Source organism: Rahnella laticis (genome assembly GCF_015644585.1).
Classification (GTDB): domain Bacteria; phylum Pseudomonadota; class Gammaproteobacteria; order Enterobacterales; family Enterobacteriaceae; genus Rahnella; species Rahnella laticis.
Genome location: NZ_JADOBI010000018.1, coordinates 57672 through 102856, shown reverse-complemented (window position 1 = coordinate 102856; position 45185 = coordinate 57672). Strand labels below are relative to the sequence as shown.

Here is a 45185-nt window from a genome sequence, read left to right as displayed (position 1 = left end):
TAATAATTCAACTAAATGAATTACTGCTTGGTCACTCTAAGACTTGATATTTTTTGCCACCGAAGTGGCTGATATCGTCTTGTGAGTGCCCACACAGATTGTCTGATAAATTGTTAAAGAGCAGTGAGTTACGCGCTTTCGCTTGCTAACTCGAGGTGGCGTATATTACGCTTTTCTCATTCAGTGTCAACCGTTTATTTCATCCGGTTGCCGCTGTTTTTAATCTTTCCGACCCGGTCACTTCGTGATGTTGTTCACGTTGTTCCCTGTCGATGGAGCGGCATTATAGGGAGTTCTCAGCAGGCCGCAACCCCTAATTTCAATTATTTTATCAACCGTTCAGAAAAACATCGAATGCGTTAATTACGCTCAATGAATGAATAAAAAACGGGCTCCAAATCACTTTGGAGCCCGTAATTGGCTTTTAACCTACTGATTATTGTCTTGCGACAATGTGATCATTTTCCACATCAACAGTAATTGGCTTACCTGGAATCAGCTTACCTGACAAGATTTGCTGCGCCAGCGGGTTTTCAATCTCCTGCTGGATGGCACGTTTCAACGGACGCGCACCATAAACAGGGTCAAACCCGGTATTGCCAAGCAGTTCAAGCGCGGCATCAGTCAGCGTTGCTGAATAGCCGTGTTCTTCCAGACGTTTATACAAACGCTCCAGCTGAATCTTCGCGATATTCTTGATATGCGCATGACCCAGTGGATGGAACACAACAACTTCATCTATACGGTTGATGAATTCCGGACGGAAGCTGTGTGTCACCACTTCCATGACGGATTCTTTCATCTGCGCATAGCTGGCTTCGCCAAAATGCTGCTGGATAATGTCGGAGCCCAGGTTAGAAGTCATGATCACTACCGTATTACGGAAGTCGACCGTTCTGCCCTGCCCGTCGGTCAGACGCCCATCGTCCAACACCTGCAATAAGATGTTGAAGACATCCGGGTGCGCCTTTTCTACTTCATCTAATAAGATGACGGAATAAGGACGGCGACGAACAGCTTCAGTCAGGTAGCCACCTTCTTCATAACCGACATATCCCGGAGGCGCACCAACCAGACGTGAAACCGAGTGCTTCTCCATAAACTCTGACATATCGATACGGACCATCGCGTCATCACTGTTAAACAGGAATGTCGCCAACGCCTTACACAGTTCCGTTTTACCGACACCGGTCGGCCCGAGGAACAGGAATGACCCGATCGGACGGTTTGGATCTGACAACCCGGCGCGGCTACGACGGATAGCATTCGATACCGCTTCCACCGCTTCGTTCTGACCGATCACCCGGTTATGCAGCTCTTCTTCCATCCGCAGCAGTTTTTCACGTTCACTTTCCAGCATGCGTGCCACCGGAATCCCGGTCCAGCGCGCCAGTACGTCGGCGATTTCCACATCTGTTACGCGGTTGCGCAGCAGCTTCATGGTTTTACCTTCGGCCTGAGTCGCCGCAGCCAGCTGTTTTTCCAGCTCAGGAATTTTCCCGTACTGCAATTCTGACATCCGGCCCAGGTCACCAACACGTCGAGCCTGCTCAAGCGTAATTTTGGCCTGCTCAAGTTCAGCTTTAATATTCTGCGTACCGGTCAGTGACGCTTTTTCAGCTTTCCATTCTTCTTCAAGCTCAGAATATTCACGTTCTTTCTGGCTCAGTTCGGTTTCCAGCATTTCAAGGCGTTTAACACTGGCATCGTCAGACTCTTTCTTCAGCGCCTGCTGTTCCAGTTTAAGCTGGATGATACGGCGGTCGAGACGATCCAGAGACTCTGGTTTAGAGTCCATCTGCATACGAATACTGGACGCCGCTTCATCTATCAGGTCAATTGCTTTATCCGGCAACTGACGATCCGAGATGTAGCGGTGCGACAAAGTTGCCGCCGCAACGATCGCCGGATCGGTAATTTGCACATGGTGATGTAGCTCGTAGCGTTCTTTCAGCCCACGCAAAATCGCAATGGTGTCTTCGACTGAAGGCTCGGCCACAAACACTTTCTGGAAACGACGCTCTAATGCCGCATCCTTTTCAATGAACTGGCGATACTCATTTAACGTCGTCGCACCTACGCAGTGAAGTTCACCACGCGCCAGCGCCGGTTTCAGCATGTTACCGGCATCCATCGCGCCGTCCGCTTTACCTGCACCGACCATTGTGTGCAATTCGTCGATGAACAGAATGACGTTCCCTTCCTGTTTTGCCAGATCGCTCAACAGGCCTTTCAGACGTTCTTCAAATTCACCGCGATATTTCGCCCCGGCGACTAACGCGCCCATATCCAGGGACAACACGCGTTTGTTTTTCAGCCCTTCCGGGACTTCACCATTAATGATGCGCTGTGCCAGGCCTTCCGCAATAGCGGTTTTACCGACACCAGGCTCGCCAATCAGCACCGGGTTATTCTTGGTACGGCGTTGCAATACCTGAATAGTCCGGCGAATTTCTTCATCACGACCGATGACCGGGTCCAGTTTGCCCTGTTCGGCACGCTCGGTCAGATCGATAGTGAATTTCTTCAATGCCTGACGTTGGTCTTCGGCATTCTGATCATCCACTTTCTCACCTCCACGCATTTTATCGATAGCCGCAGTAATCTTCTCGGCCGTTGCGCCGCAGGCTTTCAACATATCAGTCAAAGAGCCACGGTCTTTCATGACGGCCAGAACGAAGAGTTCTGAGGAAATAAAGGTATCAGCGCGTTGCTGCGCCAATTTGTCACAAAGATTTAAAACACGTACCAGTTCGTGGGATGGTTGAACATCACCACCGGTACCTTCAACTTGCGGCAGACGCCCCAAAGCCTGATCAACATCCGTGCGCAGTTTCTGGGTATCAACCCCGGCTGCTGTTAATAAAGGACGCACGGTTCCGCCTTCCTGAGTGAACAAAGCACTCATGAGATGGACGGGTTCGATAAATTGATTGTCGCGCCCGAGCGCGAGAGACTGAGCATCCGCGAGGGCAAGCTGGAATTTGCTGGTAAGACGATCCAGACGCATAACACCTCCAATACTGAACAAAATTGCTACTGGAGATTAGATGAGGTCAACCCTCACGTTTTCAAGGTTATCTTGGCAGTATATTCAGAGGACAGCTGCTATGCGCGATGGAACGTCTTGATTCGACAGGTTATATCAGCCAAATTAAACTTGCCAGCCGCCCGGTAATTCCGTCGCGCCGGTAAGAGTAAAATTGGGTACTATCTGACACAGTACAATACTCGCCACCATAAATAGCCGTGACGCCCGCCGCCTGTAGCCTTAGCCGGGCAAGCAGGAAAATATCCGCCATGAATTTCTCACCCGCAGGCACAAATGCGGCCGATGATGCGGAGTCAAAAGCCATAAACGCTTCACGTACTTCGCCCCCGACTTCAAACTGCGACGGCCCGATAGCCGGCCCTAGCCACGCCATTATCTTGTCAGGAGATGATGCAAAAAGGGATACCGTATTTTCCAGCACACCTTCGCACAATCCACGCCAGCCCGCATGCGCAGCTGCTACTTCATCACCGGCCTGATTACAGAAAAGGACCGGCAGGCAGTCAGCTGTCATGGCGGCGCACACTACACCCGGTTCACAGGTATATGCCGCATCGGCAACTAAAGCAGGAAGTGAAGGCGTTTGATGCGTCAGGTTAACAACATCGGTGCCATGAACCTGCTCCAGCCAATGTGGCGCAGACGGCAATCCACCGAGTTCGACCAGACGCTGACGATTCGCCGCGACATGTTCAGGGTGATCTCCAACATGTCCGCCGAGATTGAGCGAGCCATAAGGAGGCAAACTGATGCCTCCCTGACGGGTTGTTGCACATGACCGCACCGATGCCGGTTGCGGCCATTGAGGCTGGATAAGCGTACTCATTACCAGTTCATCTGATCCTTGAACTCTTCAGTATCGGCTTTCAGCGCATTAATCAGATCGACCATATCCTGAGGAAGCGGCGCATGCCATTCCATCTGGATACCGGTGACCGGATGATAAAGACGCAGCATAGTCGCGTGAAGAGCCTGACGATCGAATCCGCGCAGCATATTAATGAACGACTCGGAGGCACCTTTTGGCAGGCGCGGACGACCACCATAAAGCTGATCGCCTAACAAAGGATGGTTGATGTGAGCCATATGTACGCGGATCTGGTGCGTACGTCCGGACTCCAGGCGCAGGCGCAGACGCGTATGAGCACGGAAATGCTCCATGATGCGATAGTGCGTAGTGGCCGGTTTGCCTGTCAGATGGACCGCCATGTGCGTACGCTTGGTGGAATGGCGCGCAATCGGCTCATTCACTGTGCCGCCTGCCGTCATTGTACCAATCGCGACGGCTTCATATTCGCGGGTGATTTCGCGAGCCTGAAGTGCCGTCACCAGATGCGTTTGTGCCGGAACCGACTTCGCGACCACCATCAGACCGGTAGTATCTTTATCGAGACGGTGAACGATGCCACAGCGCGGAACGTCGATGATTGCAGGGTAATAATGAAGCAATGCATTGAGCACTGTTCCATCCGGATTCCCTGCACCCGGATGAACAACTAAATCGCGGGGTTTATTGATGACTAAAATATCAGTATCTTCATACACGATATCTAAAGCGATATCTTGTGGGAGCCAACGCGCTTCTTCTTCAATTTGCGCATCGATTGCGATAGCCTCGCCACCCAACACTTTTTCTTTTGGTTTGGTCACTTTTTTGCCATTGACCGTGACCCTGTCTTCAAGGATCCAATCTTTTATGCGAGATCTTGAATAATCAGGGAACAATTCGGCCAAAGCCTGATCTAACCGTTGACCGAGTTGAGATTCGGCCACCGTTGCGGTGAGTTGTACTTGTTGTGCCATATGCAGCTTCTTGGTTAACGTTGGGTTTTCACGGCGATGCCGTTTAAAATAATGTGCTATTGTAGCTGGTCTTTGTCGGGAGCTTAACGGACAGTCTCCCAGAATAACACCTGAGGATAATCAAAACGTCATGACGCGTGTGAAATATCTGGTGGCAGCAGCCACGTTGAGCCTGGCGCTGGTCGGTTGCTCCAGTTCCAAAGAAACGGTTCCCGATAATCCGCCTAACGTCCTTTATGCGACTGCCCAGCAAAAGCTGCAGGACGGTAACTTTAAAGGCGCGATTGCGCAATTAGAAGCGCTGGATAACCGCTATCCGTTTGGGCCTTACTCGCAGCAAGTTCAGTTAGATCTGATTTATGCCTATTACAAGTCTGCTGACTTGCCAATGGCTCAGGCTTCTATTGATCGCTTTATGCGCCTGAACCCAACCCATCCCAATATCGACTACGTCATGTACATGCGTGGTTTGACGGATATGGCGTTGGATGACAGTGCACTGCAAGGATTTTTCGGTGTTGATCGTTCAGACCGCGATCCACAGCATGCACGTGCAGCATTCCGTGATTTCAGCCAGCTAATCCACTCGTATCCAAACAGCCAGTACGCCACTGATGCGACGAAACGTTTGGTATTCCTGAAAGATCGTTTAGCGAAATACGAGCTGTCAGTGGTGCAATACTACACTAAACGTGGCGCTTACGTCGCTGTCGTTAACCGAGTAGAGCAAATGCTGAAAGATTATCCGGATACGAAAGCAACGCGCGACGCGCTGCCGTTGATGGAAAATGCCTACCGCGAACTGCAGCTGAACAACCAGGCTGACAAAGTCGCGAAAATTATTGCCGCCAATAGCGCAGCGTAATTTTACATGTCCGTACACAAACGGTAGCTCGGCTGCCGTTTTTTTTGGCTCTTTTTTGGGGAGTGAAAACAGAAAGGATAAAAAATGCGCGGCAAAATGCAGGGAAAAAGCGAAACAATAGCGTACTGATCCCATCAATCATGCCTGCTCCGGCAACAAGTCTCAAGACCTTTCCCGCCAGAAATTACCCTGGGTCACAGAATCTTCAAAGTTGACAAAAAGTGACAAAAAACCGTGGATTTGAGCACGCATTTCACAAAAAAGGCTGGTATGTTGGATTCATCGGAGACGGAAAAGAGAGGTAAGTCATATGACAGTTAATATTACCAGTAAACAAATGGACATCACTCCCGCGATTCGTGAACACATCGAAGGACGTCTGAAAAAACTGGATAAATGGCAAACTCAGCTCATTAACCCGCACGTAATCCTGTCGAAAGGACCTCAGGGATTTGTCGCCGATGCGACCATCAGTACACCGAATGGCACACTGGTTGCCAGTGCCACGCATGATGATATGTATGCTGCCCTTAACGACATGACCACAAAACTTGAGCGTCAGCTCAACAAAGCGCAGCATAAGGGTGAAGCCCGCCGTGCAGAATCCGGCGTCAAAGAACTCAATCTGGAACCGGTGCAGGAAGAAGAGGAATAACCGAGTTATCCGAAAGGCAGTTCACAACGCGCTCTCAGGAGCGCGTTTTTTGTGCCTGAAAGAAATCCTTATTGACACAGGGAAAACCCAGCGGTTACTTTAAGACTCAGTTCAACTCAATGGAAACAACACATACATGAATACCCGTCTGTTTTTCTTCGCATTCTTTTTTACCTTCCCCTGATTGGGAGGCGTTTCGTCGCGAAAGAATGAATGCGAAGACGAACAACAAAGCCTCCTGAAAAGGGGGCTTTTTTTATACCTGCGTTTCACACAATTTTGCTGAAAGAAAGAACATCAAAAAGGGTAATAACATGACCGAGAATTCATTACTGGCACTGCGCGAGCGCATCAGTGCATTAGATCTGAAACTGCTGGCCCTGCTGGCAGAACGACGTTCGATGGCGATTGAAGTCGCGCAATCCAAGATGCACTCTCACCGCCCTATTCGCGATAAAGAGCGCGAGATAGAACTGATTAATGCACTGATTCAGGAAGGAAAAAAACAGGGGCTGGACGGACATTACATCACCCGCGTTTATCAGCTTATTATCGAAGATTCCGTTCTGACACAGCAGGCACTTCTTCAGCAGCATCTGAACAAAACCAGTTCCGACTCCGCACGTATCGCGTTTCTTGGCCCGAAAGGCTCCTATTCTCACCTCGCCGCCCGTCAGTTTGCTGCCCGTCACTTCGATCAGTTCATCGAATGCGGCTGCCAGAAATTTCAGGATATCTTCTCGCAGGTAGAAACCGGTCAGGCAGATTACGCAGTGTTGCCTATCGAAAACACCAGTTCCGGCTCAATCAATGACGTTTACGATTTGCTGCAACACACCAGCTTGTCGATTGTCGGCGAACTGACTAACCCTATCGATCACTGCGTTCTGGTCGCGACCGATACGGACCTCTCGCAGATCCAGACGGTTTACAGCCATCCGCAGCCGTTCCAGCAGTGCAGCCAGTTCATCAACCGTTTCCCGCACTGGAAAATTGAATATTGCGAAAGCACCGCCGCCGCGATGGAAAAAGTGGCCGCCGCGAACTCCCCGCACGTGGCCGCATTAGGCAGCGAAGCCGGTGGCGCGCTGTATAAACTGCAAGTGCTTGAACACAATCTGGCGAACCAGAAGGAAAACATCACCCGCTTCATTATTCTGGCACGCAAAGCAATTGAAGTGACCGATCAGGTTCCTGCCAAAACCACGCTGATCATGGCGACTGGCCAGCAGGCAGGTGCGCTGGTGAATGCGCTGCTGGTTCTGCGCGATCAGGGCATCATCATGACGAAACTGGAATCTCGCCCGATTAACGGCAATCCGTGGGAAGAGATGTTTTATATCGATGTGCAGGCCAACCTGCGTTCGGAAGAGATGAAAAAAGCGCTGAAGGATCTGGCCCCGATCACACGTTCCCTGAAAGTGCTCGGCTGTTATCCCAGCGAAAACGTCGTTTCTGTCGATCTCTGACCGGTTATTTGAGCCAAAATAAAAGGGCGCTGCATCATGATGCGGCGCCCTTCTTTTTAACTGAATCAGCCTTTACTTACGGTTGTCGTTCGCCTGTCGCAATAACGCACCGCTTTCCTTCAGGAAGCGTGGCGCATAATCGCCAAACCAGTGCTCAACCTTTCTGAATTTGCTGATAAACGCGTCTTTATCACCGCTTTCCAGCAGCGCCAGCGCATCACCAAATCGCTGATAGTAACGCTTGATCAGTGCCAGATTGCTTTCGGAGGACATAATAATGTCTGCATAAAGCTGAGGATCCTGTGCAAACAGTCGCCCGACCATCGCCAGCTCGAGGCGGTAAATCGGAGAAGACAGCGCCAGCAATTGCTCAATCTGAACATTTTCTTCCGACAGATGTAAGCCGTACGCGAATGTCGCGAAGTGGCGCAACGCCTGAATAAATGCCATGTTCTGATCGTGTTCAACCGCACTGATTTTATGCAACCGCGCACCCCACACCTGCAACTGCTCCAGTAACCACTGGTATGCCTGCGGTTCGCGGCCATCGCAATACACCACAACCTGTTTTGCCAGGCTGCTGACATCCGGACCAAACATCGGATGCAGGCCAAGCACCGGGCCTTCGTGTACTGCCAGCATCGCCTGAAGCGGACGGTTTTTTACCGACGCCAGATCCACCAGAATGCAGTCATCAGGCAGTTTTGGCAGACGGGCAATCACCTCTTCGGTCAGATGAATCGGCACGCTGACAATCACCATTCCGGCATCCGCCAGTAATGTTTCCGCCTGTGGCCAGTCTTCCTGCTCCAGAACCTTGACCTGATAACCTGACAACTCCAGCAGACGGGTGAACAAACGCCCCATCTGCCCGTTTCCGCCGATAATCACTACCGGACGCAGCGCCGGATGCAACGTTTTGAAGCCTTTATCGTTTTCGCTTGAGTAGGATTCACGCATTACGCGGCGCAATACATCTTCAATCAGATCCGGCGGAACCCCGAGGTTCTGCGCTTCCTGACGGCGGGAGGCCAGCATTGCGGCTTCCCGTTCAGGCACATAAATCGGCAAACCATAACGGCTTTTGACTTCCCCGACTTCTGCAACCAGCGCCAGACGCCGTGATAAGAGATCTAACAACGCTTTATCGACGTCGTCGATCTGATCGCGCAACGCGTTAAGTTCTGCCACCATAAAAACTTACTCTCCTGCGATTCGTGCCGCCAGTGCGTCACCCAGTTCCTGATGCATGGTGCGTAACAGGTTTTCCGTGGTTTCCCAGTTGATACAGGCATCGGTTACCGACACACCGTATTTCATTTCTGAACGCGGTTGTTCAGAAGACTGGCTACCTTCGTTCAGATGGCTTTCCAGCATCAGGCCCGTAATAGAGCGGTTGCCGGCCTTAATCTGATCAATCACGGACTGAGCCACAACGGGCTGGCGACGATAGTCTTTGTTTGAGTTACCGTGACTGCAATCTATCATCAAGGAAGGATGGAGTCCCGCGTCACTCATCTGTTTTTCACACGCCTGAACATCCTGCGCGCTGTAGTTTGGCGTTTTGCCGCCGCGTAAAATCACGTGGCCGTCCGGGTTACCCTGAGTCTGCAACAGACAAACCTGCCCGGCCTGATTGATACCAACAAAACGGTGCGCCATTTCCGCTGCACGCATAGCATTGATTGCCGTGCCCAGGCTGCCGTCGGTACCGTTTTTGAAGCCTACCGGCATGGACAGACCTGACGCCATTTCGCGGTGAGTCTGAGATTCTGTCGTACGCGCACCGATAGCCGACCAGCTGAACAAATCGCCTAAGTACTGCGGGCTGTTTGGATCCAGCGCTTCGGTCGCCAGCGGTAATCCCATGCCAACCAGCTGCAACAGCAAATCACGCGCAATGTGCAAACCGGCTTCAACATCAAACGTGCCGTCCATGTGCGGGTCGTTGATCAAACCTTTCCAGCCTACCGTCGTGCGGGGCTTTTCGAAGTAAACACGCATCACGATGTACAGACGATCGCTCAGTTCCGCTGCCAGCGTTTTCAGGTGACGCGCGTAATCGAGCGCGGCGTCAACGTCATGAATGGAACAAGGACCACACACCACCAGCAGACGAGGATCACGACCATGCACAATATCAGCGATGGTTTTACGTGCTTCGGAAATGCTGGTTTCGTCACTGACGCTTAAAGGAAAGCGATTTTTCAATTCTTCCGGGGTGATCAGGATTTGTTCGGCAGTGATATGAACATTATTCAGGGCGTCTTTTTGCATGATGGTGTTCCGCTTATCAGGAAAATGGGCTGCCATTGAGGCATCTGCGGACAACATTAACACAGCGCGTAAACTTATCAAGCCTTAGTTGTAAACTTAAAATTACCATTAACAGCCATTAAACCGAAATACGGAAAGTTATGTTTACATAAAATCTTTAAGGGTTGAGCCTGCTGTACCGTGGAAATTACACACAGTGTGAAGGGATAAGGAAAAGTCAGATTGGGGAGTCAGAAAGATATGGGGAATTTTACGGGATTTCCCTCAGCATCCGGGCGGTTGCTGAGGGTGAAGAATTACAGATTGCGATCCAGCGTAATAAAGACCTGGCCTAACGCCGTGACTTCTTCCACGCCGCATTCGAAATGGCTGTCCTGCCGCGTCACTTTAATGCGATTTCCCGGAATACGCGCCACGTCATAGACATCCACATCACCATCGATATTCAAAAGCCAGCGCCCGTTGCCCGGAATTGTGCTGCCTAAATCGATGATCCAGGAGTGATTGCCTTTAACAATGTAAGCCGGTTCAGCCAGAGAACCGTCCAGTAAAGAAGGATCGGCTACCCATACGCCTTCCTCTTCCAGCGCACCACCTCGCAATCTCAACTTTTTAAGCTGAAGCACACTTGCAGAAGCGGATGATCCTGCGGACGGCGCATCCTGCATATTCCCTTTGCCCGTTGCAAGCCAGCGCAGTGAAACACCGGTATCCAGCGCACAGGCGACAACCACATCACCGGGAAAATAATCTCTTCTTACCCAGGTACTTATCGTTCCAGAGGATAACCCATACAGATCACCAAGTTCTTTCTGCATGCTAAAGCCGTAAGCCTGAAGCATACGCGTCAGAACGGCTTTTCCACCTTCGAGTTCATCTAATTGCATCTGGCGAAAACCCCTGGGCCTGTAAATATCATCTTGACAACTTGCAAATGCAAGCTTAGATTGATTATGTAATGTACCAATAGAAAGCCATGATACCAAATTTACGGCGCAGTGGAGAATCCGCAATGCGTTCCTGAAGCAACAGGCGGCAAAGAGAGGAGGATCTCCTGCTCACGGAATGGGGTCATTGAGGAGGGGTTATGTTTTTAGGCACAGAGCAGCAGCGGCTGACAGGCTTGCGCCAGATCGCGTATTTAAAGGAAACCTATTTTTCTGACAGTAAAAATAAACTGGAAACAATTTTTGATCAGACTTCGGACAAATTGAAAACCACATTATGTTTCCATGCCGGACTTAAGCGCCGTCATACCTTATTAACGTATTCAGAATTAAAACCCGAGGAGCAATTAAAAATTGCTCAGGCCCTATTATCCCTGCGCCATTTTACCGCGCGATATACAGGAGAATTTTGCTGATGGCTGACTGGATGGATGAATCCCAGGAATATCAGTTAACTGTTTTACAGGAACAAATCGCCCGTGCAACCCGCACGTCGCGCGCCCCGTCTGCATACTTCTGTGAGGATTGTGAGTGTGCTATACCTGAAAAGCGCAGAAAGATTATTCCGGGCGTTCAGCGTTGTATTGAGTGTCAGGAGATTAATGAGCTCAGGAAAAAGAATTACCGCCCTGTATAAGTCACTTTTCTTTTTCAGTTTTTAATAAATTCATTCTGGAAATATTCCTTTTCCGGGAAGGCATGTTGCTGCCTTTTTTCTGCAAAACCGTTTGGGGGAAATAGTTTATGAAAATTAATCTGCCGGAGATAACGTCATCTTCTGCGTTCGCTCCCTTAACCGGAAAAAATGAAGCCGGTCCGTGGTGGTGGAATGCGCCGCGCCCGGCAATAAGCAGCCCGTTGGAAAAACCGCTGAGCCGTGATTTTTGCCAGCGCCAGCAGGCGGCACTTTCTCAGATTGCCGCCCTTCCGCGCTGCCTGCGCGCCCCCCTGCATCAGCGGTATCAGTTTTTACTGGAGACAAAAGGCGTGCGCCCGGCATTTCATTTCCTGATGACCGTGTTTGTACAACGATTATGGCCGCGTATTCTGCGGGTCAGCGCGCGCCACAGGCTTTACCGCCAGTATTCGGAAAAACTGCTGATGGAAGAGGAAACCTTCAACCGCCTGCCCGATCTTAATGATGATGCGCTGAAGCGGCTGGCAAACACTCTGGCCATTCATATGCAGGGTGCTTACGAACATCATTGCGAACGCTGGCTGGAACAGATGCCTGAACCGGACGTTTTACTGCAAGACAGCACGCAGCGTGAGATTTTCGGGCATCTGTCGGCGATGGCGCGTTCCGTTCGCGTTCAGCCACTGTACTGGAATGCATGGCAAAAAGGCCGGATGACCGCAGAAGTGGCGGTCGCCAGCATTTCCCGGCTGGTCAGCGGTGAATGGTGGGAAAGGCAACTGCGTTCGCAGCAACGTCTGTGGCGCGAAGCGCTGATGATTGCCTGCGGTTATGTAAACCGGTCTGCTTCGCCTTATGCCAGCAAAAATGCCATCCGTGACGTGGTTTCCCGCCGCCTCTCCACGCTCAATTACCTGAAGCAGTGTGAGCTGGAAAACGTCGAATCCGGTGACAGACTGAGCCTGCTGGATACCGTTTTAGCCAGCGTTTCGAACCCTAAACTGCGGCGTATGGAATTGATGACTCTGATTGCCGGCGTCGAAGATGTTGCCTGTCAGCAGGAGGATCGGGGCCTGTTCATCACGCTGACGACACCGTCAAAATACCATCCGATGAAAACTTACAGCCAGTATTCAGCCCCGACGTTCAATCCCAAATGGAATCAGCACGCTTTTACGCCTAAAAATGCGCAAAGATACCTGGTCGCCGTCTGGGCAAAAATCCGCACCACGTTTAAAGATAAAGGCCTGAAAGTGTACGGCGTCCGCGTAGTTGAGCCCCATCACGACGGAACGCCACACTGGCATATGATGTTGTTCACGCCGCCTGAACAGCAGCAAAAAGTGATCGACGTGATGCGCCGTTACGCGCTTGAAGACGATCCCGATGAACCCGGCGCAGCGGAATCCCGCTTTCACTGCAAACCGCTCAACCGCGGAGGCGCTGCCGGGTACATCGCCAAATATGTCGCTAAAAATATCGATGGCTACGCGCTCGAAGGCGAAACCGATCATGATTCTGGCCGGTTGCTGACCGATGTCGCCACCGCCGTCACCGCCTGGGCATCGACCTGGCGGATCCCCCAGTTTCACGCCATTGGCATCCCTTCTGTCGGTGCCTGGCGCGAGTGCCGCCGAATCAGAAACCAGAGCCTCGCCAGCCGGTTTGACGAACGCGTTGAAGAAGTTCGCAGCTCGGCGGATCAGGGAAATTTTTCCCGTTACATTCAGGCGCAGGGCGGCATCCATATCCGGCGAAAAGATCAGACCGTGCGCGTTGCCCGCAAAATCAGTGAACAGCTCAACGCTTACGATGAACCGAGACAAAAAGTCATCGGCATTTATGCGCCGCATATCGGCGAGTCGCAGATATTCCTGACGCATACCGAACAATGGCGCATTGTCCGTTTGCGCCAGCCACGCCCTGAAATCCCGCCTTTTGCTCACCTTGGAGTTCTGTCAATAACTGTGGATCGGTTTCCCTGCCGGGATTGCTGAAATCCATACAAAAACCGCGCCAATAAAAATTTCCGCATTAATTCAATGAATTATATTTTTTAAAATGCTCTGAGTGTTGACGTATTAGATCAATTAAAGAATACTGTATATAAACACAGTATCTGGCGAGGGGAGAAAATGGAAAACCTGACTAAACAACAGCTAACGTTGTCCAGGATACAATTGATCGCAGACATTTCGCAGACAGCGCAATGCAATCCAAAAGAATTTCTTGTCGTGATGTCACTGATTTCTGAACTGGCTGGCCAGGCTCTGACCGGTGAGGATCAGGACGCGCTCTGTTACCACGGGAGCGCAGACGAAGCACACTGAAAACCTGATCTGCGGGCGGTATTTTCCTGTTGTGGCGCTTACTCCTCCGGCTTCTGTTCGGGCTAAGCGCCCCGCCATTTCTCCCTCTTCAATTCCCTGTTGTGCCACACGTTTAACAACCCTCTCAGATTGCTGCCTCCGGCCATATTCCGCAGACTGATTTCACCTCCTGACGATTTCACTCACTTGCGGAGAAAACCGATGAAACTCTATGCAGAACAGGGCGATACCCTCGATTCCATGTGCTGGCGTTATTACGGCCGCACCGCGGTTGTCGTGGAAAAAGTGTACGCCGCCAATAAAGGCATTGCGGACTTAGGCCCGTTATTGCCACACGGCACCGCCGTTGAAATGCCTGATATCGCTGAACAACCGGTTCAGGAAGCGATCAAGTTATGGGACTGAATACTGAACGCATCAGCTCGGCCTGCGCCTATTTCATTGCCACGTCGCTGACCTGGCTGGCGGGTCTGACATCGCAGGATGTGGCCTTTTTAGTCGGATCCGGCGTGGGCGTCGGCACTTTTCTCGTCAACTGGTATTACCGGCGTAAAAGCTTCCAGCTTCTGGCGCGCAGCAACCTCAATCCGAACACCTATGAAGACCTCAACTCTTAAGCGGTGCAGCGCCGCCGCGGTTCTGGCGCTGATGGCAGCGCTGCCCGGTTATCACGCCTTACAAGTTTCAGATGAAGGGCTGCGGCTGATTACTGACTTTGAAGGCTGCCAGCTGCACCCCTATCAGTGCAGCGCGGGCGTCTGGACCAGCGGCATTGGCCATACGGCAGGCGTGGTCCCCGGAAAAGCGATCACCGAGCATCAGGCGGCTGAAAACCTGTTGCAGGATATTCAGCAAACCGAGCGCGCCGTTAAAAAGTGCATGCCCGCCGACATGCCCCAGCCGGTCTTTGATGCCGTGGTGTCATTTAGTTTTAACGTCGGTACCGGCGCGGCTTGCAAATCCACGCTGGCGTATTTCATCAACAAACAACAATGGCGGCAGGCCTGCGGACAACTTCCTCGCTGGATTTATGTGAAAGGCCAGCGCAGCAGCGGGCTGGAACGCCGGAGAAACGCTGAATTCACCGTTTGCCTGAAGGGAATTGAATGAAAGCAATGCTGGCACTTCTGGCAGGAATGGCGCTGTTAATCGTCATCCTGCTGCTTTCCAACCGTTCACTACAGCACGACCTCAACAACGCCGTTCAGCAGCACGCCGCGCTGACCGCGCAATTACACCAGCGGGATCAACTGATTACAGAGCTGAATCAGCAAATGCAGCAACGCGCGGAAGCCGAACTGGCGTTACGTCAGGACCTGAGCACCGCCGCGCAGGTAATGCAATCCCGGGAACAGGAACGGCAAAGGAGCCTTCATGACAATCCGCAATCGCGCCGGTGGGCTGACGCTGAGCTGCCTGCTGATGTTAGCCGGCTGCACGACCGGCCAGCCTTCAGCTCCGCCAGCGATTATTTACATTGGCTGTCCGGCGGTCAGTTCCTGCCCGGTTCCGTCCAGCCATCCGCGCACTAACGCGGCACTGAGCGCCGATATTCTCCAGCTGGAATCCGCCCTGCTGAGCTGCGGCCTGCAGATTGAGACCATCAAAAAGTGTCAGGAGGCACAACATGCAAAAACCACTACAGCTAAAACAACGGCTGATTGAGCAAATCCCCTTTTTCCAATCCGCCCCTGAAAAGCTGGTGATGACCACCGGCGCGGGAAATGTCATCGCCACCTCGGCCTCTTCACTTTCTTTCGAATATCGCTATCCGCTGACGTTAAGCGTCAGCAACGACAACGCGCCCGATGAAAGTCTGACTGACCAGATGGTGGTCGCCATCCTCGACTGGCTCCGGGTCAATCAGCCTGAGATTCTGGGCAACGCAACGCACCGGCTGACCGATTTTGCATTTGTGCAGCCAGGCACAGCGCTGTCATTCACGCTGCAACTCACCGAGCGGGTTCAGGTCGCCGACGAAAATGGCGTACGGACGATCACTCACCTGCCGGAACCGCCGCTGCCGGAGAACGTCGCGTTGCCGCGCCAGGTTTATCTCAACGGAGAACTGATCAGCAGCTGGACCGAATAACCCGATAACAACTGTTGTGCCATCCGCTGGCAGACGGCCATCAGTTGTCGCTCAACCCTGTGAAACGGCATCCTTTATCCCATGAATACAAACTTTCAACTCAACGACATCATGCGTCTGATTGGCAATCTGGTGCGCATCGGAACGGTGTCAGAACTGGATTTACCCAACGCCCGCTGCCGCGTCACGACCGGAAGCAACGTGACGGCGTGGTTGCCGTGGATGACACACCGCGCAGGCCGAACCCGCAGCTGGTGGGCGCCCTCTCCGGGCGAACAGGTTTTACTGCTGTCGATGGGCGGCGAGCTCAATACCGCTTTCGTCTTACCGGCCGTGTTTTCCAATGCTTCACCGGCGCCGTCGGCTTCAGCTGATGCCCTGCATCTGGCATTTCCGGACGGCGCGATTTTTGAGTACGAACCGGCGAACGGCGCCCTGAAAGTCAGCGGCATCAAAACAGCAGTGATCGACGCGTCTGAGCAGGTTGATGTCACCGCGCCGGAAATCCGCTGCACGGCCAGCACGCGCATCACGCTGGATACGCCGGAAGTCGTCTGCACCCGCAAACTGACCACCGGCTCTCTTGAAGTTAAACAAGGCGGCACGCTGACCGGCAATTTAACCCACAGCGGCGGAAGCCTGACGTCCAACGGCATCGTGGTACATACCCATCGCCACAGCGGCGTACAGACTGGCGGCGGTCAAACCGGAGGCCCGCAATGAGTAATCCAAAGTACCTGGGAATGAACAAAAACAGCGGCACGGCGATTGAAGATTTCGATCATATCCGCCAGTCCGTAAGCGATATTTTGAACACACCGGCCGGTTCCAGAGTGATGCGCCGGAACTACGGTTCGCTGCTTTCATCGCTCATCGATCAGCCGCAAAACGACGCACTGCGGCTGCAAATGATGGCGATCTGCTACACCGCATTGCTGCACTGGGAACCGCGTATTTCACTCTCGGCCATTACTTTTGACACCGGTTACACCGGCAAAATGGTCGTGGAACTGACCGGAAACCGTAGCGATACGGCAACCGATTTCTCTCTCAATATTCCTGTGAGCTGACACTATGGCAACGATCGATTTGAGCCAGTTACCGGCCCCCGATGTGGTCGAAAAACTGGATTATGAAAGCCTGTTTGAAGAACGTAAAACCACGCTGATTTCGCTGTATCCCGCCGATCAGCAGGAAGCCATCAGCCGTACGCTGACGCTCGAATCCGAGCCGCTGGTCAAACTCTTGCAGGAGAATGCCTATCGAGAACTGATCCTGCGCCAGCGGGTAAACGAAGCCGCACGCGCGGTGATGGTGGCCTATGCCACGGGCAGCGATCTGGATCAGCTGGCGGCGAACTTTAACGTTCAGCGCCTGATTTTACAGGCGGCGGATAACACCACGATCCCTCCAATGCCTGCCGTTCTGGAAACCGACAGCGATTTACGTATGCGCATTCCACAGGCATTCGAAGGGCTGAGCGTGGCAGGCCCGACAGGGGCTTATGAATATCATGCACGTTCTGCTGACGGGCGGGTGGCGGATGCCTCAGCCATCAGCCCCTCGCCTTCACAGGTTACGGTGACTATTTTATCCCGTGATAACAACGGTTCCGCATCTGATGATTTATTGCAGACCGTAGAGAAGGCACTGAACGATGAAGATGTAAGACCCGTCGCTGATCGCGTTACGGTTCAGGCCGCAGAAATAGTTCCTTATCATATTGATGCCGTACTTTACGTCCTGCCCACACCTGAGATTGAACCCGTTCGCGCGGCCTCCGAAGCCCAACTGAAAACTTATATCAATACACAAAGCCGTTTAGGCAGGGATATCCGGCTTTCAGCAATTTATGCCGCTTTGCACGTTGAAGGCGTTCAGCGAGTTGAGCTGTCATCGCCGCTGGCTGACATCGTGCTTGATAAAACTCAGGCGTCGCTTTGTACCTCTTATTCGCTCACGGTAGGAGGATCCGATGAATGACCGACTCCTGCCCTCCGGCTCAACTCAGCTGGAAATTGCGGCAGCACAGGCACTGTCGAAAACAGGGGGAATCCCTGTCCCTCTGCGACAACTCTGGGATCCCAATATCTGCCCGCTCACATTGCTGCCCTATCTCGCCTGGGCTTTTTCGGTCGACCGTTGGGATGAAAACTGGACAGAAGCCGCAAAACGGTCTGCCGTCCGCGCGGCTTGGTTTGTCCATAAACATAAAGGCACCGTTGGCGCTCTGAGACGAGTTGTTGAACCGCTAGGCTATTTAATCCGGGTAACGGAATGGTGGCAGACCAACGATGTGCCCGGTACGTTCCGGATTGATGTGGGTGTCCTTGAAACAGGTATCACGGAAGAAATGTATCAGGAACTTGAGCGGCTTATTGCAGATGCTAAACCGTGCAGCCGCCATCTGATTGGGCTATCAATCAATCTGGATGTGGCGGGTGATTCTTATATCGCGGCTGCGACTTACGATGGAGAAGAACTGACCGTTTACCCTTATTTCCCTGAAACCATTACCGCATCCGGATCGCTTTTTACCGGTTCAGCCATTCATTTAATCGACAACCTGAGAGTTAATTATGACAGCTAAATATTATGCGTTGCTGACCAATCTGGGTGCAGCGAAACTGGCAAATGCTACAGCGCTTGGAACGCGACTCAGCCTGACACAAATGGCGGTGGGAGACGGCGGTGGTGTATTGCCAACCCCCGATCCGGCGCAAACAAAATTGATCGGCGAAAAACGTCGCGCTTCACTCAATTCCCTTAGCGTTGATCCGGAAAATGCTAACCAGATCATTGCTGAACAGATCATTCCCGAAGATCAGGGGGGATTCTGGATCCGTGAAATTGGCTTATTCGATCAGGACAATACGCTCATCGCCATTGCTAATTGCCCGGAAACGTATAAACCACAGTTGCAGGAAGGCAGCGGCCGAACTCAAACTGTCCGCATGATTCTGGTGGTAAACAGCACAGACGCAGTAACACTAAAAATTGACCCCTCTGTGGTTCTGGCAACGCGCAAATATGTTGATGATAAAGTTATTGAAGTAAAAGCCTATGCGGACGATCTGATAGCGAAGCATGTGGCGGCAGCGAATCCACATCCACAGTACGAAATTCCAGTGGGTATTCCGCTTCCCTGGCCCACAGCAACCCCCCCCGCTGGCTGGTTGAAATGTAATGGCGCTGCATTTGATAAAACAAAATATCCAAAACTTGCTGTGGTTTACCCACTGGGTTTGTTGCCTGATTTGCGAGGAGAGTTTATTCGTGGTTGGGATGATGGGCGGGGAATTGATGCAGGCCGTAATCTTTTATCTTTCCAAGAAGGTACTATCGTTTCTGGGTTTGATGATAATGATACAGGCGATATCAGTTCCCTCGGCATTACAGGAGACGGATTTGGAGACGCGTTGACATCAGTTCAATGGGCACAAATTAAAGGTAAAAAATGGATCTCTAACTCCACAACAGCCTCACGTTATGAATGGTGGGCTTATGTTTCTGCCCGACCTCGCAATATCGCGTTTAATTATATTGTTCGTGCGGCCTAATTATTGTTTTACGATCTCAGCCCCTTCGGGGGCTTTTTTATTTCTTTGATTTGAACAAATTCCCCGCTCTGTTGTGCCACTCCTCCCACGCCTGCCATCGAATGCGCTTTCTTTTGTGAACCGGCATCCTTGCTTCACCACCCACAACAGAGAGAGTCGACCTGATGGCTGATTATCATCACGGCGTACGCGTCGTCGAAATCAACGACGGCACCCGCGTTATTTCCACCGTTTCAACAGCAATTATCGGCATGGTGTGTACCGCAGAAGATGCGGATGCCACTGTATTTCCCCTCAACACGCCGGTTCTGATCACCGACGTTCTGGCCGCCAGCGGTAAAGCGGGCACTTCCGGTACGCTGCGTGCAGCACTGCTGGCGATTGCCGATCAATGTAAACCGGTCACCGTTGTGGTTCGCGTCGCGACAGGTGAAGACGAAGCAGAAACGACCACCAATATTATCGGCGGTTCTGATGCCAATGGCCGCTACACCGGCATGAAAGCGCTGCTTTCCGCACAGGCAGAACTCGGCGTGAAACCGCGTATTCTGGGCGTTCCGGGGCTGGATAATCAGGCCGTTGCCACGGCACTGGCAGGCGTTTGCCAGCAGCTGCGCGCTTTCGGCTATGTCGGCGTGTATGGCGCAAAAACTATTTCCGATGCCATCAAGTATCGCGATAACTTCAGCCAGCGCGAGCTGATGCTGATCTGGCCTGATTTCGTTAACTGGAATACTGCCACCAGCCAGCCTGACGTTGCTTATGCCACCGCCAGAGCCCTGGGCCTGCGCGCCAAAATTGACCAGGAAACCGGCTGGCACAAAACGTTATCCAACGTGGGCGTCAACGGTGTTACCGGCCTTTCTGCCAGCGTCTTCTGGGATTTGCAAGCTAGCGGCACTGATGCCGATCTGCTGAACGAAGCCTGCGTCACCACGCTGGTGCGCAAAGACGGCTTCCGTTTCTGGGGCAACCGTACCTGTAGCGATGACCCCCTGTTCCTGTTCGAGAACTATACCCGCACCGCGCAGGTTCTGGCCGATACCATGGCCGAAGCGCACATGTGGGCAGTCGATAAACCGATGACCCCGACGCTGGTCCGCGACATGATCGATGGCATCAAAGCCAAAATGCGTGAAATGAAATCAGCGGGTTACATCATTGACGGCGACTGCTGGTACGACGAAACGGCAAACACAGCTGAAACCCTGAAAGCCGGGAAATTATATATCGATTACGACTACACCCCGGTTCCTCCACTGGAAGATCTGACCCTGCGCCAGCGCATTACCGACTCTTATCTGGTGAATTTCGCCGCGTCCGTAAACAGCTAAGGAGACAATAACTCATGGCACTTCCTAAGAAATTGAAATACCTGAACCTGTTCAACGACGGGAACAGCTATCTGGGCCTGGTCTCTTCCCTGACCCTGCCGAAACTGACCCGCAAGCTGGAGAATTATCGCGGCGGCGGCATGAGCGGTTCGGTCGCCGTGGACTTCGGTCTGGACGATGACGCGCTGACGCTGGAATGGTCTATCGGCGGCCTGGATGAACTGGTTTTACAACAATGGGGCAGCACGTCGGATATCCCGCTGCGCTTTGCCGGTTCCCTGCAACGTGACGACACCGGTGACGTTTCGGCGGTTGAAGTGATGATGCGTGGCCGCCACAAAGAGTTTGATTTCGGCGAATACAAACAGGGCGAAGACACTGAAACCAAAGTCACCACGCAGTGTACTTACTTCAAGCTGACCATCGACGGCAAAGAGCTGATTGAGATCGACACCGTCAATATGGTGGAAATCGTCAATGGCGTTGACCGCCTGGCAGAACACCGCACCGCGCTCGGCCTGTAATTCCCTTCCCTGCGCCGGCAGAACCTTGCCGGCTTCCTCTCCTTCAACAGGAAAACTCATGAGCCAGACTGAAAACAACACCGTCATTTTGGATGTTCCGCTAAAACGCGGTGAAACCGAAATCACCGAAATCCAGGTCACTAAACCGACCGCGGGCAGCCTGCGCGGCATCGGCCTTGCGGCACTGGCCAATGCGGATGTTGACGCGTTAATCACTATTTTGCCGCGCATCACGATGCCCAATCTGACCAAAGAAGAGTGCGCGCGCCTTGAATTGCCGGACCTGATTGCGCTGGCAGGCAAGGTGATTGGTTTTTTATCACCGAAACCGGAGGCGTAAAAATCGCGCCCCGCCTCACCGTCGATGATCTGATGGCAGACATCGCGGTGATCTTCCACTGGCCGCCGTCCGAAATGGGCGGCATGTCGCTGACGGATCTCCTGAACTGGCGGCATAAGGCTTTGCAACGCAGCGGAGTAAAAACTGATGAGTAATCTCGAACAATTACCCACGACGCTGGGAAAAATGAACGACGAGCTGGCGTCGCTGCGCAAGGCGACGGCCAATGTCTGGCAGACCTACACGACCGTGCCCGACAAGAATTTATTCAGCACGATGTCGCAAGATATCACTGGTGCTTCTTTATCGCTCCGAGAGTCGGTTTTCGCACCGGATAAAACGGCCGAAAAGCAGGCCTTTCGCGGCGTAAAAACAGCTGCAAAAGAACAGTCCAGGGAACAGCGCCGGACAGTTATCGAACAAAAAGGGCTGGAAATCGGGCAGCAATACAAGAAGCGTGAACAGCAAACCGGGCAGCTCAAAAGCGCGGCTTCGTCAGCCCTCGCTTTTGCACAGCCGAAACTCGAGCTGGCCAAAAGCGTTCTCAAACCCGGCGCAGATTTTGAGGCCGGGCTTTCCGAAGTGCAGTCTCTCCTCCGGCTGAAAAATGGTGATCCGCACATTGCTGCGTTGCGCCAGCAGGGGCTTTCCATGGCGGCTTCCGGCCATGCGCCTTCTGAAGTCGTGGCGAAACAAAAAGATCTGGCTGCAAAAGGCATGAATGCCGATCAGGTTCTGGCACAAACGCCTGGCGAACTGAATGGCGCCACGCCTGAGGCAAAAATGGCCGTGACGGTGAAAGGCGACAATCTGGATGGCGACGTCAAAAAGCTGTTCGCAGGCTGGGACACGCTGCGCATCAATCTGTTCGAAGGTCAGAATTCTGCGCTGCGCGAGCTGACGCAGACGGCTGCCGGGTGGCTAACCACGCTCAATACCTGGATCACTGATAATCCGCAGCTGGTGAGTTCACTTCTCGGGCTGGCATTAGGGGTCACCGGAATTATCGGCGGATTAGGCTCAATGGGTGCGATCATTGCGCCGGTTCTGAGTGGTGTAAATATGCTGATCGCCGGTGCCGGTCTGTTGGGCACCATTTTTACCGGCGTCGGGAGTGCCATTGCAGCCGCCTTTGCAGCCATCGGGATCCCACTTCTACCGGTCATCGTACTGATTGCCGGTATTGGCTTAGCCGTGGTCAAACTCTGGGAGCCGATCAGTGCCGTTATTGGCGGCATAATTGAAGGCTTTAATTCAGTGAAGGGGCCGGTCAGCGATGCGTTTGCGCCTTTCAAGGGCGCTCTGGACTGGATCACAGATTTGTTCGAACCGATAAAATTTAGTCAGGACGAACTGAGCCGCTATACCAATATTGGCAAAGATATCGGCATTGCCATCGGTGAAATCTTTGTCACGCTGAACAACGCGGTTTCCAGGATAGGCGAGTTCTTCATCTGGGCTAAAAAAGGATGGGATTCCATTTTCGGCGGCGACGAACCTGGCGCAGCCCCGGATATTTCAAAGCCACAGGTGGAGAGCATTCCCCTTACAGGCGTCGTTCTGAGCATGTATCAGCCGGCCAAAAACAGCGTGGCGAATAACCTGACCGACAACCGCGCAACCACCGTCAATGTCAGTTTCACCGCTACGCCGGACACCGATCAGAATCAAATTCGCGAGCTTATCGCAAACACCATGAACGAGCGGGAATGGAACGCCACCAACGCCGGATACAGCCAGTTTACTAATGGAGGGTTTTACGGATGATGATGTCACTGGGTTTGTTCGTTTTTAAATTAAACACCCTTCCCTATCAGACACTTGGCCGGATTGTGAATTACAACTGGCAGGAAAATACCCGTATCGGGCAACGTCCGGTTTCCCAGTTTCTGGGGCTGGGGAAGGAGTCGATGAAACTCAGCGGGCTGCTTTTGCCGGAAGTCACCGGTGGAATAAGCTATTTGCAAACTTTAGAAGCCATGGCCGAGTCCGGGCGGGCATGGCCTTTAATCGAAGGCAGCGGAACCATATACGGCATGTTTATCATCGAGAGCATGACACACGATAACACCGAGATTAATTCGAACGGCCAGGCACGGAGCATCAATTTTTCGGTTAATTTAAAACGCGTCGATGAATCCCAGGCGGCCATGTTTGGCGATCTGCTGGCTCAGGCTGAAGGGCTTTTTAACAAGGCCAGTTCGGCAGTCAGCAACTTCGTTCACGGAGTCTGACTATGATTACCGATTATCAGTTACCGGCTGGCGCGCGCATTGCGCCGGCTTTTACCCTGACAGTAAAAAATAAAGTCCTGGAAGAGAATATCTCCAGCCGCATCATCAGGTTATCGGTGAAGGATAACAGCGGTTTTGAGGCAGATACTCTGGACCTGACTTTCGACGACAGCGATGGGCGATTGCAGATGCCCTCACGGGGAACCGTTTTGCATTTGCATCTGGGGTGGTCGAAGCTGGCGTTATACGACTGCGGCTATTTTATTATCGATACGGTGAAGTACTCCGGCGCGCCGGACATCATCACTGTAACCGCTCGCAGTGCGGATTTTCGGGGTTCTTTTTCAACCAAACTCAGCCAGTCTTATGACGATTACACGCTGGGGGCAATTGTCCGCATCATTTCCGCACGCAATCAATACCCTCTTCCGGTGATCCCGGCGGATCTTGATAGCATCAAAATTTCGCACATCGATCAGACTAACGAAGCCGACAGCTATTTCCTGACAAGACTGGCGCAAAGCTACGGTGCTGAGGTGACAGTCAAGAACGGCGCAATCATTTTCTATAAAGCCAGCGTCGGACGTACCGCGTCCGGCCAGGCTTTGCCGTGGAGAACCATTGAGCGCAGCGACGGGGATAAATACCTCTTTTCCCTGCCGGATAAACAGGCCTATGACGGCGTGAAGGCGCAATGGCATGACGTCAAAACGGCGACCACCAGCAACGTCGACCTCAAACGTAAAGCCAGTCAGGATAAAGAAACCGCCGGGGCTAGTTATACGGCTGGCTCAGGGCAAAATATTCTCCAACTGGATAAAATTTACCCTGACAAGGAAACCGCAAAACGGGCTGCAGATTCTGTGTTTAACCAAATCCAGAATGACGCTGCGACCTTCACTATCCGCCTGGCGCTTGGACGTGCAGATCTGAGCGCACAAACGCCGGTTAATGTGAAAGGTTTCAAGGATGTGATTGATGGTACGCGTTGGATTATTGATTCCGCACAGCATGAAATCAATACCAACGGATTTACCACAACATTGAATTTGAAGTTATATATTGCAGATATCACTTACCGATCTTCAATATCACAATTATAACTTGCTTTTGCGAGCTGCAGATTTCATAATGACTCCATCGCTTACCTGTCATGCCGGAGGTTTTTATGATGCATTGCCCGCTGTGTGGAAAAGTCGCTCATACCCGTTCAAGCCGCTATCTGAGTGAATCAACCAAAGAACGTTATCATCAGTGCCAGAATATTGAATGCAGCTGCACGTTTGCCACCCACGAATCCGTCGCCCGGGTCATCTCAAAACCCGGCAGCCAGCGCCCTGCTGCATAGTCAATTTGCCACCACTGAACACAAAAAAAAGGGGTTAGCCGATGGCTAACCCCTTGTTCTCTATTAACTAGTCGATGTCGCGTTAGCGATACCTTAGTTAAGACGCTCTTTGATACGAGCTGACTTACCAGTACGCTCACGCAGGTAGTACAGTTTAGCTTTACGAACGGCACCACGACGTTTAACAGTAATGCTGTCGATTACTGGGGAGTGAGTCTGGAATACACGCTCAACACCTTCGCCGTTAGAAATTTTGCGAACAGTGAATGCAGAGTGCAGACCGCGGTTACGAATAGCGATAACCACGCCCTCGAATGCCTGCAGACGCTTTTTAGAACCTTCAACGACCCATACCTTAATTTCCAGGGAATCACCTGGACGGAATGCAGGTACGTCTTGCTTCATCTGCTCTTGTTCGATTTGTTTAATGATATTGCTCATAATATGTCTCTTACCCTAGGTAAACTGATATATCGGGAGGGCTCAGCGTAACGCTTAAGCGTTCCCTTCATAGTTTTGTTGACTGAGTCGATGTTCCTTTTGGAACTCTCTCAGCAACACCTCTTGCTCGTCAGTCAGAGCTAGGTTTTCCAGAAGTTCAGGTCTTCTAAGCCAGGTTCGACCCAGCGACTGTTTCAGGCGCCAGCGACGTATATCAGCGTGGTTTCCCGACAGTAAAACTGGCGGAACTTCCATGCCTTCCAACACTTCAGGGCGGGTATAGTGGGGGCAATCGAGCAATCCGTCAGCGAAAGAATCTTCTTCTGCTGAAGCCTGACGACCCAGAACGCCCGGTATAAAGCGGGAAACTGAATCAATCAGAGTCATTGCCGGTAACTCTCCACCGCTGAGAACATAATCGCCAATTGACCATTCTTCATCAATTTCGGTTTTGATTACGCGCTCATCAATCCCTTCGTAACGACCACAAACCAGAATAATTTTCTGATGAGCCGCCAGTTCACACACACCGGTTTGATCCAGTTTGCGTCCCTGAGGTGAAAGATAAATCACTTTCACACCTTCGCCTGCCGCTGCTTTTGCTGCATGAATAGCTTCCCGTAAAGGTTGCACCATCATCAGCATGCCGGGACCACCGCCGTAAGGGCGCTCGTCCACGGTACGATGTCGGTCGTATGCGAAGTCGCGAGGACTCCAGCAATTTACGCTCAACAGGCCATTTTTAACTGCCCGGCCAGTTACCCCGTAATCGGTGATTGCGCGGAACATCTCAGGAAACAGGCTAATTATACCAATCCACATAGCCTACCCCTTTCGAATGCTTTATCGCTCAACCCATCGTTGTTTACATCAGTAAACGTTACGGAGGTCAAAAACCAGGATCCCAATCTACTTCAACAGTGCGAGTAGTGAGATCGACTTTCTTGATAACCTGCCCATCGAGGAACGGAATCAACCGCTCCTTGAGTCCGAAGGCATCTTTCAGGTTGGCTTTGACTACCATCACATCGTTAGAACCGGTTTCCATCATATCGATGATTTTGCCCAGTTCGTAACCGGAAGTTGTCACTACCTGGCAACCAAAAAGGTCTTTCCAGTAATAGTCACCGTCTTCCAGTGGAGGTAGCTGCTTTGAATCAACAACAATTTCGCAATTGGTCAGAAGATTCGCTGCATCCCTGTCATCAACGCCTTTGACTTTGATAATCAGGTCCTGAGTGTGGCGTTTCCAGCCTTCCAGCTCGACAACTTGCCACTTACCGGCACGCTGGATAAACCAGGGCTGGTATTCGAAGATGCTTTCAGCGTCTTCGGTGGATGAAAACACTCTGAGCCAACCACGAATGCCGTATGTTGAACCCATTTTGCCGAGTACTAACGGCTCAGCGGGTACCACTGGATTGGATTGCTTGCTCATTGCCACCACCGCGACAGATTAAGCTGCTTTCTTAGCGTCTTTGATCAGCGAAGAAACGCGATCAGAAACGGTTGCACCCAGTTCTACCCAATGGGTAATACGATCCAGGTCCAGACGCAGTGCTTCAGCCTGGCCAGAAGCCAATGGGTTGAAGAAACCTACGCGTTCGATGAAACGACCGTCACGAGCGTTGCGGCTGTCGGTCACTACTACTTGATAAAACGGACGCTTTTTTGCGCCGCCACGTGCTAAACGAATTGTTACCATAACATCCTCTTTAGTTAATAAAACAACCAGACCCCATCGGGGAACGGGGTCTGGTTGCAATATAAAAAGCCCGAAAATTTTACTCATTTTGGCGCAAAAAGCAATCTAAAGCGTAAATAGCCCAGACCGCATTTTGCATGAGCCGCCTATGTGGCTGATATATAGACAGTGATGTCGATTAACGGCCCGGGAAACCTGGTGGCATCATACCCTTCATGCCACGCATCATTTTCGCCATGCCGCCATTCTTCATTTTCTTCATCATGCGCTGCATATCGTCGAACTGCTTGAGTAAGCGGTTAACGTCCTGCACCTGCATGCCGGAACCCAGCGCGATACGGCGCTTGCGGGAACCTTTAATAATTTCTGGTTTAGCGCGTTCTTTCATCGTCATCGAGTTGATGATCGCTTCCATACGCACCAGAACCTTGTCGTCCATCTGAGATTTGACGTTGTCAGGCAACTGACCCACGCCCGGCAATTTGCTCATCATGCTCGCCATGCCGCCCATATTACGCATTTGCTTGAGCTGCTCGAGGAAGTCGGTCAGGTCAAAGCCATCGCCTTTTTTAAGCTTGTTGGCCAGTTTCTCAGCCTGTGCGCGGTCAACTTTGCTCTCAATATCTTCGATAAGAGAAAGCACGTCGCCCATGCCCAAAATGCGGGACGCGATACGATCAGGGTGGAACGGCTCCAGCGCATCGGTTTTTTCACCCATGCCCAGGAATTTAATTGGTTTGCCGGTAATGTGGCGAATCGACAGTGCAGCACCACCACGGGCGTCACCGTCGACTTTCGTCAGGATCACACCGGTCAGCGGCAGCGCTTCGTTAAACGCTTTAGCGGTATTCGCCGCATCCTGACCGGTCATGGCATCGACCACAAACAGTGTTTCTACCGGATTAATCGCGGCATGAACCTGTTTGATTTCGTCCATCATCGCTTCGTCGACGTGTAAACGGCCGGCGGTATCGACAATCAGAACGTCGTAGAATTTCAGTTTCGCCTGTTGCAGGGCGCGAGTGACGATATCCACCGGCTTTTCCTGCGCATCAGATGCGAAGAAATCCACTTCAACTTGCTGCGCCAGGGTTTCCAGCTGTTTGATCGCCGCAGGGCGATAAACGTCGGCGGAGACCACCAGCACTTTTTTCTTTTTCTTTTCTTTCAGGAATTTCGCCAGTTTACCGACGCTGGTGGTTTTACCCGCACCTTGTAAACCCGCCATCAGAACGACAGCCGGTGGCTGCGCCGCTAAGTTGAGCTCGGTATTAGCCTCGCCCATCGCGGTTTCCAGTTCTTTCTGGACAATTTTGACGAATTCCTGACCCGGCGTCAGACTCTTATTGACCTCATGGCCAACAGCGCTCTCTTTCACCCGGTTGATGAAGTCGCGAACGACCGGCAGCGCAACGTCCGCTTCCAGTAACGCCATACGCACTTCACGTAATGTCTCTTTGATATTTTCTTCGGTCAGCCGCCCGCGGCCGCTGATATTGCGCAGTGTGCGCGACAATCGATCGCTTAAATTCTCAAACATCGTCTCTTGCTCAACGTAATGACAGGCCGCTTTTGCGACGTAATTGCGGGATTATAACACGAAGCGCGGACGATCTCTGCTTTGGCATCTCAGATAGGTTGGAGCGTGACGCGGGTAACGTTATACTGCGGTTCTCATTCACTTTTCGATGCTACCGAAACGCTATGTCAGTTTTTGCTCTCGTCGCCATGTTGGCCTATCTGCTCAGCCTTGCACTGATCATTCCGAGCATTATCCGGAAGAACAGCGCATACCGGCGGTTAGCCTTGGTTTCTGTTGTCGTGGCACTGGTTTGCCACGCGGTCGCATTGCAGGAACGCATCTTCGACGTCAGCACCGGGCAGAACCTAAGTCTGGTGAACATCGGTTCGGTCGTGAGTTTAATCATCGGCACCGTGATGACCATTGTTGCGTCACGCAACCGTGGCTGGTTTATTTTGCCGATTGTTTACAGTTTCTCGCTGATCAACCTGGCGTTTGTCACTTTCCTTCCGGGCGAATTCATCACGCATCTGGAAGAAAGCAAAGGCTTGCTGGTGCACATCGGCCTGGCACTGTTCTCTTACGCCACGCTGATGATTGCCGCATTGTACGCGCTTCAGCTGGCGTGGCTCGATTATCAGCTGAAGAACAAACGGCTGACGTTCACGGCGGATATGCCTCCGCTGATGACCATCGAGCGTAAATTATTTCACATCACCCAGATTGGCGTCATTTTACTGACGCTGACGCTGTGCACCGGATTACTGTATTTAAACAACCTGTTCAGCCCGGAGAATATCGACAAGGCTGTCTTATCGATACTGGCATGGTTCGTTTATATCGTCCTGCTGTGGGGGCATTATCACGAAGGCTGGCGTGGCCGCCGCGTGGTATGGTTCAGCATGGCAGGCGCCATCTTACTGACACTTGCCTATTTCGGCAGTCGCCTGATCCAGCAAATCATGGTTCACTAATCAAAAGGAATACCCGTTGGAGCACGTCTCGACAACAACCCTGATCATCACATTGATCATCATGGTGGTGGTTTCGGCTTATTTTTCAGCCTCCGAAACCGGTATGATGACACTCAACCGTTACCGGTTACGTCACCTGGCCAAACAGGGTAACCGTGCGGCGCGTCGCGTCGAAAAGCTGTTAAAACGCCCTGACCAGCTGATCAGCCTCGTGCTCATCGGCAACAACCTGGTCAACATTCTTGCTTCCGCTCTGGCAACCATTGTGGGTATCCGCCTGTATGGCGATGCCGGCGTCGCGATTGCGACCGGCGTGCTGACTTTCGTGGTTCTGCTGTTTGCTGAAGTTCTGCCGAAAACCTTCGCAGCCCTCAATCCTGAACGCATTGCTTTTCCGAGCAGCATTTTGTTGCGCCCGCTGCAAAAAATCATGATGCCACTGGTGTGGATCCTGAACAGTCTCTCACGTCTGCTGATGCGTATGTTTGGTATCAAAACCACGGCCAGCCTGAGTGATGCCGTGAGCAAAGAAGAGCTGCGTACTATCGTGAATGAATCGCGCTCGCAAATCTCACGCCGCAATCAGGACATGCTGCTTTCCGTTCTGGACCTCGAAAAAGTGTCCGTTGATGACATCATGGTGCCGCGTAATGAAATCGTCGGTATCGACATTAACGACGACTGGAAGTCCATCATCCGCCAGCTCACGCACTCACCGCATGGCCGCATTGTGCTGTACCGCGACTCGCTTGATGATGCGATCGGCATGCTGCGTTTACGCGAAGCGTATCGCCTGATGACCGAGAAGAAAGAATTCACCAAAGAAAACCTGCTGCGCGCTGCGGACGAGATTTACTACATTCCGGAAGGTACGCCGCTGAACATTCAGCTGGTAAAATTCCAGCGCAATAAAAAGAAAGTGGGCATTGTGGTCGATGAATATGGTGATATTCAGGGGCTGGTGACCGTCGAAGATATTCTTGAAGAGATCGTCGGTGATTTCACAACGTCGATGTCGCCTACGCTGGCTGAAGAAGTCACCCCCCAAAGCGACGGCTCTGTACTGATTGAAGGCAGCGCGAACGTCCGTGAGCTGAACAAAGCGTTTAACTGGCATCTGCCTGCCGACGGGCCGCGAACCATCAACGGCATGCTTCTGGAAGTGCTGGAAGATATCCCGACTATCGGCACCAGTTTGCGCATTGAAGATTACGAAGTCGAAATTCTCGATGTGCAGGACAATATGATCAAGCAAGTTCAGGTTCGTCCGTTACAGCCCTTGCAAACCAGCGTAAATCAACGCTAATCCGCTGAATAAAAGACATAAAAAAGACGCGAACATCGCGTCTTTTTTTTACCTGCAACACGCTAAAACTAGATGTGCAGTTCGGACAGTTTTTCTTTTGGCAGAGCCAGATCGTCGTTACGGTTCACAACTACGTCGTGATCGAGAATGTGTTGCGCAATTTCCTGAGCTTCTTTCAGGGAATGCATCTCGTAAGTACCGCACTGATATTCATTCAGCTCAGGGATTTGACGCTGTTCTTTCACTTTCAGAACATCTGCCATCGCCGCTTTCCAGGCATCAGCAACAAATTGCTCTTCCGGTACACCGATCAGGCTCATGTAGAAACCCGTACGGCAGCCCATTGGAGAAATATCAATGATCTCCACGCCGTTGCCATTCAGGTGGTTACGCATGAACCCCGCGAACAGGTGCTCCAGCGTATGAATACCGCGTTCAGGCATCACTTCAATATTCGGGCGGCAGAAGCGCAGATCGAACACAGTGATGGTATCCCCGTGCGGGGTTTTCATGGTTTTTGCGACGCGAACAGCAGGTGCTGCCATACGGGTATGGTCTACGGTAAAGCTATCCAACAGTGGCATATCGTCACCTCTCCTAAATAAATTAATTTTTTTTACGAACTCAGGAAACCTTTTCCCAGCATGCGGGTCTTAATTAGTGAAAGACGCGCATTTGTTATCATCATCCCTGTAAACAGAGATGTTTATTTGGCCACATTGATTGTGGCCTTTTTCTTTTCTACTCTTCAGCACTGCCTGCGTTCGCAGCCAGATATTCTTCAAAGCTTAGCGTATCACCCGCTTCCAGTTTGCGCTGACGTTGCCATGAACCGTCCTGCTCTGCCATTAATGCACTGGCATCTAAAACTTCCAGCGGTTCACTCACCAGCATCTGACGATACTTTTCTGCCAGTTCCAGCCCAAGACTGCCCACGCCGCCCTGCTGTTTCAGATCTTTAAGGATCCGCGCAGAATACGTCAGTTCAGGATCATCAAACGCAGCAACCAGTTCTTTGCAGACGTCCTGATAAAGGTGATCGCCGTTCTGCTCGTCCATAACCTGTGCCACCCGGCTCAAATCAGCAAACAACGCATTCCCGACGCTGACCAGCGGCTTGCGCTCATCGTTGCAACCAATACCAATCGTCTGACCCGGTTTACGACCTTCGAGGATGACGCGGTTCCAGTTTTTGCGCGTACAAAGCAGCTCATCACTGTTCATTTCCGGTGCGTCCGCTAAGGCACACCATACCAAAAACAGATCGAGGAAACGCGCCTGGGTCGCATCGATGCCCACAGGGGAGAACGGATTGACGTCCAGCGAACGGACTTCAATGTATTCGATCCCGCTGCGCATCAGCGCGTCAGAAGGGGTTTCACCTGATTTGGTGACCCGCTTAGGACGGATTGGCGCATAAAGTTCGTTCTCAATCTGTAACACATTGGTGTTCAGTTGCAGGTATTTACCGTCTTTCTTCACACCCATTTCCGCGTATTCCGCAGAAGGGGTACGAATCGCTTTCTTCACGCCCTGAACGTACGTTTCCAGATCGTTAAACGTGATCCCCAGATTGCTCTGTGATTTGTTGGTATAGCCCAAATCACTCAGACGCAACGAGGTGGCGTACGGCAAATAGCACAATCCGGAATCGGTATATTCAAATGGCAGATCTGTTTCACGCCCTTTCAGGAAAGATTTACAGATCGCAGGTGACGCACCAAACAGATACGGGATCACCCAGCCAAAGCGGTAATAATTGCGGATCAGCTTAAAGTAGCCCGCTGAAATCGCTTCTTTCCCGCTTTCAACATCCGTAACACCCAGACGTTCCTGCCAGAAAGACAGCGGCAGCGAGAAATTATAGTGGATGCCGGAAATCACCTGCATCAGCGCGCCGTAACGATTCTTCAGGCCTTCGCGATACAAGGTTTTGAAAAGCCCGACATTAGACGAACCGTACTGCGCCAGCTCGATATCCTGCCCGGATTCGATGAAGCACGGCATGCTGAACGGCCACATGCGTTCATCACCCAATTCACGGGCAACGTGACGGTGAATGTCACGCAGAAACGCCATCAGATGCTCAATATTGTCATCGACGGGAGTAATAAATTCTAATAAGGCTTCTGCAAAATCGGTCGTGATCCAGCGGTGCGTCAAAGCCGCACCCAGGGACTCAGGGTGTCCCGTTGTCGCCAGTGAACCATCAGCGTTAACACGAAGCGTTTCACGCTCGATACCGCGACGAATACCTTTTAATGCCTGAGGATGGGCTTCCAACCAGGAAAGCGCCTGAGATACATCCGGGATCAAATTGACCTCCCGCTCGGTGAAACCATTAATTTGCAAGCATACTGAATCTGCATAGATGTGACCATAATTGATAACTGATGCCAATCTAACCGAACCATGAAAGCCCCTGTAACGTCACAACAGCCAAAACGATGTAACGCACTGCTTTTCCAATCAACATGAAAAAGACCACCGGGCCCCATGGCATTCGCAGCCAACCTGCTAACACGCACAACACATCGCCAATCACCGGCAACCAGCTCAGCAACAATGCTGCCGGTCCAAAACGCTTCAGCCAGTTCTGTGCAACATCAAGTCCACGTTGCGGTTTGAGCTGCGGCACAAAGCGTCCGATGATGACGTTGGTTATGCCACCTAAGGTATTGCCAACAGTTGCAGACAAAACCAATGCCGCTGGCATTGCGTTGCCAGCTGACAATAAAGCGACTAATAAGACTTCTGAATTTCCGGGCAATAATGTCGCGCTGAGAAAACTGCTGCCAAATAATGAAGCCAGCGCCACAACACTGCTCACAGCGTACGCACGTCCACAAAATCCATATTGGCGCGCCGGGCCGCCTCAATACCGAAATCTGCGTCTTCAAACACAACGCATTTTTCAGGAGGCACGCCGATTAACTCAGCGCAGCGCAAAAAGGTGTCGGGTGCCGGTTTGTGGTTTTGCACATCATTTGCACCCACGATCGCATCAAAACAATCGCGCAGCCCAAGATGACGCAACAACGCATCCGCCATCCAGTGTTCACTGCCCGTCCCTACCGCCATTGGCCGGCGGCCATGATAAGCCTTCACGACATCAATTAATGGCAAAGGACGCACGGTATCAAGCAACATTTCCTGCACGGCAGCAGTCTTTTCTGCGGCAAGAAGATGGGGATCCATTTCGACGTTATTGCTGTCGATAACAAACCGGGCAATATGCCAGGTTGGAGAACCATTCAGAGCGACCATGGATTCGACATCATAATGCATACTGTATTTGGTCAATACCTGATGCCATGCCTTACGGTGCGTAGGTTCGGTATCCAATATGGTGCCATCCATATCAAATATTAGCCCTTCGTATCGATCGTACATCGAATGCTCCATGATCACGAAAAAACAGGAAAACTACTTTATCGCAAAGTCTGGCGAAAGTCGCATTTTGTCCACACCTACAGCACATCCGAACACGTCAGAAAAATCAGGGAAATGAAAAAGAAGGGAGGAAATCAGAGAGAAAAAGTAGAAAGCAAAAAACCCGCCGAAGCGGGTTTTTCTAATACCGTATGAGCTAAATCATTTCGGCATCTTAAATATGGTGCACCCAGGAAGATTCGAACTTCCGACCGCTCGGTTCGTAGCCGAGTACTCTATCCAGCTGAGCTATGGGTGCATTGGGGTCGTGCTGAGTTTTTTCGGAAAATACTAAGAGGAAGAATGGTGCACCCAGGAAGATTCGAACTTCCGACCGCTCGGTTCGTAGCCGAGTACTCTATCCAGCTGAGCTATGGGTGCATTTTGATTCTTACTGCAGATTTACCTGACCATTTTTCCGTACTGCATCAGCTTTCGCCTTTGCCCGTCACGCTCATTTGATTGCAAATCAACATACGCTCTGGAAAGTATGGTGCACCCAGGAAGATTCGAACTTCCGACCGCTCGGTTCGTAGCCGAGTACTCTATCCAGCTGAGCTATGGGTGCATTTTAAATGGCGGTGAGGCGGGGATTCGAACCCCGGATGCAGCTTTTGACCGCATACTCCCTTAGCAGGGGAGCGCCTTCAGCCTCTCGGCCACCTCACCATACGCCTCTTGCGAGTGTGCTGACTAACTTTGTTTAAGCTCATCGGCACTGCGTGGCGCACATATTACTTTCTGGCCCTTATAAGTCAAACCCTTTTTTCCTAACAATCACCCGTTTGGACATTTCACGCTCAACCTGAGCAGTTTGAAGGCAATAAAGGGGCTCAGTGGTCAGAAAAAAGGCTTAGTTTTTAAAAAATGACAGGTTTGGAAGAAGCCGCAGAAGGAAAATAAAAACCGGGGAGGCAGTAAATTAAGGGGGGAAAAATCAAAAACGAGCAGAAAGGAAGTTCAGCGCCTCGTCATCGACGAGACGCCTCGTAAATCAGTAACTCGTCTGTTGAGACTTTTCAGCCTGGATACGCTGATAAATCTCTTCACGGTGAACAGAAACCTCTTTCGGCGCATTCACACCAATACGCACCTGATTACCTTTGACACCTAAAACGGTAACAGTAACCTCATCGCCAATCATGAGGGTTTCACCAACTCGGCGAGTTAGAATAAGCATTCTTTGCTCCTTGAATAATTAAAAGAGTCGGGTCTCTCAGTTTCCCGGCCATTATCTATCATAAGCAGGTAAAACGTAAGCCATGACCCCTACGTAAACTGTAAGCGGCCCGCAACTCAAGCCATAGTACTTTAAGTTTAGCCGATATCATCATTGTCGCGACTTTTATCGCGAGGCCCACCCTGCCATTAAGACCGAAAACGCCATATTGCACAACACATTATGGCGCTTCCTGGTTAGCTATTTATTTCTTATTACAGCCGGGATTCAACCCAGGCTTCTACTGTTGCCAGTGCAGCCGGTAATGCCTGAACGTCACTTCCCCCTGCCTGCGCCATATCAGGACGACCACCGCCTTTACCGCCCACCTGCTGGGCGACAGAAGCAATCAGATCCCCTGCTTTGACGCGATCGGTCAGATCTTTCGTGACGCCCGCAATCAGGCTGACTTTATCGTCAGCGATGGTTGCCAGAACAATAATCACTGAACCCAACTGATTTTTCAGGTCATCAACCATCGTACGCAGAATTTTAGGCTCTACGTTATCCAGCTGACGAACCAACAGCTTAACGCCTTTCACTTCTTTCGCCTGGCTGGAAAGTGAAGCACTCTCCTGCGCAGCTTGTTGCCCTTTCACCTGCTGAAGTTCTTTTTCCAGCACGCGGGAACGTTCAATCAGAGTACGGATTTTATCAGTAATGCTGTTCACATCACCTTTCACCATGTGCGCAACATCTTGCAGCAAATCACTTTGCTGATGCAGTGCATTAATGGCGTTTTCACCGGTAATCGCTTCGATACGGCGAACACCTGCCGCCGTGCCTGACTCGCTCTGAATACGGAACAGGCCGATATCACCCGTGCGGCTGGCGTGAGTCCCCCCACACAGCTCGGTGGAAAAATCACCCATAGTCAGGACGCGCACGCTGTCTTCGTATTTTTCACCAAAGAGCGCCATCGCACCTTTTTCTTTCGCTTCATCCAGATCCATGATGGTGGTCTGAATTGGCAGGTTACGACGGATTTGCGCATTCACCAGATCTTCGACCTGACGAATCTCTTCCGGTTTCATCGCTTCGAAATGCGAGAAGTCGAAACGCAGATAGTTATCGTTTACCAGCGAGCCTTTCTGAGCAACGTGCTTGCCCAGCACCTGACGCAGTGCGGCGTGCAGCAAGTGAGTCGCAGAGTGGTTCAGACGAATACGTTCGCGACGCTCAACGTCAACTTCGGCTTCAACGCTGTCACCAACGCTCAGTTTACCCGCGTTCAGTGAGCCCTGATGACCAATGGCTTTGCCATATTTTTGGGTATCAGAAACCGCGAAAGTGCCGGCTGCCGTTTTCAGAATGCCTTTATCGCCAACCTGTCCGCCAGACTCACCGTAGAATGGTGTGTCATCCAGAACGACGATAGCGTTATCGCCCGCCTGAATTTCATTTACTGGCTGACCATTGATGAACAGCGCCACAACGTTTGAATGACGTTGCAGATGCTCATAACCGGAGAACTGCGTAACACCGTCAACACGCACCATGCTGTTGTAGTCCGCGCTGAAACCGCTGGACTCACGCGCACGACGACGCTGAACTTCCATCGCTTTTTCAAAACCGACTTCGTCAACTTTCAGATTACGCTCGCGGCACACGTCCGCAGTCAGATCCAGCGGGAAACCGAAGGTGTCGTACAGACGGAAAGCAATCTCACCGTCCAGCGTATCGCCTTTCAGAGAAGATAATTCGTCATCCAGCAGCGCCAGACCGCGCTCCAGAGTACGGGCAAACTGCTCTTCTTCAGTTTTCAGCAACTGCTCAACCATGGCTTGCTGTTCTTTCAGCTCAGCCGCTGCCGGGCCCATCACGTCAATTAACGGAGCAACCAGTTTGTAGAAGAAAGTCTCTTTCGCACCCAGCATGTTGCCGTGACGGATTGCACGACGAATGATACGACGCAGCACGTAACCACGGTTTTCATTCGATGGGATCACGCCGTCTGCAATCAGGAATGCGCAAGAACGGATATGGTCTGCAATAACGCGCAGAGATTTGCTGGTCAGATCGGTCGCGCCAGTCACATCAGCAACGGCAGCGATCAGTTTCTGGAACAGGTCGATGTCATAGTTTGAGTTCACATGCTGCATAACAGCGGTGATACGCTCAAGCCCCATCCCGGTATCGACGGAAGGTTTAGGCAGTGGCAGCATGGTGCCGTCAGACTGACGGTTGAACTGCATGAAGACGATGTTCCAGATTTCGATGTAACGGTCGCCATCTTCTTCAGCAGAACCCGGAGGGCCGCCCCAGATATGGTCGCCATGATCGTAAAAAATTTCGGTGCAAGGACCGCAAGGTCCGGTATCACCCATCTGCCAGAAGTTGTCAGAAGCGTAAGCGCCGCCTTTATTATCGCCAATGCGGATAATACGTTCTTTTGGAACGCCGACTTCTTTTTCCCAGATTTCAAACGCTTCGTCGTCAGTCTCATAGACGGTGACCCAAAGCTTTTCTTTCGGCAGATTAAACCAGTTTTCGCCGGTCAGTAATTCCCAGGCGTAGTTGATGGCGTCATGCTTGAAGTAATCGCCGAAGCTGAAGTTGCCCAGCATTTCGAAGAAGGTATGGTGACGGGCGGTGTAGCCGACGTTTTCGAGGTCGTTGTGTTTGCCACCTGCACGCACACAACGCTGAGATGTGGTGGCACGGCTGTAGTCGCGTTTATCCAGACCGAGGAAAACGTCTTTAAATTGATTCATCCCGGCATTGGTAAACAACAGTGTCGGATCGTTTGTCGGGACAAGCGAACTGCTTGAAACAACGTTGTGTCCCTTACTATGGAAGAAATCGAGAAACGCTTGACGGATCTCAGCGGTGCTCTTGCTCATAAATATCCCGGAATCATGCTGGAAGAACGGCTCTTGAGCCGGATAACGCTGCATATGGCAGCAATCTGTACAGCTCACGAACGAAAAAGTGCGGATAAGATAAAATTTCTGCGCGGGGAAGTAAAATACCGTATGCGGTCAATCGTCAAAATCGCGATAAATCGACTGTATTTCTTCCTGAAAGAAGCCTCGGTAAAGCAAATAACGCAGAACTTTCGATTTTTCTTTCCAGTCTTTCGGTAAATTTTCTCCAAACTTTCTGACGGCAATATCCCGCGCCAGAACACACCAGTCAACCTCCGTTTCCTCCAGCGCTGTCGATATGATTTCTTTATCGACACCTTTCTGCAGTAATTCCGAACGAATGCGTTGTGCACCGTAGCCTTTGTTGCTGCGACCGGAAATATAGCGACTGGCAAATTTGGCATCATCAAGCCAGTGATGCTGGTAGCAATAATCGATAACTGCCTGTACATGTTCCTCCGGGATCTCTTCCGGCACAGGGCGTGGTTCCGGGCGTACTTTTACCGCATTATCTTCATCAAAGGCATTTTCGTCTGGCCGTTTACGTGAAGACCAGCGACTTTGTTTATTCTGGGGTTTTACAAAGGGGACGGGCGGGATAAGCAGTTTACGGCGCAGCTCGGCTTCACCGTGATCACGCTGAGACAGCAGACGCATCGCGCGGCTGATAAGTGTATTAATTTTCGCCGCATTGGCGTCTTTTTCCTGAGGCGCAAACAGTGTGGATTCACTGTTTTGTTCAACTTCTTCAAGAAGTCGTTTCAGATCGATGACATTTTGATTCGGTGCTTTTTCAGTGGACATCGGAGTCCCTCAGATATGCAAAATGCCAGCCTGAAACCAGGCTGGCATTTTATCGACTGTGACGTCAGACAACCGCGAAATTAAAACTCTTCGCTGGTTTCCATGTTGTCGTCAGCGTCTTCAGCTGTCGTGGCAACGCTCAGTTCGCCGGTGCCGCTCAGCAGCAGGTCACGCAGTTTTTTATCCAGCTCGGCAGCTACTTTCGGGTTTTCTTTCAGGAAGTTGCAGGAGTTTGCTTTACCCTGACCAATCTTCTCACCGTTGTAGCTGTACCATGCGCCGGCTTTCTCGATCATCTTGTGCTTAACGCCAAGGTCGATCAGCTCGCCGTTGATGTTGATGCCTTCGCCGTACATGATCTGGAATTCAGCTTGTTTGAATGGTGCAGCAATTTTGTTCTTCACCACTTTCACGCGCGTTTCGCTACCGACAACGACATCGCCTTCTTTGATAGCGCCGATACGACGGATATCCAGACGAACAGAAGCATAGAATTTCAGTGCGTTACCGCCGGTTGTGGTTTCCGGGTTACCGAACATCACACCGATTTTCATACGGATCTGGTTGATGAAGATCAGCAAGGTGTTGGCGTTTTTCAGGTTACCCGCGAGTTTACGCATTGCCTGGCTCATCATACGTGCCGCGAGGCCCATGTGAGAGTCGCCGATTTCGCCTTCAATTTCAGCTTTCGGTGTCAGAGCCGCGACGGAGTCAACGATGATAACGTCAACCGCACCTGAACGGGTCAGCGCATCACAAATTTCCAGCGCCTGCTCACCGGTATCCGGCTGAGAACACAGCAGGTTATCGATATCTACGCCCAATTTCTTAGCGTAGATAGGATCCAGTGCGTGTTCCGCATCGATGAACGCACAGGTTTTGCCTTCACGTTGTGCAGCAGCGATAACCTGCAAAGTCAGCGTCGTTTTACCGGAAGATTCCGGCCCGTAAATTTCCACGATACGGCCCATTGGCAAACCGCCAGCGCCTAACGCGATATCCAGAGACAAAGAGCCGGTAGAGATCGTTTCCACGTCCATAGAGCGATCTTCACCCAGACGCATGATGGAGCCTTTACCGAATTGCTTTTCAATCTGGCCCAGTGCTGCAGCTAACGCCTTTTGCTTGTTCTCATCAATAGCCATTTTTACTCCTCGTCTGATACAGGGGAACATCCAACCTGCATCACTGAATATAATTTATGTACAGGTAATTGGCAGTAATTATACTGTATGCTCATACAGTATCAAGCCTAATTTTGCAGAAACTCAGATAACGCAGTTTGTAGCGAAAAAACAGCAGCTTGCAAACGTACTGCTTCACGATCGCCAGAAAATTGTTGTTTTGCCGTCAGTACACGCCCGTCTTTACCGGCGAAACCAAACCAGACGGTTCCCACGGGTTTTTCTTCAGAACCCCCGTCAGGCCCGGCAATACCGCTGACGGACACTGCAATATCTGCTCCCGCCGCATGTAAAACGCCCTGCGCCATTTCATGGACGACCTGCTCGCTTACCGCGCCGTGCTGTTCCAATGTCGCCTCGGAAACGCCCAGCAATTCATGCTTGGAAGCGTTGCTGTAGGTGACAAAACCGCGATCAAACCAGGCCGAGCTTCCGGCGATGTCCGTAATAGCCTTGGCAATTAATCCGCCGGTACAAGATTCCGCGCAGGTGATCCACAGTCCCTGAGATTTAAGCTCAGTGCCGATTTCTGCACTCAATTCACGTAAACGTTTTTCGTCCATATTCCATCCTGGCGGGTCAGCTGAATTCAACCTGATGTTAGCATTTCTCTTTCGCTGTGTGAGGCCTGTCGGTGCGTTTTGCGCGATGTATTCAGAATTGGAATAAAAGGCAAAAAGAAGGGCCACAACAAGCGGCCCTCCGTGATAAAGCAGAAAATCAGGGTCAGCGCGCCGCTTTCACCGCCTCACCCAACTGCCAGACCGCCATCGCATAATGTACGCTGTGGTTGTAACGGGTGATGGTGTAGAAGTTTGGCAGCCCGTACCAGTACTGGTAACTGGTGCCCATATCGAGCCGCAACAGGCTGGCTTCCTGATAACCGCCCAGAGAGCCCAGCGGGCTAAGACCCGCTGCCGTCAGCGTATAAAGCGGATATTTTGTCTTGAAGCCATTCTCCAGCAATGGTGCCTGTCCGGCCGCTGGCACCGCAATCGGTGCGCCTTTCGTCCATCCGTGCGCCTTGAAGTAGTTGGCTACACTGCCGATAGCATCAATCGGATCCCACAGATTGGCATGGCCGTCGCCGTTAAAGTCCACGGCATAATCTTTATAAGAAGATGGCATGAACTGACCGTAACCCATCGCGCCCGCAAACGAACCGCGCAGGCTCAGCGGATCATCCCCTTCACGACGGGACATCAGCAGGAAGGTTTCCAGCTCGCCGGAGAAATAATCCGCACGGCGCGGATAGGCAAAGGATAAGGTCGCCAGCGCATCGATAATGCGGGTTTTACCCATTACGCGGCCCCAGCGGGTTTCGACGCCGATAATGCCGACAATAATTTCCGGCGGCACACCGTAAACCTGCTCCGCACGCTGCAACGCATCCTGATACTGATTCCAGAACACAACGCCATTCTGGACGTTATCCGGCGTGATAAATTTGCTGCGATAGCGGTTCCACGCACCATTTGGCACGGTTGACGGCGGGCCGGACGGCGCCTGCTGATCCATCAGGCGTAAAACAAAGCCCAGACGTTTCGTTTGCGCCAGTACATCATGCAACTGCTGCCGGTCGAATCCGTGTTCGCGAACCATTTTATCGACAAACTGATTCATGGCCGGATCGTAAGCGAAGTCTCCGGTCTGCACTGCGCCAGTGTGTTCGGGCTGCAATAAAAAGCCCCCGCTGGGAACCGAATTGCCGCTGGCATTTCTTCCGTCAGAGAAAGGATTGCGCGGGCCTTCAGGCTGAGCCGGAGGCTTATTACTGCTACAAGCAGAAAGTGTTAAAACCAGGGGAAGAATGACTGCCAGGAGGCGCATCGGATATCCGTAACCATGCAATAAAAGAGGTGGGGATATGGTAGAGCATTATCAGGGCTGAAAAAACTGAAAATCGACGTCTTTACAACGATGCATGAAGACCCTGATCCCCGGCGAATTGCGGGACATTACGCAACTTCAAAACGCTTCGTGGTTTTTTACCTCTACTCACGTTAGGATCCGTTGTAAAGTCGTTGCCCCGGGCGGTACGAGCCAACAGGATGATTTAAAATTGAATCAAATCAAGAGTAAAGCTAGTGATATGAGCGGGCTGGATGCTCACACCCCAATGATGCAGCAGTATTTTTTTAAATAATTAACTTGTTGAAATATAGGTACAAAATGAACTCCATATCGATTCTAGTTTACTGATGGGATACTTTTAGTTGCTTGGAGGTATTCTACTCCGCAATAAAATAGGCAAAGATTATTTGTAAAAAACGAAGAGGCAACATCAGGTTCTATTGAACAAAGAGGCCAAACTGCTCCAAAAGGAAGATAGTTTTCAGGACTTTCACTTTGATAAAAATCATCTTAAAATCAATAGCATCTCCACAGATAAATCTTGCATATTTATACAAAAAATGTTATCAGTATAAAATTCTATTGATTTAGGTAAATATAATGATAAGAATCATAAATGAAAATATCAATTTAATTAGTGCGTTAGGTGTATTCTTCGCAGCAATATCTTTTATAACTGGCTTTGTAAAAATGAAAAGAAAAAAAGGGGAAAGCTCTCCAAAAAATCATTCTGCTATTAACAATAATATTGTTATAAGTGGAGAAAATAATATCAACAACAATACAATAAACATTGACCAATCAAAAAAAAAGAATACCACATACACGAAATAAAAGGGGTTGATGCATTTTACTCTGATATTATTTCTAATCTTTCCCACTCTAACGATCATAATAAAATTGAATTATCGAAGGCTTTAGATGATAATGACAAAATAAGAGCAACCGAATTATTAAATATAATCATTCAGGAAGTTAACGCAAAACAATCTATACATGAAAATATATTAACTGAACACTCTAATTATTTAATTCAATATCAAGATACAATGTCTTTAACTTATATGGATATAGCGACAATTGCATCCATGTTAAATTTGGATATTGCTGAAGATTTTTTTAAGAGAGCATTAGATCTGAATGAGAACAATCACTTAGTTTTATATGCCTATTCTTTGCACTTTAATTTTAAAGGCGAATATCATAAGGCTATTGAAATAGCACATAAATTATTGACAAAAACTGAACTTTCAAGAAAAGATCTTCAATACACATACGGAAATCTTGGTATATTTTATAAAAATATATCTGATTGGCACAAATCTGAGCTATATCAAACAAAATCATTAAACATCGCGATAGAGCTGGGTGATGCAGTTGGTCAAATTAAAGCGAATAATAATATAGCAGTTCTACTCAACAATAAAGAAAATTACACCAAGGCCTTTGACATTCTATCAGAAATGTTACCTTGCTTAGATATAGAAATAGACAAAGAAGACAATACTAAAGAGAAGAATGACCTAAGAATCCTTAAGTCTGACTTATTGACTAACATAGTTATTAGTCTAAAAAGAATAGCAGAATACAGTAAGACAGACTCAGTCAAAATGGATAATTTAGACAAGGCCCTTAGATATATCAATGAGGCTATTGATATTTCAGAAATGTTAGAAAATGATGTTAAAATAATCACGAACTATGGCAATGCCTCCAATGTCTACAAGCAACTGAATCAGTTTGAAAAGTGCGAAAAACTTCTTGAAAAAGCTTTAGAGAGATCAATAAAATCTAAAAACAGCAAGTTTATCGCTCTTTGTAAGTATAACTTAGCCGTGCTTTATTCAGATATAGGAAAATTAGATTTAGCAGAGAAACTATGCAAAGAAGCTCTATCACTTAAAAGTACTTTAAATGATAGACTAATATCAGATATATATTATACATTAGCCGTTATAGCTAAGGAGCAGAATAGCGATAAATTTGAAAGTTACTGTATACTCGCACATTCATTATATAAAAAACTAAATCTTGATAAATCGATATCAAAAATCAATACACTGAAATTGAAATAATTCAATTTCACACATAGGATTACCAAAATGAAAAAAAATAAAATTAGCGATTCCTTATTTCATGGATATCTCATATCGATCATTACAACAATTTTATTAATAATTTGGGTGAGGTTTCAACCGATAGATAGCATCTATTGGCTACTAATGCCTTTGATTCCTGCGATAACAATCTCAATGTTTATTTTATTTTCAAGAAATAACCAAGTACGAACCATCATTAAATCATGTAATGACACTATTCTTTATTCAGTAACAGCTTTAACAACCTCATTATTAATATTGAATACGCTCTCCGGCAAGAAAATAGATTTCTTTCAAGCATTGATGACCAA

At 50.5% G+C, this 45185-nt stretch carries 52 protein-coding genes, 4 tRNA genes and 1 other annotated feature (1 of these 57 only partly in view); of the genes, 31 read left to right on the top strand and 25 right to left on the bottom strand.

Translation table 11 applies throughout. From position 1 onward, the window contains the following. Window positions 1-436: 436 nt before the first annotated feature. From clpB to rluD, 3 genes are all read right to left on the bottom strand, one after another. Window positions 437-3010 (bottom strand): ATP-dependent chaperone ClpB, encoded by a 2574-nt coding sequence (clpB, locus tag IV433_RS25225; RefSeq protein WP_195816487.1) that lies wholly within the window; start codon window positions 3008-3010, stop codon window positions 437-439. A gap of 130 nt (window positions 3011-3140) precedes the next feature. Next, window positions 3141-3878, bottom strand: coding sequence for a purine nucleoside phosphorylase YfiH (gene yfiH / locus IV433_RS25220; RefSeq protein ID WP_195816486.1), 738 nt, complete (start codon window positions 3876-3878; stop codon window positions 3141-3143). Beyond that, window positions 3878-4855, bottom strand: a complete 978-nt coding sequence (gene rluD / locus IV433_RS25215; RefSeq protein WP_195816485.1) for a 23S rRNA pseudouridine(1911/1915/1917) synthase RluD — start codon at window positions 4853-4855, stop codon at window positions 3878-3880. The genes yfiH and rluD overlap by 1 nt, the downstream gene beginning before the upstream one ends. Before the next feature lie 130 nt (window positions 4856-4985). Here rluD and bamD point away from each other — a divergent pair, with 130 nt between their 5' ends. The 4 genes from bamD to pheA all read left to right on the top strand — a co-directional run bounded on the left by bamD (window position 4986) and on the right by pheA (window position 7844). Further along, a complete protein-coding gene (gene bamD / locus IV433_RS25210; protein ID WP_195816484.1) occupies window positions 4986-5720 on the top strand; it encodes an outer membrane protein assembly factor BamD in 735 nt (244 codons plus the stop codon). Window positions 5721-6030: 310 nt separating this feature from the next. Next, window positions 6031-6375: a ribosome-associated translation inhibitor RaiA gene (raiA, locus tag IV433_RS25205; protein ID WP_152323971.1), complete on the top strand. Its 345-nt coding sequence runs from the start codon at window positions 6031-6033 to the stop codon at window positions 6373-6375. 135 nt (window positions 6376-6510) lie between these two features. After that, window positions 6511-6635, top strand: a sequence feature (Phe leader region). Then, entirely contained in the window at window positions 6512-6559 is a 48-nt protein-coding gene (locus IV433_RS26440; protein ID WP_369794779.1) for a hypothetical protein, read from the top strand. (Overlaps the previous feature by 48 nt.) Window positions 6636-6689: 54 nt before the next feature. Next, entirely contained in the window at window positions 6690-7844 is a 1155-nt protein-coding gene (gene pheA, locus IV433_RS25200; protein ID WP_101078507.1) for a bifunctional chorismate mutase/prephenate dehydratase, read from the top strand. Window positions 7845-7916: 72 nt separating this feature from the next. On the opposite strand, the gene tyrA is transcribed toward pheA, so the two are convergent. The 3 genes from tyrA to IV433_RS25185 form a co-directional block, all read right to left on the bottom strand. Then, window positions 7917-9038, bottom strand: a complete 1122-nt coding sequence (gene tyrA / locus IV433_RS25195) for a bifunctional chorismate mutase/prephenate dehydrogenase (RefSeq protein WP_101078506.1) — start codon at window positions 9036-9038, stop codon at window positions 7917-7919. 6 nt (window positions 9039-9044) lie between these two features. Continuing rightward, complete coding sequence (locus tag IV433_RS25190; protein WP_195816483.1) at window positions 9045-10121, bottom strand: 3-deoxy-7-phosphoheptulonate synthase; 1077 nt, start codon at window positions 10119-10121, stop codon at window positions 9045-9047. Window positions 10122-10417: 296 nt separating this feature from the next. Next, the gene (locus tag IV433_RS25185; protein ID WP_195816482.1) at window positions 10418-11008 is read right to left on the bottom strand and encodes a phage repressor protein CI; all 591 of its coding nucleotides are present in this window, start codon (window positions 11006-11008) and stop codon (window positions 10418-10420) included. Window positions 11009-11208: 200 nt separating this feature from the next. Here IV433_RS25185 and IV433_RS25180 point away from each other — a divergent pair, with 200 nt between their 5' ends. The 23 genes from IV433_RS25180 to IV433_RS25075 all read left to right on the top strand — a co-directional run bounded on the left by IV433_RS25180 (window position 11209) and on the right by IV433_RS25075 (window position 25467). Then, window positions 11209-11484 (top strand): DUF5347 family protein, encoded by a 276-nt coding sequence (locus IV433_RS25180; RefSeq protein WP_195816481.1) that lies wholly within the window; start codon window positions 11209-11211, stop codon window positions 11482-11484. Next, complete coding sequence (locus IV433_RS25175; protein ID WP_195816480.1) at window positions 11484-11705, top strand: TraR/DksA C4-type zinc finger protein; 222 nt, start codon at window positions 11484-11486, stop codon at window positions 11703-11705. The genes IV433_RS25180 and IV433_RS25175 overlap by 1 nt, the downstream gene beginning before the upstream one ends. A 107-nt stretch (window positions 11706-11812) precedes the next feature. Continuing rightward, window positions 11813-13702 carry a replication endonuclease gene (locus tag IV433_RS25170; RefSeq protein WP_229893709.1) on the top strand — a complete coding sequence of 630 codons (1890 nt, stop codon included), beginning with the start codon at window positions 11813-11815 and terminating at the stop codon, window positions 13700-13702. 138 nt (window positions 13703-13840) lie between these two features. Then, window positions 13841-14035, top strand: coding sequence for a hypothetical protein (locus tag IV433_RS25165; RefSeq protein ID WP_152323979.1), 195 nt, complete (start codon window positions 13841-13843; stop codon window positions 14033-14035). Window positions 14036-14236: 201 nt separating this feature from the next. Further along, window positions 14237-14440, top strand: a complete 204-nt coding sequence (locus tag IV433_RS25160; protein WP_152323980.1) for a tail protein X — start codon at window positions 14237-14239, stop codon at window positions 14438-14440. Beyond that, the gene (locus IV433_RS25155) at window positions 14431-14652 is read left to right on the top strand and encodes an HP1 family phage holin (protein ID WP_152323981.1); all 222 of its coding nucleotides are present in this window, start codon (window positions 14431-14433) and stop codon (window positions 14650-14652) included. The genes IV433_RS25160 and IV433_RS25155 overlap by 10 nt, the downstream gene beginning before the upstream one ends. Continuing rightward, the gene (locus tag IV433_RS25150) at window positions 14633-15145 is read left to right on the top strand and encodes a lysozyme (RefSeq protein ID WP_195816479.1); all 513 of its coding nucleotides are present in this window, start codon (window positions 14633-14635) and stop codon (window positions 15143-15145) included. Before IV433_RS25155 ends, IV433_RS25150 begins: the two co-directional genes overlap by 20 nt. Next, window positions 15142-15567, top strand: coding sequence for an Rz-like lysis system protein LysB (lysB, locus tag IV433_RS25145; protein ID WP_195816478.1), 426 nt, complete (start codon window positions 15142-15144; stop codon window positions 15565-15567). The genes IV433_RS25150 and lysB overlap by 4 nt, the downstream gene beginning before the upstream one ends. Continuing rightward, the gene (gene lysC, locus IV433_RS26255) at window positions 15458-15700 is read left to right on the top strand and encodes an Rz1-like lysis system protein LysC (protein WP_229893707.1); all 243 of its coding nucleotides are present in this window, start codon (window positions 15458-15460) and stop codon (window positions 15698-15700) included. Before lysB ends, lysC begins: the two co-directional genes overlap by 110 nt. Then, window positions 15663-16127, top strand: a complete 465-nt coding sequence (locus IV433_RS25140) for a phage tail protein (protein ID WP_195816477.1) — start codon at window positions 15663-15665, stop codon at window positions 16125-16127. Before lysC ends, IV433_RS25140 begins: the two co-directional genes overlap by 38 nt. A gap of 81 nt (window positions 16128-16208) precedes the next feature. After that, window positions 16209-16850: a phage baseplate assembly protein V gene (locus IV433_RS25135; protein WP_195816476.1), complete on the top strand. Its 642-nt coding sequence runs from the start codon at window positions 16209-16211 to the stop codon at window positions 16848-16850. Continuing rightward, window positions 16847-17197: a GPW/gp25 family protein gene (locus IV433_RS25130; protein ID WP_195816475.1), complete on the top strand. Its 351-nt coding sequence runs from the start codon at window positions 16847-16849 to the stop codon at window positions 17195-17197. Before IV433_RS25135 ends, IV433_RS25130 begins: the two co-directional genes overlap by 4 nt. A 4-nt stretch (window positions 17198-17201) precedes the next feature. Beyond that, window positions 17202-18110 (top strand): baseplate assembly protein, encoded by a 909-nt coding sequence (locus tag IV433_RS25125; RefSeq protein ID WP_195816474.1) that lies wholly within the window; start codon window positions 17202-17204, stop codon window positions 18108-18110. Next, complete coding sequence (locus tag IV433_RS25120; protein ID WP_195816473.1) at window positions 18103-18717, top strand: phage tail protein I; 615 nt, start codon at window positions 18103-18105, stop codon at window positions 18715-18717. The genes IV433_RS25125 and IV433_RS25120 overlap by 8 nt, the downstream gene beginning before the upstream one ends. Beyond that, the gene (locus IV433_RS25115; protein WP_195816472.1) at window positions 18707-19687 is read left to right on the top strand and encodes a phage tail protein; all 981 of its coding nucleotides are present in this window, start codon (window positions 18707-18709) and stop codon (window positions 19685-19687) included. Before IV433_RS25120 ends, IV433_RS25115 begins: the two co-directional genes overlap by 11 nt. A gap of 164 nt (window positions 19688-19851) precedes the next feature. Then, entirely contained in the window at window positions 19852-21021 is a 1170-nt protein-coding gene (locus IV433_RS25110; protein ID WP_195816471.1) for a phage tail sheath protein, read from the top strand. A gap of 14 nt (window positions 21022-21035) precedes the next feature. Continuing rightward, on the top strand, window positions 21036-21545 hold the full coding sequence (locus IV433_RS25105; protein ID WP_152323991.1) for a phage major tail tube protein: 510 nt from the start codon (window positions 21036-21038) through the stop codon (window positions 21543-21545). Window positions 21546-21603: 58 nt separating this feature from the next. Next, on the top strand, window positions 21604-21885 hold the full coding sequence (locus tag IV433_RS25100; protein ID WP_195816470.1) for a phage tail assembly protein: 282 nt from the start codon (window positions 21604-21606) through the stop codon (window positions 21883-21885). A gap of 32 nt (window positions 21886-21917) precedes the next feature. Then, complete coding sequence (locus IV433_RS25095; protein ID WP_195816469.1) at window positions 21918-22040, top strand: GpE family phage tail protein; 123 nt, start codon at window positions 21918-21920, stop codon at window positions 22038-22040. After that, window positions 22033-23652, top strand: a complete 1620-nt coding sequence (locus IV433_RS25090; RefSeq protein ID WP_195816468.1) for a phage tail tape measure protein — start codon at window positions 22033-22035, stop codon at window positions 23650-23652. The genes IV433_RS25095 and IV433_RS25090 overlap by 8 nt, the downstream gene beginning before the upstream one ends. After that, window positions 23649-24119: a phage tail protein gene (locus tag IV433_RS25085; protein WP_195816467.1), complete on the top strand. Its 471-nt coding sequence runs from the start codon at window positions 23649-23651 to the stop codon at window positions 24117-24119. Before IV433_RS25090 ends, IV433_RS25085 begins: the two co-directional genes overlap by 4 nt. Before the next feature lie 2 nt (window positions 24120-24121). Then, entirely contained in the window at window positions 24122-25222 is a 1101-nt protein-coding gene (locus tag IV433_RS25080) for a contractile injection system protein, VgrG/Pvc8 family (RefSeq protein ID WP_195816466.1), read from the top strand. Window positions 25223-25287: 65 nt separating this feature from the next. After that, complete coding sequence (locus tag IV433_RS25075) at window positions 25288-25467, top strand: ogr/Delta-like zinc finger family protein (RefSeq protein WP_104924474.1); 180 nt, start codon at window positions 25288-25290, stop codon at window positions 25465-25467. A 93-nt stretch (window positions 25468-25560) separates the two neighbouring features. Here IV433_RS25075 and rplS read toward each other — a convergent pair whose 3' ends face one another. The 5 genes from rplS to ffh all read right to left on the bottom strand — a co-directional run bounded on the left by rplS (window position 25561) and on the right by ffh (window position 29153). Next, window positions 25561-25908 (bottom strand): 50S ribosomal protein L19, encoded by a 348-nt coding sequence (rplS, locus tag IV433_RS25070; protein WP_013574038.1) that lies wholly within the window; start codon window positions 25906-25908, stop codon window positions 25561-25563. Between the two features lie 54 nt (window positions 25909-25962). Further along, complete coding sequence (gene trmD, locus IV433_RS25065) at window positions 25963-26730, bottom strand: tRNA (guanosine(37)-N1)-methyltransferase TrmD (protein ID WP_104924473.1); 768 nt, start codon at window positions 26728-26730, stop codon at window positions 25963-25965. A gap of 67 nt (window positions 26731-26797) precedes the next feature. Beyond that, complete coding sequence (rimM, locus tag IV433_RS25060) at window positions 26798-27346, bottom strand: ribosome maturation factor RimM (RefSeq protein WP_152323996.1); 549 nt, start codon at window positions 27344-27346, stop codon at window positions 26798-26800. Between the two features lie 18 nt (window positions 27347-27364). Continuing rightward, window positions 27365-27613, bottom strand: coding sequence for a 30S ribosomal protein S16 (gene rpsP / locus IV433_RS25055; RefSeq protein WP_152324071.1), 249 nt, complete (start codon window positions 27611-27613; stop codon window positions 27365-27367). Window positions 27614-27791: 178 nt separating this feature from the next. Further along, window positions 27792-29153 (bottom strand): signal recognition particle protein, encoded by a 1362-nt coding sequence (ffh, locus tag IV433_RS25050; RefSeq protein ID WP_195816465.1) that lies wholly within the window; start codon window positions 29151-29153, stop codon window positions 27792-27794. Window positions 29154-29317: 164 nt separating this feature from the next. Here ffh and IV433_RS25045 point away from each other — a divergent pair, with 164 nt between their 5' ends. After that, window positions 29318-30109: a cytochrome C assembly family protein gene (locus IV433_RS25045; RefSeq protein ID WP_195816464.1), complete on the top strand. Its 792-nt coding sequence runs from the start codon at window positions 29318-29320 to the stop codon at window positions 30107-30109. Between the two features lie 16 nt (window positions 30110-30125). Next, on the top strand, window positions 30126-31415 hold the full coding sequence (locus IV433_RS25040; RefSeq protein ID WP_152323998.1) for an HlyC/CorC family transporter: 1290 nt from the start codon (window positions 30126-30128) through the stop codon (window positions 31413-31415). A 68-nt stretch (window positions 31416-31483) separates the two neighbouring features. Here IV433_RS25040 and luxS read toward each other — a convergent pair whose 3' ends face one another. The 14 genes from luxS to mltB all read right to left on the bottom strand — a co-directional run bounded on the left by luxS (window position 31484) and on the right by mltB (window position 42751). Further along, a complete protein-coding gene (gene luxS / locus IV433_RS25035; protein ID WP_152323999.1) occupies window positions 31484-31999 on the bottom strand; it encodes an S-ribosylhomocysteine lyase in 516 nt (171 codons plus the stop codon). A 157-nt stretch (window positions 32000-32156) separates the two neighbouring features. Beyond that, window positions 32157-33731, bottom strand: coding sequence for a glutamate--cysteine ligase (gshA, locus tag IV433_RS25030; protein WP_195816463.1), 1575 nt, complete (start codon window positions 33729-33731; stop codon window positions 32157-32159). 85 nt (window positions 33732-33816) lie between these two features. Beyond that, window positions 33817-34245, bottom strand: a complete 429-nt coding sequence (locus tag IV433_RS25025; RefSeq protein WP_195816462.1) for a YqaA family protein — start codon at window positions 34243-34245, stop codon at window positions 33817-33819. Continuing rightward, complete coding sequence (gene yqaB / locus IV433_RS25020; RefSeq protein ID WP_152324002.1) at window positions 34242-34808, bottom strand: fructose-1-phosphate/6-phosphogluconate phosphatase; 567 nt, start codon at window positions 34806-34808, stop codon at window positions 34242-34244. The genes IV433_RS25025 and yqaB overlap by 4 nt, the downstream gene beginning before the upstream one ends. Before the next feature lie 221 nt (window positions 34809-35029). Further along, window positions 35030-35106 (bottom strand) — tRNA-Arg (locus tag IV433_RS25015). Window positions 35107-35151: 45 nt separating this feature from the next. Continuing rightward, window positions 35152-35228, bottom strand: a tRNA-Arg gene (locus tag IV433_RS25010). A gap of 110 nt (window positions 35229-35338) precedes the next feature. Further along, window positions 35339-35415, bottom strand: a tRNA-Arg gene (locus IV433_RS25005). An 8-nt stretch (window positions 35416-35423) separates the two neighbouring features. Further along, window positions 35424-35516 (bottom strand) — tRNA-Ser (locus tag IV433_RS25000). A gap of 325 nt (window positions 35517-35841) precedes the next feature. Continuing rightward, on the bottom strand, window positions 35842-36027 hold the full coding sequence (gene csrA / locus IV433_RS24995; RefSeq protein ID WP_013574027.1) for a carbon storage regulator CsrA: 186 nt from the start codon (window positions 36025-36027) through the stop codon (window positions 35842-35844). 254 nt (window positions 36028-36281) lie between these two features. Continuing rightward, entirely contained in the window at window positions 36282-38909 is a 2628-nt protein-coding gene (gene alaS / locus IV433_RS24990; RefSeq protein ID WP_195816461.1) for an alanine--tRNA ligase, read from the bottom strand. A 138-nt stretch (window positions 38910-39047) separates the two neighbouring features. Next, window positions 39048-39614 carry a recombination regulator RecX gene (gene recX / locus IV433_RS24985; RefSeq protein WP_195816495.1) on the bottom strand — a complete coding sequence of 189 codons (567 nt, stop codon included), beginning with the start codon at window positions 39612-39614 and terminating at the stop codon, window positions 39048-39050. A gap of 203 nt (window positions 39615-39817) precedes the next feature. After that, a complete protein-coding gene (gene recA / locus IV433_RS24980) occupies window positions 39818-40882 on the bottom strand; it encodes a recombinase RecA (protein WP_152324006.1) in 1065 nt (354 codons plus the stop codon). A 107-nt stretch (window positions 40883-40989) separates the two neighbouring features. Continuing rightward, entirely contained in the window at window positions 40990-41484 is a 495-nt protein-coding gene (gene pncC / locus IV433_RS24975) for a nicotinamide-nucleotide amidase (protein WP_195816494.1), read from the bottom strand. A 163-nt stretch (window positions 41485-41647) separates the two neighbouring features. Further along, the gene (gene mltB, locus IV433_RS24970; protein WP_195816460.1) at window positions 41648-42751 is read right to left on the bottom strand and encodes a lytic murein transglycosylase B; all 1104 of its coding nucleotides are present in this window, start codon (window positions 42749-42751) and stop codon (window positions 41648-41650) included. A gap of 1073 nt (window positions 42752-43824) precedes the next feature. Here mltB and IV433_RS24965 point away from each other — a divergent pair. Together IV433_RS24965 and IV433_RS24960 are read left to right on the top strand one after the other, a co-directional pair. Then, the gene (locus IV433_RS24965) at window positions 43825-44850 is read left to right on the top strand and encodes a tetratricopeptide repeat protein (RefSeq protein WP_195816459.1); all 1026 of its coding nucleotides are present in this window, start codon (window positions 43825-43827) and stop codon (window positions 44848-44850) included. A 27-nt stretch (window positions 44851-44877) separates the two neighbouring features. After that, a protein-coding gene (locus IV433_RS24960) for a hypothetical protein (RefSeq protein WP_195816458.1) crosses the window boundary here: on the top strand, window positions 44878-45185 show its 5' portion. It continues 130 nt past the right edge of the window; only the first 308 of its 438 coding nucleotides appear in the window; the start codon lies at window positions 44878-44880; its stop codon lies off the right edge, out of view.

Excerpts from the sequence above, each read along its gene's own strand:
- IV433_RS25120 (WP_195816473.1), top strand. The coding sequence starts at position 18,103 with ATGAATGACCGACTCCTGCCCTCCGGCTCAACTCAGCTGGAAATTGCG.
- rpsP (WP_152324071.1), bottom strand. The coding sequence starts at position 27,613 with ATGGTAACAATTCGTTTAGCACGTGGCGGCGCAAAAAAGCGTCCGTTT.
- IV433_RS25075 (WP_104924474.1), top strand. The coding sequence starts at position 25,288 with ATGATGCATTGCCCGCTGTGTGGAAAAGTCGCTCATACCCGTTCAAGC.
- IV433_RS25115 (WP_195816472.1), top strand. The coding sequence starts at position 18,707 with ATGACAGCTAAATATTATGCGTTGCTGACCAATCTGGGTGCAGCGAAA.
- IV433_RS25110 (WP_195816471.1), top strand. The coding sequence starts at position 19,852 with ATGGCTGATTATCATCACGGCGTACGCGTCGTCGAAATCAACGACGGC.
- recA (WP_152324006.1), bottom strand. The coding sequence starts at position 40,882 with ATGGCTATTGATGAGAACAAGCAAAAGGCGTTAGCTGCAGCACTGGGC.
- ffh (WP_195816465.1), bottom strand. The coding sequence starts at position 29,153 with ATGTTTGAGAATTTAAGCGATCGATTGTCGCGCACACTGCGCAATATC.
- csrA (WP_013574027.1), bottom strand. The coding sequence starts at position 36,027 with ATGCTTATTCTAACTCGCCGAGTTGGTGAAACCCTCATGATTGGCGAT.
- IV433_RS25100 (WP_195816470.1), top strand. The coding sequence starts at position 21,604 with ATGAGCCAGACTGAAAACAACACCGTCATTTTGGATGTTCCGCTAAAA.
- lysC (WP_229893707.1), top strand. The coding sequence starts at position 15,458 with ATGTTAGCCGGCTGCACGACCGGCCAGCCTTCAGCTCCGCCAGCGATT.
- IV433_RS25080 (WP_195816466.1), top strand. The coding sequence starts at position 24,122 with ATGATTACCGATTATCAGTTACCGGCTGGCGCGCGCATTGCGCCGGCT.
- tyrA (WP_101078506.1), bottom strand. The coding sequence starts at position 9,038 with ATGGTGGCAGAACTTAACGCGTTGCGCGATCAGATCGACGACGTCGAT.
- pheA (WP_101078507.1), top strand. The coding sequence starts at position 6,690 with ATGACCGAGAATTCATTACTGGCACTGCGCGAGCGCATCAGTGCATTA.
- IV433_RS25090 (WP_195816468.1), top strand. The coding sequence starts at position 22,033 with ATGAGTAATCTCGAACAATTACCCACGACGCTGGGAAAAATGAACGAC.
- clpB (WP_195816487.1), bottom strand. The coding sequence starts at position 3,010 with ATGCGTCTGGATCGTCTTACCAGCAAATTCCAGCTTGCCCTCGCGGAT.
- IV433_RS24965 (WP_195816459.1), top strand. The coding sequence starts at position 43,825 with ATGTCTTTAACTTATATGGATATAGCGACAATTGCATCCATGTTAAAT.
- rplS (WP_013574038.1), bottom strand. The coding sequence starts at position 25,908 with ATGAGCAATATCATTAAACAAATCGAACAAGAGCAGATGAAGCAAGAC.
- IV433_RS25125 (WP_195816474.1), top strand. The coding sequence starts at position 17,202 with ATGGCAACGATCGATTTGAGCCAGTTACCGGCCCCCGATGTGGTCGAA.
- yqaB (WP_152324002.1), bottom strand. The coding sequence starts at position 34,808 with ATGTACGATCGATACGAAGGGCTAATATTTGATATGGATGGCACCATA.
- yfiH (WP_195816486.1), bottom strand. The coding sequence starts at position 3,878 with ATGAGTACGCTTATCCAGCCTCAATGGCCGCAACCGGCATCGGTGCGG.
- IV433_RS25135 (WP_195816476.1), top strand. The coding sequence starts at position 16,209 with ATGAATACAAACTTTCAACTCAACGACATCATGCGTCTGATTGGCAAT.
- rluD (WP_195816485.1), bottom strand. The coding sequence starts at position 4,855 with ATGGCACAACAAGTACAACTCACCGCAACGGTGGCCGAATCTCAACTC.
- IV433_RS25140 (WP_195816477.1), top strand. The coding sequence starts at position 15,663 with ATGCAAAAACCACTACAGCTAAAACAACGGCTGATTGAGCAAATCCCC.
- IV433_RS25150 (WP_195816479.1), top strand. The coding sequence starts at position 14,633 with ATGAAGACCTCAACTCTTAAGCGGTGCAGCGCCGCCGCGGTTCTGGCG.
- mltB (WP_195816460.1), bottom strand. The coding sequence starts at position 42,751 with ATGCGCCTCCTGGCAGTCATTCTTCCCCTGGTTTTAACACTTTCTGCT.
- pncC (WP_195816494.1), bottom strand. The coding sequence starts at position 41,484 with ATGGACGAAAAACGTTTACGTGAATTGAGTGCAGAAATCGGCACTGAG.
- IV433_RS25190 (WP_195816483.1), bottom strand. The coding sequence starts at position 10,121 with ATGCAAAAAGACGCCCTGAATAATGTTCATATCACTGCCGAACAAATC.
- IV433_RS25160 (WP_152323980.1), top strand. The coding sequence starts at position 14,237 with ATGAAACTCTATGCAGAACAGGGCGATACCCTCGATTCCATGTGCTGG.
- IV433_RS25105 (WP_152323991.1), top strand. The coding sequence starts at position 21,036 with ATGGCACTTCCTAAGAAATTGAAATACCTGAACCTGTTCAACGACGGG.
- IV433_RS25185 (WP_195816482.1), bottom strand. The coding sequence starts at position 11,008 with ATGCAATTAGATGAACTCGAAGGTGGAAAAGCCGTTCTGACGCGTATG.
- IV433_RS25045 (WP_195816464.1), top strand. The coding sequence starts at position 29,318 with ATGTCAGTTTTTGCTCTCGTCGCCATGTTGGCCTATCTGCTCAGCCTT.
- luxS (WP_152323999.1), bottom strand. The coding sequence starts at position 31,999 with ATGCCACTGTTGGATAGCTTTACCGTAGACCATACCCGTATGGCAGCA.
- IV433_RS25095 (WP_195816469.1), top strand. The coding sequence starts at position 21,918 with ATGGCAGACATCGCGGTGATCTTCCACTGGCCGCCGTCCGAAATGGGC.
- rimM (WP_152323996.1), bottom strand. The coding sequence starts at position 27,346 with ATGAGCAAGCAATCCAATCCAGTGGTACCCGCTGAGCCGTTAGTACTC.
- IV433_RS25155 (WP_152323981.1), top strand. The coding sequence starts at position 14,431 with ATGGGACTGAATACTGAACGCATCAGCTCGGCCTGCGCCTATTTCATT.
- alaS (WP_195816461.1), bottom strand. The coding sequence starts at position 38,909 with ATGAGCAAGAGCACCGCTGAGATCCGTCAAGCGTTTCTCGATTTCTTC.
- IV433_RS25165 (WP_152323979.1), top strand. The coding sequence starts at position 13,841 with ATGGAAAACCTGACTAAACAACAGCTAACGTTGTCCAGGATACAATTG.
- IV433_RS25130 (WP_195816475.1), top strand. The coding sequence starts at position 16,847 with ATGAGTAATCCAAAGTACCTGGGAATGAACAAAAACAGCGGCACGGCG.
- lysB (WP_195816478.1), top strand. The coding sequence starts at position 15,142 with ATGAAAGCAATGCTGGCACTTCTGGCAGGAATGGCGCTGTTAATCGTC.
- trmD (WP_104924473.1), bottom strand. The coding sequence starts at position 26,730 with ATGTGGATTGGTATAATTAGCCTGTTTCCTGAGATGTTCCGCGCAATC.
- bamD (WP_195816484.1), top strand. The coding sequence starts at position 4,986 with ATGACGCGTGTGAAATATCTGGTGGCAGCAGCCACGTTGAGCCTGGCG.
- IV433_RS25180 (WP_195816481.1), top strand. The coding sequence starts at position 11,209 with ATGTTTTTAGGCACAGAGCAGCAGCGGCTGACAGGCTTGCGCCAGATC.
- IV433_RS25170 (WP_229893709.1), top strand. The coding sequence starts at position 11,813 with ATGAAAATTAATCTGCCGGAGATAACGTCATCTTCTGCGTTCGCTCCC.
- IV433_RS25085 (WP_195816467.1), top strand. The coding sequence starts at position 23,649 with ATGATGATGTCACTGGGTTTGTTCGTTTTTAAATTAAACACCCTTCCC.
- IV433_RS25175 (WP_195816480.1), top strand. The coding sequence starts at position 11,484 with ATGGCTGACTGGATGGATGAATCCCAGGAATATCAGTTAACTGTTTTA.
- raiA (WP_152323971.1), top strand. The coding sequence starts at position 6,031 with ATGACAGTTAATATTACCAGTAAACAAATGGACATCACTCCCGCGATT.